57 protein-coding genes (1 of these 57 cut by a window edge) are annotated in these 57,671 nt (G+C 40.1%); 48 read left to right on the forward strand and 9 right to left on the reverse strand.

Going from position 1 to position 57,671, the window contains the following annotated elements; genetic code table 11:
* The first annotated feature begins 46 nt into the window (after nt 1-46).
* From E2K98_RS32045 to E2K98_RS14340, 16 genes are all read left to right on the forward strand, one after another.
* A complete protein-coding gene (locus E2K98_RS32045; protein ID WP_268884094.1) occupies nt 47-172 on the forward strand; it encodes a hypothetical protein in 126 nt (41 codons plus the stop codon).
* A 523-nt stretch (nt 173-695) separates the two neighbouring features.
* The gene (locus tag E2K98_RS14270) at nt 696-2,030 is read left to right on the forward strand and encodes an MFS transporter (RefSeq protein WP_133335163.1); all 1,335 of its coding nucleotides are present in this window, start codon (nt 696-698) and stop codon (nt 2,028-2,030) included.
* A gap of 44 nt (nt 2,031-2,074) precedes the next feature.
* Nucleotides 2,075-3,208: a 2-aminoethylphosphonate--pyruvate transaminase gene (gene phnW / locus E2K98_RS14275; RefSeq protein ID WP_133335165.1), complete on the forward strand. Its 1,134-nt coding sequence runs from the start codon at nt 2,075-2,077 to the stop codon at nt 3,206-3,208.
* 125 nt (nt 3,209-3,333) lie between these two features.
* Nucleotides 3,334-4,125, forward strand: coding sequence for a DeoR/GlpR family DNA-binding transcription regulator (locus E2K98_RS14280; protein WP_133335167.1), 792 nt, complete (start codon nt 3,334-3,336; stop codon nt 4,123-4,125).
* 58 nt (nt 4,126-4,183) lie between these two features.
* Nucleotides 4,184-4,702, forward strand: a complete 519-nt coding sequence (locus E2K98_RS14285; protein WP_133335169.1) for an MgtC/SapB family protein — start codon at nt 4,184-4,186, stop codon at nt 4,700-4,702.
* A 204-nt stretch (nt 4,703-4,906) separates the two neighbouring features.
* On the forward strand, nt 4,907-6,103 hold the full coding sequence (locus E2K98_RS14290) for a saccharopine dehydrogenase family protein (protein ID WP_133335171.1): 1,197 nt from the start codon (nt 4,907-4,909) through the stop codon (nt 6,101-6,103).
* A gap of 326 nt (nt 6,104-6,429) precedes the next feature.
* A complete protein-coding gene (gene phnX, locus E2K98_RS14295) occupies nt 6,430-7,221 on the forward strand; it encodes a phosphonoacetaldehyde hydrolase (RefSeq protein WP_133335577.1) in 792 nt (263 codons plus the stop codon).
* Nucleotides 7,222-7,293: 72 nt separating this feature from the next.
* Entirely contained in the window at nt 7,294-7,803 is a 510-nt protein-coding gene (locus E2K98_RS14300) for a BMC domain-containing protein (protein ID WP_133335173.1), read from the forward strand.
* Nucleotides 7,803-9,278: an acetaldehyde dehydrogenase (acetylating) gene (locus E2K98_RS14305; RefSeq protein ID WP_133335175.1), complete on the forward strand. Its 1,476-nt coding sequence runs from the start codon at nt 7,803-7,805 to the stop codon at nt 9,276-9,278. The genes E2K98_RS14300 and E2K98_RS14305 overlap by 1 nt, the downstream gene beginning before the upstream one ends.
* Nucleotides 9,279-9,291: 13 nt before the next feature.
* Nucleotides 9,292-9,573 (forward strand): BMC domain-containing protein, encoded by a 282-nt coding sequence (locus tag E2K98_RS14310; protein ID WP_026576311.1) that lies wholly within the window; start codon nt 9,292-9,294, stop codon nt 9,571-9,573.
* 3 nt (nt 9,574-9,576) lie between these two features.
* Complete coding sequence (gene pduL / locus E2K98_RS14315; RefSeq protein WP_133335177.1) at nt 9,577-10,359, forward strand: phosphate propanoyltransferase; 783 nt, start codon at nt 9,577-9,579, stop codon at nt 10,357-10,359.
* Complete coding sequence (locus E2K98_RS14320) at nt 10,356-11,183, forward strand: hypothetical protein (RefSeq protein WP_328591976.1); 828 nt, start codon at nt 10,356-10,358, stop codon at nt 11,181-11,183. The genes pduL (E2K98_RS14315) and E2K98_RS14320 overlap by 4 nt, the downstream gene beginning before the upstream one ends.
* 6 nt (nt 11,184-11,189) lie before the next feature.
* Entirely contained in the window at nt 11,190-11,465 is a 276-nt protein-coding gene (locus E2K98_RS14325) for a EutN/CcmL family microcompartment protein (protein WP_133335179.1), read from the forward strand.
* Nucleotides 11,466-11,975: 510 nt separating this feature from the next.
* Nucleotides 11,976-13,322 (forward strand): (R)-1-hydroxy-2-aminoethylphosphonate ammonia-lyase, encoded by a 1,347-nt coding sequence (gene pbfA, locus E2K98_RS14330; RefSeq protein ID WP_133335181.1) that lies wholly within the window; start codon nt 11,976-11,978, stop codon nt 13,320-13,322.
* A gap of 175 nt (nt 13,323-13,497) precedes the next feature.
* The gene (locus tag E2K98_RS14335) at nt 13,498-15,123 is read left to right on the forward strand and encodes an ATP-binding protein (RefSeq protein WP_133335183.1); all 1,626 of its coding nucleotides are present in this window, start codon (nt 13,498-13,500) and stop codon (nt 15,121-15,123) included.
* A 133-nt stretch (nt 15,124-15,256) separates the two neighbouring features.
* The gene (locus E2K98_RS14340) at nt 15,257-15,739 is read left to right on the forward strand and encodes a PaaI family thioesterase (protein WP_133335185.1); all 483 of its coding nucleotides are present in this window, start codon (nt 15,257-15,259) and stop codon (nt 15,737-15,739) included.
* 125 nt (nt 15,740-15,864) lie between these two features.
* Here E2K98_RS14340 and E2K98_RS14345 read toward each other — a convergent pair whose 3' ends face one another.
* Entirely contained in the window at nt 15,865-16,755 is an 891-nt protein-coding gene (locus E2K98_RS14345) for a TetR/AcrR family transcriptional regulator (protein WP_133335187.1), read from the reverse strand.
* Nucleotides 16,756-17,091: 336 nt separating this feature from the next.
* On the opposite strand from E2K98_RS14345, the gene E2K98_RS14350 reads away from it, so the two are divergent.
* The 3 genes from E2K98_RS14350 (at nt 17,092) to E2K98_RS14360 (ending at nt 20,014) form a co-directional block, all read left to right on the forward strand.
* The gene (locus tag E2K98_RS14350) at nt 17,092-18,618 is read left to right on the forward strand and encodes a DHA2 family efflux MFS transporter permease subunit (protein ID WP_133335189.1); all 1,527 of its coding nucleotides are present in this window, start codon (nt 17,092-17,094) and stop codon (nt 18,616-18,618) included.
* Between the two features lie 124 nt (nt 18,619-18,742).
* Nucleotides 18,743-19,198, forward strand: a complete 456-nt coding sequence (locus E2K98_RS14355; protein WP_133335191.1) for a branched-chain amino acid aminotransferase — start codon at nt 18,743-18,745, stop codon at nt 19,196-19,198.
* Nucleotides 19,199-19,246: 48 nt separating this feature from the next.
* Nucleotides 19,247-20,014, forward strand: a complete 768-nt coding sequence (locus E2K98_RS14360) for a cobalamin-binding protein (RefSeq protein WP_133335193.1) — start codon at nt 19,247-19,249, stop codon at nt 20,012-20,014.
* Nucleotides 20,015-20,055: 41 nt separating this feature from the next.
* Here the strand turns inward: E2K98_RS14360 and E2K98_RS14365 are convergent, their stop codons facing one another.
* Nucleotides 20,056-20,355 (reverse strand): hypothetical protein, encoded by a 300-nt coding sequence (locus E2K98_RS14365; protein WP_133335195.1) that lies wholly within the window; start codon nt 20,353-20,355, stop codon nt 20,056-20,058.
* Between the two features lie 267 nt (nt 20,356-20,622).
* Here E2K98_RS14365 and E2K98_RS14370 point away from each other — a divergent pair, with 267 nt between their 5' ends.
* From E2K98_RS14370 to E2K98_RS14505, 28 genes are all read left to right on the forward strand, one after another.
* Complete coding sequence (locus E2K98_RS14370) at nt 20,623-21,135, forward strand: YbaK/EbsC family protein (protein WP_133335197.1); 513 nt, start codon at nt 20,623-20,625, stop codon at nt 21,133-21,135.
* Nucleotides 21,136-21,279: 144 nt separating this feature from the next.
* Complete coding sequence (locus E2K98_RS14375) at nt 21,280-21,888, forward strand: chromate transporter (protein WP_133335199.1); 609 nt, start codon at nt 21,280-21,282, stop codon at nt 21,886-21,888.
* Between the two features lie 11 nt (nt 21,889-21,899).
* Nucleotides 21,900-22,439: a chromate transporter gene (locus E2K98_RS14380; protein ID WP_133335201.1), complete on the forward strand. Its 540-nt coding sequence runs from the start codon at nt 21,900-21,902 to the stop codon at nt 22,437-22,439.
* Nucleotides 22,440-22,460: 21 nt separating this feature from the next.
* Nucleotides 22,461-24,704 (forward strand): AAA domain-containing protein, encoded by a 2,244-nt coding sequence (locus E2K98_RS14385; RefSeq protein WP_133335203.1) that lies wholly within the window; start codon nt 22,461-22,463, stop codon nt 24,702-24,704.
* Between the two features lie 758 nt (nt 24,705-25,462).
* Nucleotides 25,463-26,812, forward strand: a complete 1,350-nt coding sequence (locus tag E2K98_RS14390) for an NAD(P)-dependent oxidoreductase (RefSeq protein ID WP_133335581.1) — start codon at nt 25,463-25,465, stop codon at nt 26,810-26,812.
* 39 nt (nt 26,813-26,851) lie between these two features.
* A complete protein-coding gene (gene preA, locus E2K98_RS14395) occupies nt 26,852-28,135 on the forward strand; it encodes an NAD-dependent dihydropyrimidine dehydrogenase subunit PreA (protein WP_133335205.1) in 1,284 nt (427 codons plus the stop codon).
* Nucleotides 28,136-28,148: 13 nt separating this feature from the next.
* Nucleotides 28,149-29,564 (forward strand): dihydropyrimidinase, encoded by a 1,416-nt coding sequence (gene hydA / locus E2K98_RS14400; protein ID WP_133335207.1) that lies wholly within the window; start codon nt 28,149-28,151, stop codon nt 29,562-29,564.
* Between the two features lie 113 nt (nt 29,565-29,677).
* Nucleotides 29,678-29,890, forward strand: coding sequence for a hypothetical protein (locus E2K98_RS14405; protein WP_133335209.1), 213 nt, complete (start codon nt 29,678-29,680; stop codon nt 29,888-29,890).
* A 61-nt stretch (nt 29,891-29,951) separates the two neighbouring features.
* A complete protein-coding gene (locus E2K98_RS14410; protein ID WP_133335211.1) occupies nt 29,952-31,565 on the forward strand; it encodes a PucR family transcriptional regulator in 1,614 nt (537 codons plus the stop codon).
* A gap of 166 nt (nt 31,566-31,731) precedes the next feature.
* On the forward strand, nt 31,732-33,192 hold the full coding sequence (locus E2K98_RS14415; RefSeq protein WP_133335213.1) for a CoA-acylating methylmalonate-semialdehyde dehydrogenase: 1,461 nt from the start codon (nt 31,732-31,734) through the stop codon (nt 33,190-33,192).
* 104 nt (nt 33,193-33,296) lie between these two features.
* Nucleotides 33,297-34,652 (forward strand): aspartate aminotransferase family protein, encoded by a 1,356-nt coding sequence (locus E2K98_RS14420; RefSeq protein WP_133335215.1) that lies wholly within the window; start codon nt 33,297-33,299, stop codon nt 34,650-34,652.
* A 280-nt stretch (nt 34,653-34,932) separates the two neighbouring features.
* A complete protein-coding gene (locus E2K98_RS14425; protein WP_133335217.1) occupies nt 34,933-35,883 on the forward strand; it encodes a sugar-binding transcriptional regulator in 951 nt (316 codons plus the stop codon).
* Between the two features lie 6 nt (nt 35,884-35,889).
* Nucleotides 35,890-36,567 carry a phosphate propanoyltransferase gene (gene pduL / locus E2K98_RS14430; protein ID WP_133335219.1) on the forward strand — a complete coding sequence of 226 codons (678 nt, stop codon included), beginning with the start codon at nt 35,890-35,892 and terminating at the stop codon, nt 36,565-36,567.
* A complete protein-coding gene (locus E2K98_RS14435) occupies nt 36,545-37,267 on the forward strand; it encodes a hypothetical protein (RefSeq protein ID WP_133335221.1) in 723 nt (240 codons plus the stop codon). Before pduL (E2K98_RS14430) ends, E2K98_RS14435 begins: the two co-directional genes overlap by 23 nt.
* A gap of 5 nt (nt 37,268-37,272) precedes the next feature.
* Complete coding sequence (locus E2K98_RS14440) at nt 37,273-37,572, forward strand: EutN/CcmL family microcompartment protein (protein ID WP_133335223.1); 300 nt, start codon at nt 37,273-37,275, stop codon at nt 37,570-37,572.
* A gap of 2 nt (nt 37,573-37,574) precedes the next feature.
* A complete protein-coding gene (locus tag E2K98_RS14445; protein ID WP_133335225.1) occupies nt 37,575-38,993 on the forward strand; it encodes an aldehyde dehydrogenase family protein in 1,419 nt (472 codons plus the stop codon).
* 98 nt (nt 38,994-39,091) lie between these two features.
* A complete protein-coding gene (locus E2K98_RS14450; RefSeq protein WP_026576337.1) occupies nt 39,092-39,370 on the forward strand; it encodes a BMC domain-containing protein in 279 nt (92 codons plus the stop codon).
* A gap of 11 nt (nt 39,371-39,381) precedes the next feature.
* The gene (gene tpiA, locus E2K98_RS14455; protein WP_133335227.1) at nt 39,382-40,209 is read left to right on the forward strand and encodes a triose-phosphate isomerase; all 828 of its coding nucleotides are present in this window, start codon (nt 39,382-39,384) and stop codon (nt 40,207-40,209) included.
* Entirely contained in the window at nt 40,206-40,661 is a 456-nt protein-coding gene (gene rpiB, locus E2K98_RS14460) for a ribose 5-phosphate isomerase B (protein WP_133335229.1), read from the forward strand. Before tpiA ends, rpiB begins: the two co-directional genes overlap by 4 nt.
* A gap of 15 nt (nt 40,662-40,676) precedes the next feature.
* Entirely contained in the window at nt 40,677-40,961 is a 285-nt protein-coding gene (locus tag E2K98_RS14465) for a EutN/CcmL family microcompartment protein (RefSeq protein WP_133335231.1), read from the forward strand.
* A gap of 3 nt (nt 40,962-40,964) precedes the next feature.
* Nucleotides 40,965-41,240, forward strand: a complete 276-nt coding sequence (locus E2K98_RS14470) for a BMC domain-containing protein (RefSeq protein ID WP_133335233.1) — start codon at nt 40,965-40,967, stop codon at nt 41,238-41,240.
* Nucleotides 41,240-41,503 (forward strand): EutN/CcmL family microcompartment protein, encoded by a 264-nt coding sequence (locus E2K98_RS14475; protein WP_133335235.1) that lies wholly within the window; start codon nt 41,240-41,242, stop codon nt 41,501-41,503. Before E2K98_RS14470 ends, E2K98_RS14475 begins: the two co-directional genes overlap by 1 nt.
* A 174-nt stretch (nt 41,504-41,677) precedes the next feature.
* Nucleotides 41,678-42,325 (forward strand): deoxyribose-phosphate aldolase, encoded by a 648-nt coding sequence (gene deoC, locus E2K98_RS14480; protein ID WP_133335583.1) that lies wholly within the window; start codon nt 41,678-41,680, stop codon nt 42,323-42,325.
* 96 nt (nt 42,326-42,421) lie between these two features.
* On the forward strand, nt 42,422-42,622 hold the full coding sequence (locus E2K98_RS14485; protein ID WP_133335237.1) for a helix-turn-helix domain-containing protein: 201 nt from the start codon (nt 42,422-42,424) through the stop codon (nt 42,620-42,622).
* Between the two features lie 150 nt (nt 42,623-42,772).
* Nucleotides 42,773-44,083: an FAD-dependent oxidoreductase gene (locus E2K98_RS14490; RefSeq protein ID WP_133335239.1), complete on the forward strand. Its 1,311-nt coding sequence runs from the start codon at nt 42,773-42,775 to the stop codon at nt 44,081-44,083.
* A gap of 516 nt (nt 44,084-44,599) precedes the next feature.
* Nucleotides 44,600-45,724: a glutamate 5-kinase gene (proB, locus tag E2K98_RS14495; protein ID WP_133335241.1), complete on the forward strand. Its 1,125-nt coding sequence runs from the start codon at nt 44,600-44,602 to the stop codon at nt 45,722-45,724.
* Nucleotides 45,721-46,962 carry a glutamate-5-semialdehyde dehydrogenase gene (locus tag E2K98_RS14500; RefSeq protein ID WP_133335243.1) on the forward strand — a complete coding sequence of 414 codons (1,242 nt, stop codon included), beginning with the start codon at nt 45,721-45,723 and terminating at the stop codon, nt 46,960-46,962. Before proB ends, E2K98_RS14500 begins: the two co-directional genes overlap by 4 nt.
* A 218-nt stretch (nt 46,963-47,180) precedes the next feature.
* Entirely contained in the window at nt 47,181-49,460 is a 2,280-nt protein-coding gene (locus tag E2K98_RS14505; RefSeq protein WP_133335245.1) for a helicase C-terminal domain-containing protein, read from the forward strand.
* A 36-nt stretch (nt 49,461-49,496) separates the two neighbouring features.
* On the opposite strand, the gene E2K98_RS14510 is transcribed toward E2K98_RS14505, so the two are convergent.
* The 3 genes from E2K98_RS14510 to E2K98_RS14520 all read right to left on the reverse strand — a co-directional run bounded on the left by E2K98_RS14510 (nt 49,497) and on the right by E2K98_RS14520 (nt 52,694).
* Entirely contained in the window at nt 49,497-50,723 is a 1,227-nt protein-coding gene (locus E2K98_RS14510) for an MFS transporter (RefSeq protein WP_133335247.1), read from the reverse strand.
* Nucleotides 50,724-50,740: 17 nt separating this feature from the next.
* The gene (locus E2K98_RS14515; protein ID WP_133335249.1) at nt 50,741-51,622 is read right to left on the reverse strand and encodes a LysR family transcriptional regulator; all 882 of its coding nucleotides are present in this window, start codon (nt 51,620-51,622) and stop codon (nt 50,741-50,743) included.
* Between the two features lie 226 nt (nt 51,623-51,848).
* Nucleotides 51,849-52,694, reverse strand: a complete 846-nt coding sequence (locus E2K98_RS14520; protein ID WP_133335251.1) for a class I SAM-dependent methyltransferase — start codon at nt 52,692-52,694, stop codon at nt 51,849-51,851.
* 201 nt (nt 52,695-52,895) lie between these two features.
* On the opposite strand from E2K98_RS14520, the gene E2K98_RS14525 reads away from it, so the two are divergent.
* On the forward strand, nt 52,896-53,165 hold the full coding sequence (locus E2K98_RS14525) for a DUF1292 domain-containing protein (RefSeq protein WP_133335253.1): 270 nt from the start codon (nt 52,896-52,898) through the stop codon (nt 53,163-53,165).
* 51 nt (nt 53,166-53,216) lie between these two features.
* Here the strand turns inward: E2K98_RS14525 and E2K98_RS14530 are convergent, their stop codons facing one another.
* The 4 genes from E2K98_RS14530 to E2K98_RS14545 form a co-directional block, all read right to left on the reverse strand.
* On the reverse strand, nt 53,217-54,296 hold the full coding sequence (locus E2K98_RS14530) for a Ger(x)C family spore germination protein (RefSeq protein WP_133335255.1): 1,080 nt from the start codon (nt 54,294-54,296) through the stop codon (nt 53,217-53,219).
* Entirely contained in the window at nt 54,289-55,368 is a 1,080-nt protein-coding gene (locus E2K98_RS14535) for a GerAB/ArcD/ProY family transporter (RefSeq protein ID WP_235824823.1), read from the reverse strand. The genes E2K98_RS14530 and E2K98_RS14535 overlap by 8 nt, the downstream gene beginning before the upstream one ends.
* 26 nt (nt 55,369-55,394) lie before the next feature.
* Entirely contained in the window at nt 55,395-56,870 is a 1,476-nt protein-coding gene (locus tag E2K98_RS14540) for a spore germination protein (protein WP_133335259.1), read from the reverse strand.
* Nucleotides 56,871-57,037: 167 nt separating this feature from the next.
* Nucleotides 57,038-57,671, reverse strand: the final stretch of a protein-coding gene (locus E2K98_RS14545) for an NCS2 family permease (RefSeq protein WP_133335261.1). 656 nt of this gene lie beyond the right edge of the window; the window shows 634 of its 1,290 coding nt (coding positions 657-1,290); its start codon lies beyond the right edge, outside the window; its stop codon occupies nt 57,038-57,040.

The raw sequence follows: 57,671 nt of genomic DNA on the forward strand, positions 1-57,671 counted from the left end.
TTCATAGTTGGGATGAAGACTAAAACTAAGGAGGCCCACAGAAGAAATGGTCTTCAAAGACGGGATGAAGACCAAAACTCAAGAGGTCCGCAGTGGAAATGGTCTTCAAAAGAGGGATGAAGACCAAAACTCAAGAGGCCCGCAGTGGAAATGGTCTTCAAGAGAGGGATGAAGACCAAAACTCATATTGTTCGCTGAAGAAATGGTCTTCAAAAGAGGGATGAAGACCAAAACTCATAATGTTCGCGGAAGAAATGGTCTTCAAAGGAGGGATGAAGACCAAAGCTCAAGAGGCCCGCAGTGGAAATGGTCTTCAAAAGAGGGATGAGGACCAAAGCTCATAATGTTCGCTGAAGAAATGGTCTTCAAAGACGGGATGAAGACCAAAACTCAAGAGGCCCGCAGTGGAAATGGTCTTCAAAGGAGGGATGAAGACCAAAACTCATAATGTTCACTGAAGAAATGGTCTTCAAAGGATACGCCAAGTCCAAAACGCTTGAAGGCATAAAGAAAACCAAAAAAATTGAAATACTAGGGCCTATTTCTTAAAAAGTACCAATAAAAACAAATAAAAACAAACTAAATATCGAAAAAACTATTCACAATTATCTGAAAACATGGTATTCTTATTTACAAGATACGTAACGAAAGCGTTTGCAGACGTAGCTTAGTCCCAGAAAAACAGGAGGTTGTATATGACGACAAAAGTTCATTCAAAGAAGGTGAGGGTAAAAGCATTAGTTGCTAGTTTGATAGGGAGTTCAATCGAATATTATGATTACCTTCTCTATGGTACAGTAGCTGCACTTGTGTTTAACAAACTTTTTTTTCCAAACTTCGATCCGACGGTAGGGCTTCTGATTGCATTAGCATCGTTTGGAATTCCTTACTTCTTCCGACCGCTTGGAGGAGTAATCTTCAGTCATATCGGTGATCGGCTTGGGAGGAAAAAATCATTAGTTTTAACCCTTGGAATCATGGGAATAAGCACTGCACTTATTGGAGTATTACCGGTCTATGAAAATATCGGTGCATGGGCTCCGATATTACTTGTTGCACTGAGGCTCATTCAAGGGATTGCCGTCGGCGGTGAATGGGGAGGCGCTGTCCTTTTAGCAGTGGAATATTCCGAGAAAAAGAAGCGCGGGTTTGCCGGCAGTGTACCAATGATGGGCGCAGCAGTCGGGATGATATTAGCCACGGCTACCATCTCTTTAATGAGATTACTGCCGGATGCACAGTTCCTGGCATGGGGCTGGAGAGTTCCGTTTGTCGCAAGCCTATTACTTGTTATTCTTGGCTTGTGGATTCGGAATGGTTTAGAAGAGACACCGGATTTCCAAAAGGCAAAAGATGAAGGAAACGTCTCCAAATTACCGATTGCGGATACCTTTAAAAATCACTGGAAAGAAGTGATCTTAACAACTGGTGCAAAGGCCATCGAGACCGCACCCTTTTATATCTTTGCAACCTTTGGAATTTCTTACGCCACCAATACACTGAAGATGCCTGAAGGCCCTGTTTTAAATGCTGTAACCATTGGCACACTGATTTCCTTGGTCATGATTCCCACCATGGGACATTTGTCTGACCGGTTTGGACGAAAAAAAATATTCGTTATCGGGACAATCAGTGTCATTTTATTTTCCATGCCTTACTTCTTTTTGCTTTCAAAAAAATCAATCCTCTTATTAACCATTGCCGTTATGATCGGATATGCCATCTGGTCGATCATCACCTCAGTTTTAGGTACCATGTTTTCAGAAATGTTTCGTGCAGAAGTTCGCTATACCGGTATTTCAATGGGCTATCAGCTTGGAGCTGCCATCTTTGGCGGTACCGCCCCATTGATTGCTACATCATTGGTCACCGCTTTCCATGGTTCCTGGATTCCGGCTTCCATTTATTTGATGCTTCTCGGAGTCATGTCCCTTATTTGTGTGAGTCTTATGAAAACCATGAGTGATAAAGAAAAAAATAAGCCAAGAAAACAATCGAAACCATTGCTCACAAAGGCGGCTAATAAATAAAGAAACCTTGACCCTAAATAATATTTTTAAAGGAGAATATACGAATGAATAAAAATGATTTCACAAACAACCCATACTTATTGCTGACCCCGGGTCCCTTAACTACGACGGATACAGTAAAACTTGCGATGATGAAGGACTGGTGTACATGGGATGACGACTACAATAATATTGTCCAAGACATCCGAAAAAGGCTTGTTGGGCTTGCAACCGAATCAATTGATCAGTATTCAGCAGTATTAATGCAGGGAAGCGGGACCTTTAGTGTAGAATCCGTTATTGGTACGGTTTTACCTCGGGACGGAAAATTATTGGTCATTGCAAACGGAGTCTATGGAAGCCGAATCGTTAAAATCGCTAAAACGCTTGGGATAAATACTGTTGTTTTAGAAAGCGGTGAGGTGGAGGCTCTTGATTTAAATCGTTTAACAAATGAGCTGGAAAATGATTCGAAGATTTCCCATGTGGCGATCGTTCATTGCGAAACCACAACAGGCATGCTGAATCCAATTGAAAAAGTAAGTGAAATTGTTAAACGATACAACCGCGTGTTTATTGTCGATGCGATGAGCAGCTTCGGCGGTGTTGAAATGGATATCGCCTCGCTTAATATTGATTACCTCATCAGCAGTGCCAATAAATGTATTGAAGGTGTCCCTGGATTCGGGTTTGCGATTGTCAAAAAGGATGAATTTGAGAAGTGTAAAAATAATGCCAGGTCTGTTTCTTTAGATTTATATGATCAATGGAAAACGATGGAGGAACAAAATGGGAAGTGGCGCTTTACTTCGCCGACGCATGTTGTTCGTGCCTTTGCTCAAGCCTTAAAAGAGTTAGAGGTTGAAGGCGGAATCAAAATTAGAGCAAGCAGGTATAAGAATAATCAAATGGTTCTCTCCGAAGGAATGAAAAAGCTTCAATTTGAGCCAATCCTTCCTGGAGAATTGCAATCTCCAATCATTACTTCCTTTTATTATCCGGAGTCTGAAAAGTTCAACTTTAAAGTGTTCTATCAAAGGTTAAAAGAAAAAGGATTCGTGATTTATCCTGGAAAGGTTTCAGCCTTAGATACCTTCCGGATTGGGAATATCGGAAACGTTCATCAGAAGGATATTGAGGGTTTATTACAAGCAATCGAACAAAGCAGCTTTTGGCTCGACGCTGTTTCTAAGAATTAATCACCCAAAATCGATCTGTTTTTCACTATAATTTTGTTTTAGCAAATAAATAATCAAAATCATTCAATCTTTTTCCAATGTTATAGTAAAATTATAGTGGATATTTATATCGTGGGGTGAATGAGTTGTCATTAGCTGGGGAAGAAAGAAAAAGGAAAATACTTGAACTCCTTGAAATCAGCGGCAAAGTTAAAGTTAATGAATTGGCAGAAATATTGGAAGTTTCAACTGAAACCATTCGTAAATATTTAGATGAGTTACAGCAGGAAGAAAAATTAAAAAAGGTTTATGGCGGGGCAATCAATATATCCTTTTTTAATGAGGAGCCTCCAACTGTAGAAAGAGAGGTGACCCACTCTGAAGCCAAACAACGAATCGGAGAGTACGCAGCAAGCTTAATTACTGATAATGACGTCATTGCGATTGATGACGGAAGCACACCGCTGCAGCTCGTTAAAAACTTGCGTAAAAAGCGGAATTTAACGATTTTTACTACCTCAATTTCGGCTCTATCGGTGTTAATCGACTTGCACCAGCAAAATATTTTCACAGGTAAGATTATCATGCTTGGCGGGGAGATAAACACCACTCATCATCGTGTAACGGGGAGCTTTACGATCGAAATGCTGGAAAATCTATATGTAGATAAATATTTTATCTCAGCCGACGGTTTAACAAAAGAAACCGGAATTACCAGCTTTGATTCTTCTAAAGGAATGGTAACGAGAAAGTTAATTGATCATTCCAGCAAATCAATTGTCCTGATTGACCATTCCAAAGTGGGCAAACGGACTCATTATAAGATGGCTGATTTGCAGGATATTGATATCATCATTTCTGATAAAGAACACCCACAGGAATGGGAATATCTATTAAAAGAAAATCATGTAAAATGGCTAGTTGCCGACAAGAAATAAATGATCAATAGACTCTCTAAACCATTGGCAAACGAGCTCCCTGAAAAGGAGGATTAGAATGGAGCATTTGGGAGTCTTTTACGAAGAGCATCTTTTTAAAAATATTGAGATTTATCTTCGTTTAGTGATTAGCGCCCTCCTTGGGATGTTTATTGGCTGGGACCGCAGTGCCAAAAATAAGCCAGCGGGTTTAAAAACTTTTACCTATGTTTCCGTTTCATGTACACTCATTACACTCGTTTCCATTTATAGTGTGGAGGTTTTTGGCAGCTCTAACCCCAATAATCGTATGGATCCGATGAGGCTGACAGCGCAAATTGTTTCCGGGCTTGGCTTTTTGGGGGCTGGCTTGATTTTAAAGGATGGATTGCAGGTTAAAGGTTTAACATCTGCGGCGATGATTTTTTTTGCAGGTGGTGTTGGGATTGGTATAGGGGCTGGTTTTTATGGCTTGGTTTTTGCTTCGGTCCTAATTACTTTTATCCTAGCAAAAATAAGCCAGGTAATTGAACATCGTCATCTAATGACTATGGAAAAAGAAGAGGAAAAACACGGCTACCATCGAAGTTCAGGATAAAAGAAACGGCAGATTCTAGAATACTAGAATCTGCCGTTTTTCAATTTAAAAAACTCAACTGAAACAACAAATCAAAACCAAGTAAAATCGAATGAAAAAAATTAAAAAATAACAATTAAAACCAAGACAATCCAAATATTTTATGATACAATCAAATCAACTCAATAATTGAGTGAATATTTTAAATCTTCAGGGGGCGAAAAAATGAAAGTCTTTTGTTTGGGTGGAGCAGGGAGAATTTGCCGGGAAGCCGTTTTGGATCTTGTCGAGCATTCTGATTTTGATGTCATTACCATTGGTGACTTTAATGAGGAACTAGGCCTTGATTTAGTAAAGGAACTGAATGACCCCCGAGTGAATTTTGTAAAGGTAAATGTATTTAACCATGAGGAAACAGTTAAACAATTGAAAGGCTACGATATTGTCATGGATGGAACTACGATCACATTAAACGGCCTTTCTACTGCCTCTATTGCAGAAGCCGGCTGCCATGGAATCAATTTAAACGGCTTTGGAGCAGAGGATGAATTTTCCGAAATCTTTAAGAAACATAATCGAACCGCAGTTCCCGGTTTTGGAATGACCCCGGGTGTTACACAAATGATGGCGATGCACGCTGCCAACCAATTAGATGAGGTAGAAACAGTGCGAGTAAGCCATGGCTCTTTCCGTCCAATTGCATTTTCAAAATCGATTACCGAAACCACCACCTACGAATACGACCCAGACCTTCCTGGACGAATCGTTTTTGAAAAAGGCGAATTCGTTCAAGTCCCTCCTTTCGCAAGACCAAGAAAAATTCAGCTTCCAGAGCCTTATGGCGAAACCATTCAATATATTATTCCGCATTCAGAAACTCGTACCCTAGCAAAAGCGCTTGCGAATAAAGGTGTAGAGCTGATTGAAGTGCGGGGAACCTGGCCAAAACAGAACATGCAATTAGTTCGTGCCCTCTATGATTACGGAATTATGCGCAACCCAAAGGTTGAAATCAACGGTCAAGAGGTTGGTGTCATGGATGTAATAGGTGAGTATCTCCTTCAATCAAAAGAAGGCCAAGAAACAGAGCTGTACGGATATTCGCTGCATATTGAAGCCGTTGGGAAAAAGGATGGAATACGGAAACGCCATATTTTATACCATACGCATCCTGCTAGTGACGGTTCTGTTAAAGGATGGGAAAAATTACGTGCGTATACCCGCAATGTCGGAATTCCAATGGCAATTGCGACCGAGTTAATTGCTAAAGGATTGGTTGAAAAAACAGGTGTACTTATTCCGGAAGAAGCATTTGAACCAACCGTCATTTTTGAAGAACTGAAAAAACGCGGCATCTATATTCACGAAGAAATTGAAATCGTTACCGAAAGCGTTGAAGAAGAAACAACGATCCAAGCATAACAATCTATAACTAGTCACAAGGCAGGTATTACATAAAAATAATTTTAAATGCCTGCCTTTAATAAAGAACTACCAACCAATAATTTATTTTTCCTTTTGCACATCTACGTGACGAAGACGATCGTATTGGTTGTTGATCCCGAATTAACGGGCAGTAAGACCCCCCATTCAAATCTTTGAGGGAACTAATAAGCTAAGTGGGGGATCAACTGCCGTAAAATCACGATTGGTTCAACTAACAATCAGTAGGGGATGAAAGGTACCCCCCACTGATTGAGTTTCACCTTATAAAGGAGGTTCGTCTTTTGAGTAATCCATCTCCCCAAATTGAAGCAGTTATTTTTGATTGGGCAGGAACCACAGTGGACTATGGCTGTTTTGCGCCATTGAATGTATTTTTAGAGATTTTTAGAAAAAGAGGAATCGAAGTAACGGATGAGGAGGCACGGGCACCAATGGGGCTTTTAAAATGGGATCATATTCGCGCCATGTGCGATATGGACCGGATTGCCCAATTGTGGAACGTAAAATTCGGCAAAGTACCAACGGATAAGGATGTCGATGATTTATATGCCGATTTTGAACCAATGCTGTTCGCAAGCCTCCGCAATTATTGCACACCAATCCCAGGGGCACTGGATTTAGTCGGAAGACTAAGACAGAAGGGAATAAAAATTGGGTCGACAACCGGTTATACATCGGAAATGATGGCGGTTGTTGCCCCTGAAGCAAAGAAAAAAGGCTATGCTCCAGATTACCTGTTTACACCTGATGATGCACCGGCAGGACGCCCGTATCCATGGATGTGTTACTTAAATGCTATGAATTTAGGGGTATTCCCAATGAAACATATTATCAAGGTTGGAGATACGGTTAGTGATATTAAAGAAGGCGTCAATGCTGGGGCTTGGAGCGTTGGTGTGATTAAAGGCGGAAGTGAACTAGGTTTAAAGGAAGAAGAAGTCAATTCAATGGATCCGGATTTATTGGCAGATAAGATGGAGGGTGTGGCGAAGCGTTTTAAAGACGCAGGTGCTCATTATGTGCTTGATAGTATTGGTGAATTAGATAAACTCATTCCGAAAATTAATCTGCGCCTGGCAAATGGTGATGATTAAGTGAAGTTTTTAAACTATAGGCCTTTGGTGGAATGATTCTATAAAAAGCCAAAAGGTGAAGAGGTGAATGGATTGCAAAAACATGCCTATGCACTGGGGATGATCGAAACAATAGGCTTTCCGGCACTGATTGCTGCGGCAGATGCTGCTTCAAAGGCAGCGGATGTAAGGGTTGTCACCTACCAGGGAGCAGATTCGGGTATAGTGACTATTTACATCATCGGCGATGTCGCAAGCGTAAAATCAGCTGTCGAGGTTGGGACAGAAGCTGCCAAAAGGGTTGGTCAACTACGTCATTCTCATGTCATTGCCAGACCAGATGACCATATCATTCAAATGCTTTTTCCGTCGCTATTAAAGAAAGCCGAGGAAAAATCGGAACCGTCAGAGCCTAAAGTAGTAAAAAATATAGACCAAGAAAAACCAAAGGAATGGACTAAAACTAGTCTTCAAGAGCTAAGAGAACTTGCTAATTCATACGAAGGTTTTCCTTTATCACTCCAAGAAATTTCTTCGGCTAAAAAAGAGGATTTAGTAAAACAGATTAGCAGGTTCCTAGCTGAGAAAGGTGGCGACAATTGATGTACTTGGATCAGGATCTGGAATCGATGCAAGAGGGGAGACGAAATCTCGAGCAAGCGAAACAAGCACAGAAAACGCTTGGCACTTTGACACAGGACCAAGTGGATCAAATTGTTCACAGAATGGCCCAAGCGGCCATCAGGGAAGCAGGCAGGCTTGCGGCATTAGCGGTGGAAGAAACAGGGTATGGAAAGGTTGAGGATAAGAGGGTCAAAAACCTTTTTGCAGCGAATGAAGTGTATGAATCGATAAAAGATAAGAAAACAGTGGGAATCATTGCCCGTAACGAGGAGAAGCAGGTTTGGGAAGTGGCTGAACCAGTGGGCACGATTGCAGCGGTTATTCCTTCGACAAACCCAACTTCAACTGTGATATTTAAAGCTTTGATTGCAATGAAATCAAGAAATGCCATCGTTTTTAGCCCGCATCCTTCTGCAGCAAAATGTACGAATGAAGCGGTAAAGGTGATGAAGGAAGCAGCAGTGGCAGCAGGTGCACCCGATGGAGCCATTTCCTGTATTTCAAACCCGACGCTATCTTCGGTCCAGGAAGTCATGAATCATACACTGACTGATTTGATTTTAGCGACGGGTGGTCCGGGTATGGTAAAGGCAGCCTATAGCTCAGGGAAACCTGCCTATGGAGTTGGACCCGGGAATGTACCAGTGTATATCCACTCAAGTGCAAATATTGGGAAAGCAGTCAGTCAAATTGTTCAGAGTAAAACCTTTGATTATGGAATCATCTGCGCCTCAGAACAGGCACTAGTGGTGGACGGGTCCGTTAAACGAAAGGTTAAAGCGGTTCTAGAAAAACAAGGAGCGTATTTCCTTGATGACTATGAAAAGAAAAAGCTAGAAGAGCTTATTTTGAAGAATGGAAGTTTGAATCCGGCGATTGTTGGAAAATCCCCGCAAGAATTAGCACAATTGGCGGGAATACTCATTTCAGAGGATACAAGATTGCTAGTGGCAGAGGAGGCCAAGGTTGGTAAAGCATACCCGTTTTCTCTTGAAAAGCTTTCTCCAATTCTTGCTTTTTATACGGTTGAAGGCTGTTCCGAGGCAGGTAAAGTGTGTAATGAATTATTAGAACTCGGTGGTTTAGGGCATACGATGGGGATTCATTGTGAAGATAAACAAATTGTTGAAAGCTTTAGTCTTTCACAAAACGTCTCGCGGGTTGTCGTAAATTCAGGGACGACATTTGGTGGAATCGGTGCGACAACCGGTATTTCACCATCGATGACACTTGGCTGTGGGACCTACGGAAACAATATTTCGTCTGACAATATTGGTCCGGAGCATTTATTGAATATAAAACGGATCGCCTTTGGTATTAGGGAGATGAAAAATGAAGCCCCAGCAGTGACTTCAGGTTCACAGCAAACAGTTACAAACAATGAGACGCTTATTTCTAAAGCTGAGGTTATGGAAATCGTAAAGAGTATTTTAAAAGAATTAAATTTTAAATGAGGAGGAATAAACAATGAGTGGAGAAGCATTAGGAATGATTGAAACAAAGGGTTTGGTTGGGGCTGTTGAGGCAGCTGATGCGATGGCAAAGGCAGCAAATGTAAGATTAATTGGAAAGGTTCATGCCGGAGGCGGGCTTGTGACCGTTATGGTTCGCGGAGATGTTGGAGCGGTAAAAGCTTCCGTAGATGCTGGAGCTGCTGCAGCAGAAAGTGTCGGCGAATTGGTTTCAGTCCATGTAATTCCACGCCCGCATTCGGATATTGAGTTGATTCTTCCGAAATTGGAAGGATAGACGATGACGATTATTACGGAATCCAAACTTAGAGCCATGCTGAAAAATGGGATTCCTAATCCTTTCACCCTTGGCGAGGGGGAAAAACTTACCCCTTCTGCCAGGGATTTTCTTCGCGAAAGACGGATTGTTGTAAAGCAACAGCACAGGATTAAAAAGGCAGCGTCTGTGGATGAAAAGGCTGAAAGCCCTTTAATTCCTGTAGGCGTATCTAACCGGCATGTCCATTTATCATTGTCAGATCTGGAGGCCTTATTTGGAAACGGTTATTTGTTAACACCGTTTCGGGAGTTATCACAACCGGGTCAATTTGCTGCCAAGGAGCAGGTTACCTTATTGGGTCCAAAGGGGATTATCCAAAATGTAAGAATTCTCGGACCTGCTAGGGGAGAAACACAGGTGGAAATTTCCATAACCGATGGATTTCAAGTAGGAGTCCATCCCCCTGTCCGTTTATCCGGTTCGATTGAAGGCACACCCGGACTGACTCTTGTCGGTCCAAAAGGGTGTGTGGTGATGGAAAAAGGGGTAATTGTTGCGAAACGCCATGTTCATCTTTCGCCTGATGATGCAAAAGAACTCAATGTGGAGCAGGGGGATCGACTATTGCTCGAAACCGTCGGAGACCGGCGGATTATTTTTTCGGATGTGGTTGTTCGTGTGAATCCTTCTTATCGTAGGGATTTCCATGTAGATCTCGACGAGGGGAATGCGGCGGGTTTAAAAACGGGTGACCTTGTTAAAATCATTGGAAAAAATGATCAGTTTAATTGGCAAGGGAGGTGAGGAGCATCGATATTCGAGTGATGATTGAGTCGGTTGTGAAGGAAGTTGTCCAATCGATGAAAGTCGAAAAGGAAAAAGAGCAGATCGGGAAAGTGTTATTCGTTTTTTGTGATAGTTCGGCACATGAGCCGTTTGCTGATCAGTTTATTAAATTAAAGAACCATAAAATCGGGTATGACTTGTTATTTTTAGATGGTGAAACTTCTTCCTGGCTGGGGATGCAGCGAATTGAGTCAAGCGGTTCTGATCGAATTATCGCGGCTGATGAATATTCTCCTGCTGCGATCGAACTGCCGCAGGAATACGATGGAATCGTTATTCCGGAAATTGATTTGGATAATGCAGCGAGAATCGTAACCGGCTTAAAAGGTACAATTAAAGCTGAATTGATTTTTTCGGCGATTATCTTGGAAAAGTTTCTTATTGTTGGGGATGATACCCCTGGAATTAAGAGAGCCGACCGCCGTTGTTTAAAAGCACTTTCTTTACCAGGACCTTACCGGAAACGGTTTGAATCCTATGTGGAAGGGTTGAAGGAGCTAGGTATAGAGTTTTTGCCGCAAATGGAGTTAGCAGATGCGGTAATTGATAAATTCGGTGATCGCCTGGCAAAGTCGCCAGCTGCTAAAACGGAAGAAATAAATCATGCAGATGATGGAGGTTTGACCTTCACGAAAAAACTTCTCACCCCCGAATGGATTAAGGCCCAGCAGGAATTCCCAAATCATATCCTTACCCTTCCAAAAGGCGTTATTATTTCCCCTTTGGCAAAGGATTTGTTAAAGGAGAAAAAATTGACCATCAAGTATATCGGTAAAGGATGATGTAGAGTGCGGCTAGCGAGGGTTGAAGGGAGTATCTGGGCGATTCAAAAGGAAAAGGGAATGGAAAACATCAAACTTCTCATTGTTCAGCCCATAAATGTGGAAAAACAACCTGAGGGAAATGTCATCATTGCGATGGACCGAATTGGTGCCGGAATTGGTGAATTTGTCATTATTACGCAGGGGACACCCGCACAAAAATTGATGGGCGAAAAGGGCGCCCCCATTGATGCAGCGATTGTGGGAATTGTCGATTCTTTAGAGGTACCTATTGATCAATAAAGTAGGCTTTTGAAGGACAAAACCAGTAGTGAAATCAAAGAAAGTGTCCTTCTATCGGGTCTGGAAGGACAAAACCAGTTGTGAAACCAAGGAAAGTGTCGTTCTATCGGTTCTGGAAGGACAAAACAAGTAGTGAAACCAAAGAAAATGTCCTTCAAAGGGGTATGGAAGGACAAAACCAGTATTGAAATCAAAGAAGGAGTCCTTCTACAAAGTCTGGAAGGACAAAACCAGTAGGAAATCAAAGAAAGTGTCCTTCTATCGGGTATGGAAGGACAAAACCAGTTGTGAACCCAAGGAAAGTGTCCATCAAAGGGTTCTGGAAGGACAAAACAAGTAGTGAAACCAAGGGAAGTGTCCTTCTATTGTAGCTGGAAGGACAAATCTAGTCGCCAAATCAAGAGAAGTTTTCTTAAAAGGAATCTGAAAGGACAAAACAAGCAGTGAATTCAAAGAAGTGTCCTTAAAAAAGCTTTGTTACAAAGGTGGTGTTATCAAGGAGTGGCAAATATGAGAAACCTTGATTCAGAGCTATTAAGAACAGAAGGAGATATTAATTTATCTCAAAATCGTAAAGAATGGCAGGAGCGCCATCTAAGTGAGCAAGCCTTTCAACTTTTAGAAGAGGATTCCGAATTTTATCTGCACCAGTCGCTTTCCACCCCTTGCTTAAATGTGATTGAAAAAAGCTACGGGATTTACCTTGAAGATATTGATGGAAGAAAATATATGGATTTTCATGGGAACAGCGTTCACCAGGTTGGGTATGGAAATCAGTACGTGATCAAGGCGGTCAAGGATCAGTTGGATGTTCTACCTTTTTCCCCGCGCCGATACACGAACAACACAGCCATTCAACTGGCAAGAAAACTGGTGGAACTTGCTCCGGGACATTTAAATAAAGTACTTTTAGCGCCAGGCGGGGCATCTGCTGTAAGTATGGCTTTGAAGCTCGTCCGTAAGGCAACCGGAAAGTTTAAGACCATTTCAATGTGGGATTCCTTTCATGGAGCTAGTTTGGATGCGATATCTGTCGGCGGCGAAGCTATTTTTCGCAATGGAATGGGTCCGCTTATGCCAGGAACTCTACAGGTGATGCCGTATAATTCCTATAGATGTTTTTTCGGGGATCGTAATGCCAGCAATGAGAAGGGGCTGGATTATCTTGAGTATGTTATGGAGCGCGAAGGGGATATAGGTGCAATTATCCTTGAACCGATCAGGTGCACAGATGTACAAATACCACCAAAGGAATATCATCAACGATTAAGACAAATATGTGATACCCATGGAGTATTGTTGATTTATGACGAAATACCAACGGCACTGGGCCGAACAGGGGAAATGTTTGCCTTTGAAAATTATGGGGTCCTTCCAGATATTGTCCTGCTTGGCAAAGGACTTGGTGGAGGGGTATTTCCAATGGCAGCGATGCTTGCCCGCGAGGATTTAGATGTTGCCGGGGATATTGCTTTGGGACACTTTACACATGAAAAAAGCTCCCTTGGCTGTGCGGCCGCACTCGCCACCCTCCAGTATATCGAGGACTTCCGTTTGCTAGAGCGAGCAAACTCCTTAGGGGAATATATGAAAACTCGTTTGTTGGCCATGCAAAACCGATTTGAACTGATTGGGGATGTCCGCGGAATCGGTTTGCTATATGGGGTGGAGCTGGTTCTTAACCGTAAGACAAAAGCGAAGGCCGTTTCCGAAGCCGAACGAATCATGTATAAATGCATGGAAAAGGGATTAAGCTTTAAGGTATCACAGGGGAATGTACTAACCCTTGCCCCGCCATTAACTATTACTGAAAAAGAATTGGAACTGGCAATGGATATACTTGAGAAATCTTTTTAATGGTGGTACCGCCCGAATTTTACCGAAAAAAGTTGCTGCATTCCCAATCTGGCGGGCAGCAACTTTTTTATTTGAAAAGGGTGGGGGCATGCATAAAAGTATTTTTTTAGTATGGAAATGGTATTGGCTCTAGTTTATGATTAAAGAAGAATATATTAAGTTTGGGTGAATACATTTGATTCTATTAGACTACATTGTAAATCTCTCTATTTTTTCACTCATGGTCAGTACACCTTTGGTCATTCGTTCATTTAGTAGTCATCGGTCCCTAAAACAGTTAAGAATTTGGGTGGGGGTCTATGCAGGGGTCGTTTCCATTCTATTAGTAGCATTATCTATCCATCAGCAAGGTTATTCCTATGATATTCGGTATGCCCCGGTTATTTTGGTATTTGCCTATCTTGGACCAATAGCTGGCACCATCACCGGCGGATTCGCCCTGTTTGCTAGATTGTTTTCGAGTGGGCACTGGACACCGGCCATTATTGGCTGGATCTTAATTATGATAAGCTTTATCATCATTCATATTTTGACAAAGCGTCACCTGCCTGTAAAAAAATGCCTCTATCTATATGTTTCCTATGTGGTCATTTATATCGTCACTGTGCCGATTATCTTTAATGTTTTAAGACATGAACCTCTTTTTCACTTCCAATACATGCTTTTTGTCTTATTGGGGGTCATTCTTGGAGCATTATTGATTGAGTCATATGAGCGGCTCCATCGGATTATTATCGAAAAAAAGCAAATGGAGAAATCTTTAGCAGAGAGTGAATCTAATTATCGTTTAATTGCAGAAAATACTTCTGATCTCATTATGGTAATGAAACGCGACCATTCTGTTCAATATTTTTCACCTTCCCATGAACTTGTTTTGGGATATAGTGGAGTCAAGTTGGAAAAATTTGAATTATGTAAGTTCATTCACCCTGATGATGTTGGAATGTTTAGAGATACGATTGAGTGGATGTTTGAAAATAAAGCGTCCGTTTCGTTGGAGTTCCGCTTTCATCATAAAGACGGTAATTGGATTGAGTTTGAATCTCGATGTATGCCGGTTGAATGTGAAAACAATTCTGTTGAACATATTGTGATTATCAGCAGGGATATATCTGAACGTAAAAAAGCCGAAGAAATTCTTCTTCAATCTGAAAAACTTTCCATTGTAGGGGAGTTAGCGGCCGGAGTGGCACACGAAATCCGAAATCCTTTAACAACAATTAAAGGCTTTATACAGTTATATAAAAAGGAAAAGGGTCCAATTGAATTTAATGAACTGCTTCTCAGTGAATTAGAGCGGATTGAAACGATAACAAGCGAACTGCTTTCATTGGGGAAACCGCAGGCCATCCAGCTTAAGAAAACGGATTTACGGGACTTGGTTGAAAGTATTCTTGAGCTTTTGGCACCGCAGGCGTTAATGAATAATATTCAATTTAAATTAACGTTCGAAAATCCAGATTTTCTGATTATTTGTGAGCGAAATCAATTAAAACAGGTATTTTTAAATCTCTTAAAAAATGCCTTTGAAGCGATGCCGGAAGGCGGGGAAATCCATGTCCACTTAAGAAATGGCATCGACGGAACGGTGATTATTTCCGTTCGCGACGAGGGCTGTGGGATTCCTGAAGAACTGCTGCCGCGCTTAGGTGAGCCTTTTTACACATTAAAGGAAAAAGGGACTGGACTTGGATTAATGATCTGTCACAAACTCATTAAGCAGCATCATGGCAGAATACATTATCAAAGTAAAATTGGAGAAGGTACACTGGTCGAAATCACTCTACCTGTAGCTAGCTAATGAAACAAAACAAGGAAGTATATCTCATAAATTGTAAGTACAACCAAAATAGTTTATATAAAAGCCAGGAATCCTCCTGGCTCTATTTTTGCCCAAAATATGGTATAATTTTCTGAAAAAAGGAGGAGAGAGTGTGGTAGAAAAGGTGATCAAAGCGATTCAAGATGAATATCCGGATGATTTTGCCTGGTGTTATGGGTGTGGCCGTTTAAATGAGGAGGGTCACCATTTTCGCACCGGCTGGCAGGGAGACCAGACGGTAACGATTTATACACCTGAAGCAGCCCATTTGGCACTGCCAGGATTTGTTTATGGAGGGATTACTGCCTCTTTGATTGATTGCCATGGAACAGGTTCAGCGGCACTAGCACTACATCGAAAAAATGGTCATGAGGCTGGAGACGGGGTAGAACCGCCTCGATTTGTAACCGCTTCCTTAAAGGTGGATTTCATACAACCAACTCCGCATGGTGTCCCGTTAAAAGCAGTCGGAACAATTACTGAAATTCATCCGAAAAAGTGGAAAGTGGATGTAGAGGTCTTTGCAAATGATGAACTTTGTGCCCGCGGTGAAGTTGTTGCAGTTGTTATGCCAAGAACGTTTATAACCAAATAGTTTCATTAAAAAAGCAGTGAACTTCAATTAAGCTGAAATTCACTGCTTTCTTATTGGCTGAAAAGTCCACCCCATATGGACATAAGAAGCGAAAAGTCCACGGGCAGTGCCTGTCACTTATACCGTCACCCAAAATGGGCAATAAGCTTCTCCAGTTGCTGAAGTTCTTTTTCAGCAAAGGGTGATTTTTCTGTTTTTAGAGTTGAGAGGGTACTCTCAATTAAATGTTTGCGTGGAGCTCTTATTTGCATGAGTTCATCTAGAATAAAGTCTAATAATTCAAGATATCTTTCTTGGTCCCCTTCAATTGGGCAGTTTTTCGTAATCATTTTCTTTAAAGAAGAACTTAATTGAAGCAGTTGGCCTTTTAATTCCTGTCCATTATTTTTACATTCCGGAATCCATTTTGCCAAAAGCTCCGGACTAATTAAGTAATCTCCAGCTTCCACGACCTCACCAACTATGCCTACCATCCGCTCAACACTATATCGGACAACCCGGCTGATATTGGTATTCGCACCATTAGCAAGGTGGTCGAAGTGGATATTTTGCTGTAGAATCCCCATAAACATGATGGCACAATCCATTAAATAAGCTTTTTTATCCTCACCAAATAAGTCAATAAATCGGTTATAGAGCCAGCGGAGCATGAAAAATTGTCCTCTTTTGAGAAATTCCTTCATTTCCGCATCATTCGAGAATAATACTTCCTCAAAAAGAGTGAAAAGTCGATTCTTTTTATTCGACCGCATTTGTATTTCCATTTGTTTAATAAAAATTTCAATATCAGCTGGGTCTTGTCCGATTAGTAACTCATTCCGCTCCCTGTCCATGTTTTTAAAGATGGATTTAAAAATGGCTATTAATAATTCGTTTTTCGAAGAAAAATAATTATAGAAGGTTCCTTTCGAAATTCCGCTAAAATCCAAAATATCCTGAATAGATGTTGCTTGGAATCCCTTCTCAATAAATAATTCATGTGCTTTTTCAATCACGTGCTGCTTTCGATCTTTCATCTATATCACCTTAAATTCGATTTATCCCGCTTTAACGGGCAGTAGGACCATTCTTCGATAATTTAAAAATTGAAGATGCTTAGGTGAAGGTAACTGCCCGTAAAAGGCCAATTGGTTCAACTAACAATCAGTAGGGGATGGAAAACTCCCCCACTGATTGTTAGTTGAACCTTGTACCCCTTGTATAATTCTATAGTACATGATTTCCTTTATTAAAACAAACCTTATAAAAAGTTCAATTTTCTTGTTGCAAAAATTGAACTGCTGGTATATGATATTGTCTATGTGAAATAGCAGTACAAAAAAATGAACTGTTAGTTTATAGGGGGTAATACAATGGAGAATTCTGTTAAACCGATAGATCGTCCACCATGGGGGATTCTGGCAATCCTGATGATTGGCGCTTTTATTTCCATGCTAAACGAAACATTATTAAATGTAGCTTTACCATCCATAATGAAAGACCTTGAGGTTACTGCATCAACTGTTCAATGGCTTTCAACTGGATATATGCTTGTAAATGGAGTCATGATTCCCGCTACAGCCTTTTTAATCCAAAAGTATACAGCAAGACGTTTATTTTTAAGAGCCATGAGTTTATTTTTAATTGGTACCATTCTTGCTGGTTTTGCAACTTCCTTTCCTGTTTTACTCGTGGCAAGGATGATTCAAGCCTCTGGATCTGCGATCATGATGCCTTTATTAATGAATGTCATGCTAACAAGCTTTCCTCCTGAAAAAAGAGGGGCTGCGATGGGGCTTTTCGGCTTAGTCTTTATTTTCGCTCCTGCAGTTGGCCCTACCTTATCAGGCTGGTTAATTGAACACTTTGACTGGAGAATGCTCTTCCATTTTGTTACACCGATTGCAGCAATTGTTCTTGTGATTGCAATCTTTTTACTAAAAGATAAAAAGAAAGATGTGGAAATCCGTCTTGATTTTCTATCCTTTTTATTATCAAGTATTGGTTTTGGCGGTTTATTGTATGGTCTTAGTTCCGCAGGGAATAAAGGCTGGGACAGTCAGCAAGTTTATATTACGATTATCGTAGGGGCAATAGCATTAGTCTTATTCATTTGGCGTCAATTAAAGCTTGAAGTACCGATGCTTAATTTCCGAATTTACAAGTATCCAATGTTCACATTATCATCGGCGATATCGATTGTCATTACGATGGCAATGTTTTCTGCGATGTTGCTTTTACCAATCTATGTTCAATCGATCCGCGGTATTTCGCCAATCAAGTCTGGATTACTCATGCTGCCTGGTTCAATTTTAATGGGGATTATGTCACCGATTACCGGTAAATTATTTGATAAATATGGCGGCCGTTTATTAGCTATTATTGGTTTATCGATTACGATTATCACAAGTTACTTCTTAAGCACTTTAACACTTCATACTACTTACACTGAGTTAATCCTAATTTACTCAGCAAGGATGTTTGGAATGTCGATGGTGATGATGCCGGTTATGACAAATGGATTAAACCAATTGCCTGCCCATCAATATCCGCATGGAACAGCAATGAACAGTACTCTGCAGCAAGTTTCAGGTGCAATTGGCTCGGCATTATTGGTTACCATCATGTCTAATCGTACAAAAACGCATGCAACTGACTTAGCAGCTTCAGCGATGAAGCATTTGACTGGTAAACCAACTCCTGAGGCAATGGCTGAAATGAAACAGCAAATTGCTATGAAAGCGATGCTTGAAGGAATTAATGATTCTTTCTTAGTGTCGGTTGGAATTGCTAGTATTGCGCTAATTCTTGCTTTCTTTATTAAAAGGGTTAAACCAGCAGGTAACCCGCATGGGGGAACAGCAGATAAAAAGGTTGTTACGAAATTAGCTGAAAATTAATGAGAAGGAAAACAGGGGATAGCGAGATTAAATCGTTGTTCCCTGTTTTGTTATTTTAAAAGTTGCTATCAAACGATGATTATTGGGATAATATAGTACAGTTAATAGAATTAGGAGGAATACGATGGCAAATCAACAACTTTTAGAAGATGCTTATATTGAACGCTGTGATAAGGAAACAGAAGAACTGATTGCTAAAGAAACATTTTCGTTTCTAACCCAGCCCCTTGATTACTTAAAAAAACATAAGAAGGAATTTTTATTCTTAGAGTCTAAACAATTTGATGCTATTCATGTCGATGCTGTTTCTTTAGAAGTAGATGATGTTTTTGGTACATATGATGTAATGTTAGGCCTTAGGTTTCAAAAGAAATTCGGTAATGTGTTAAAAGAGGAACTAAATCAAAATTTAAAAGGCAGTGAGGCTAAATTTGATTTATTGTTCAGCAATGAGGACGGGCTGTGGGATTTAAATTTTGCTTTGAATTATGTAGAGGGATTTAGAGAAGATTTATCCATTGGAGAAGCTTTTGAGCTTATTCATCAATTTTTAGTAAAATTGGTTGAAAAAATCAAGTAAGCGTCTGATTTTGATCTTAAATTTATAGAAACATTGAGAGGTGAGACCGTGCGAGTTATATCTATATGCCCCAGTAACACAGAATTGATGGAATTTCTAGGATTAACACATCTTCTGGTGGGAGTTGATGATTTTTCTGATTGGCCGGCTCAGGTTGCAAATCTTCCAAGATTAGGTCCGGATTTATCGATTAACATGGATTTGGTCGAAGAGTTGAAACCAGATATGGTTTTAGCTTCTTTAAGTGTGCCTGGGATGGAAAAAAACGTGGAAGCACTTGTTGAAAGAGGAATCCCCCATCTTGTGTTAAATCCGCAGTCCCTATCTGACATTGAAGAAGATTTGATCAAAACGGCAGAGGTTCTGCAAAATCGAGAACGCGGAATCGAGGCAGCTAAGGAATTTCGGTCCAGAATAGAAAAGGTAAAAGAAAGGGGGAAGACGATTCAAGATCGGCCAGCGCTTTATTGGGAATGGTGGCCGAAACCGATTTTTACCCCGGGAAAAATCAATTGGCTGACCGAGATTTCAGAAATAGCGGGAGGAAGAAACATTTTTGCAGATGTTGAACTTGCTAGCATTCAGACTGATTGGGAGGATGTTTTATCTCGAAAGCCTGATTTTATTTGTCTAGCTTGGGTCGGCGTTCAAAAAGCGAAGGTTCAAAAAAATGTGGTTACGAAGCGTCCAAGCTTTGAAAAGCTAGATTATAAGAATGAAAGCCAAATTCTGATTTTGGAAGAAGAATTGTACTGCCGACCATCACCTCGATTAGTGGAGGGCCTTGAAAAACTTTATAAAATCATTCATCCATAATAAAATGTCTTTGCGAAAATAAAATCGCAAAGACTTTTTTCTTAACTTAGGTCTTCATCCTGTATAGCAAAAGGAGACCCCGAAGAGGTATGTTGGTTTACCCAGCCAAGAGACATCTCGGAAACAGCCGCCCAATTTGGGATTTCATTACTATGCTGTTCAACCCAGCTCATGCAGAACTGTGGATCGATATTGTATTCTAGGCATTGGGATAAAAACGATTGAATGGTTGTTTCGGTACAGTTTTGCCATGAACCGCATGTATTAAGCCAAACATTTTCCATTTTCGTTTGTAAAGAAAGCTCATTTATAAAATTACTGAATTGATTTTCGTAAGTCATGTTAGACCTCCTTGTCATAAATTTCGTATTTTCTCACAAAGATACTTCATAAGTATGTCCAAGGAAAATTGAAAAAATTACTGTCCACTCTTATTTATATTCAAAAGGAAAATGGATGGCGATTCAAAATTGAAAGTAAAAAGTAATGACATTGATTAATAACGAAAAAGCACATGGGTTTAAATCACCTATGTGCCTCTTTTTATGTTTATTTTTTAAATTGTGATATTATTCTACATAAAAGTGATAGGGAAAGGATGAAATAAATTGTCATTAGAAAGTGTGAAGACTCATTTTAAACAATGGAATCGCGAGCAAGATATTATGGAATTCGAAACCTCTAGCGCAACAGTAGAATTGGCCGCAGAAGCCATTGGTGTAATTCCCGCTCGAATTGCGAAGTCATTATCCTTTAGGGGTGAAGAGGGAAAAGCTATTTTAATCGTCGCCGCAGGAGACGCAAAAATTGATAATAAAAAATTTCGCCAAACATTTGGCTTCAAAGCACGGATGTTAAATCCCGACGAAGTGCTTGAACAAACGGGACATGCGATTGGCGGGGTATGCCCTTTTGGATTAGCAAAGGATTTGGATGTGTTCCTGGATGTTTCTATGAAACGGTTTGATACCTTGTTTCCGGCTTGCGGCAGTACCAACTCTGCAATCGAATTGACCCTCGAAGAATTATCCCAATATTCCTTTGCGAAGGACTGGGTAGACGTTTGTAAAGGATGGCAGGGAGCAGAACTCGAAGAAAAAGTTATTCAACATCATAAATAAGCAGTAAAAATAAGCAGTCGTTTTTCAAACGACTGCTTATTTTTATGCGGATTTTGTAAATCTTCTGATAACAAAGGGAATCTATTATTTTTGTACTATAATAGAAAGGTAATCTCAATGCTTATTCGAGAAAGTTGGCTTGTGATGAAATCAAAGTTAAAATTATTAATTGTATTATTTTGGATCTTTTTTAAAATCGCCCCTGTAACGTTTGGCGGTGGTTATGCGATGATCCCATTAATTGAACGGCAATTTGTTCATAAAAAACAATGGCTGAACATGAAAGATGTTTCCGATATATTTGCCTTATCCGGGACAGCGCCGGGGGCGATTGCTGTGAATTGTGCCACTTTTATTGCTTATCGGTTTGGAGGTGTTTTGGGCGCCATTGCAGCTTTGGCAGGTGTTCTATTTCCAACCGTTATAATTGTATGTTTTCTCAGCATATTTTTTATTCTATTTAAGGATAATTCATATTTTGAGTCAGCTTTCCTTGGGATTCGTGCTGCTGTGGTTGCTTTAATCCTTTATGCGGCTATCGAAATATCAAAAACAGCTTTATTGGATAAATCAACCTTTATCCTCTGTGCAGGCATGGTTGTGATGATGCTTGTTTTTCATTTACACCCCATTATCGCGATTTTTTTAGGAGCATTATTCGGAATTATGATCGTCAAAGTGAAAAAATGGTTAGGAATCGCGGTTCGATTAGAAAAAATACAGGAACCTCAAAAGGGTAAAAGAGCAGGGTAGGAGGGAAAGGTGTGTTACTGCAATTATTTTTATTATTTTTCTTGATCGGTGCCGTTTCTTTTGGGGGCGGATATGCGATGATCCCCCTTATCGAACGGGAAGTGACACAGCGTAACTGGCTGACTACCTCTGAATTTACCGATTTTGTTGGTTTATCCGGTGTGGCTCCCGGTTCTATTGCCTCAAATAGTGCGACTACCGTAGGGTATCATATAGGAGGGATTTACGGTGCGCTGATTTCTTCTCTGGCGATTACCCTACCTTCGCTAATTTTCATTCTCGTGATGGCTAAAAATTATGAAAAAGTGAAAGATCATCAACTTATTACTTCAGCCTTTTATGGACTGCGTCCGATTGTTACTAGTTTGATTATCTATGCAGCCATCAATTTTGCGCTGTCAAATGGGGTTGTTGCCTTTGATTTTTCAACAAAGATGGTGGGGATGTTCATCATTTTTGCGGTATCCTTTTGTTCTCTCCTATCTTTAAAACTCCATCCGACGATCGTGATTATCATGTCAGGTATCCTCGGAGTGTTCGTATTTAGATAATATTTTATAAGGAAGGATTTAATGAATTCAATCATTACATTAATAAAAGAATGGCAGCACGCACTGCAGAATGAAATCAATTATTTAAAAAAATTTGGCAGTAATAAGCATATTGTTTCAAATGGTCGTTTTTTAACAAATGACCATTCGTTTACCTATTATTTTGATACCGCAGCCCCTTTAAAAATTCCGGTCGGGTCTACGATAAGACTCGAGTGGGGCGGTCTAAAACAAAACGGGCGGATTTTATCATCAGAGGGCAGAGGAATCATCATCGCCTTAGAGCAATCATGGGGAGATTTGATTCCGGAGGCTTTTTTATTTCATGATCCGTGGGAATTATTGGAACATCTTATTCAACGCTTAGATGAGATAAAAAAAAGCAAGCAAAAACGACTTAGAGTAAGGAGGTTAATGGACCCTTCCATGCCTGCCAAGCATCCTCTCGATAAAATTAAAAGCAATATCCACGAATTGGTATTACGGTCAAAATACAATCCTGTCACATTTGTCTGGGGACCGCCTGGAACAGGGAAAACCTACACGCTTGCTAGGGTGGCAGCAAATAAATATTTTCAGAAAAAAAGAGTCCTGATCCTTTCTCATAGCAATCAAGCTGTAAATGTATTAATTAGTGAAATTTCTCATTTTATCAACAAAAAGCAGCGTTTTCAGGAGGGAGAGGTCCTTCGTTACGGATTTCATTCCGGTGAAGGTCTGCCTAGTGGAGAAGCACTGACCACCAGCCAGTTAATTGAAAAGCAGGATCCGGGACTTGCCGAAAATAAAAACATCTTATTGGAAGAACGAAGGATGTTGAAACAAGATTTAGCTCGATCCTTTAGCAAAAGGGATTCCAATCAGCTTTTAGAGCTTGAAACCAAGATTGCCAAGGTTTTAGAGAAGATTCGCCAAAAAGAATTGCAGTTTGTCAAGGATGCACTGATTGTCGGCACAACACTTGCGAAAGCCGCTAGTGATGCTTCAATTTATGAAAAGGATTTTGATGTGGTCATTTTGGACGAGGCAAGTATGGCATATGTTCCACAAGCTGCTTTTGCTGCAACCCTCGGTAAACGAGTCATAATTTGCGGGGATTTTAAACAATTGCCGCCGATTGCTTCAAGCCGTGATGCGTTAGTGGCAAAATGGCTGAGGGAGGATGTGTTTCACCGCGCCGGTGTTGTGGATTGGGTGAATAAAGGGGAACTCCACCCTCATTTATTTTTATTAAAGGAACAAAGAAGAATGCATCCGGAAATTTCTGCGTTCACAAATTGCTATATTTATCAGTCGCTGGTTGGGGACCATATGAGCGTTCAGGACAGCCGTAACCAAATCGTTGAAAAAGCACCGTTCCCGAAAAAAGCATCTATCCTGTTAGACACAAGTTATACGGGAGCCTATTGTATGACGGAGCGGACCTCCAATTCGCGCATGAATGTTTGGCAGCTTTTGCTCTCCTTCCAATTGATTCACGAATCCTATTTAGCTGGGACAAAATCAATTGGTTATGTGACTCCTTATCGTGCTCAGGCAAATTTAATGGAACTTTTACTGAATGATTTGTTTCAAAATGAACGGATGGCTGCTGATATAATCGCTGCTACCGTCCATCGGTTTCAAGGAAGCGAGCGGGATGTAATGGTGTTTGACACTGTTGACGGCTGGCCTCTGGAGCGGGCTGGAATGCTGTTAACTGGCAAGGATAGTGAACGCCTCATCAATGTTGCGATTACAAGGACAAAAGGGAAATTCATCCATGTCAGTAATCAGACCTTTATCTGCCAACATGTTTATCAGGGAAAAACCTTAAGGCAGCTTGTCGACTATCAGAGGAAACAAAATCAAACGGTGACGCAAAAAGAAATTGGGAATTGGATTCAACATCAGCTTCCCCGATTGCAGTGGGTACATGCATTAAAACTGGAGAAGATTTTCCGGGATCTTGATAGAACAAAAAGCTCGATTGTATTATCGCTACCGGATCATACCGTTCTTCCTGAACATTGGCAGAAAAAATTAATGAACCGCAATAAACATGTGCAATTGACGATTCTTTCTTCCAGGCAATGGACAAACCTTCAGCCAAATGAATGGATTTCGAACCGTCCAACCTTCCCGTTTGTGATTTTGGACGAACGTATTTTATGGCTAGGAGTACCATTTGAAGGAGCAATTGAGGCTCGACCGCCTTTTGTTGCTGCAAGAGTTGATTCCGACAAATTAGTAAATTATTTACTAGATCAATTTCAAATACATTAGTAGAAATAAAAAAGTTTTTTAAGAAAGTGCTCTTAAGTGAAAGCTGTGTTAAAGGACAATGTTGATTTTTGAACAACGTTGATTGGAGCGGAAGGCGTGAAGACTCCTCGAAAATGCTAACGCATTTTCTTCGTGCGTGGGCGGATTCGAGGATGCAATTCAATGTCCTGTGGGAGTACGGGGCAGGGGAAGACCCCGCAGAAGCGTAGCGACGAGGAGGCTCCCCGGACCGCCCACGAACCGCACGCGCCTGGAGCGGAAATCAACAACTAGGTTTAACCCAAGCCTAAATGAAAAGAGCGCTTTTTATATATTTTAGATAGTGTCGAAAGATTTATTGCCCAAAAGTAGACATTTATAAAAGTATTCGTGGTATTTTTACAAATTTTTTAATTTCATTATGATAAATTGATAAAGTATCCATAAAAGGTACAAGATTGATACCCTCACAAATTCTGTTTTTCAATTCTAACCCTACACATTTAACATCATTTACTATTTTTTCATTCAATTGAGTCAGAAAATTCATTTTACATATTGGCTAATAAAAGGCTTACATTATTTTACAGATTGTGTAATGAAATGCCTTTCTAGTGTCTGTAAAATAGAATGAGATGCAGAATTTTCTGTAATATTTTTTAAAAAAGGAGGCTAAACTTTTCAAATCTAGTAAACCAATCATTATTTTGTAAAGCGCTTACATTTTTACTAGAATCCTATTCATATATAAGGAGGGTTTCTCATTGGCAAGTGAAAACATGCAGCGTATTTCCTTAACTAATCTTGAAAAGAACTTTCAAGAGGTTGAACCAGCCCTAACGAACCGTGAGGCGATTGAAGAGGCAAATCGATGTCTCTATTGTTATGATGCCCCTTGTATTAAGGCCTGTCCAACCGGAATTGATATCCCAACCTTTATAAAAAAAATTGCCTCTGGAAATTTGCTTGGATCAGCGAAAACGATTATGTCTTCCAACCCTGTCGGCGCCAGCTGTGCAAGAGTATGTCCTACAGAGGAGCTTTGTGAGGGTGCTTGTGTCTTAAATCATTCTACAAAGCCGATTATGATTGGAAACCTGCAAAGATATGCAACGGATTGGGCGATTCAAAATGAACAAACTCTCTTTCAGCCTGGTGAGTCTAACGGAAAGTCAGTTGCCATTATCGGCGGCGGTCCTGCGGGATTATCAGCTGCGAGGGAACTTGCCCGGTTTGGGTATGATGTAACGATTTTCGAAGCTGCAGAAAAAGCGGGCGGATTGAATACCTTTGGGATTGTCTCCTTCCGTTTACCACAATCGATTTCCTTCTGGGAAGTCCATCAAGTTGAAAAATTAAATGTGAAAATCAAGACGAATACGATGGTGGGCAGAGATGTATCACCTGAATATTTAAAGGAAAACTTTGATCTGATTGTTTTAGCAGCAGGGATGGCACATGTTCCGAACCTTGGTATTGAAGGAGAGGAACTAGATGGTGTGCATGATGCAATCGAATTTGTAAAGGCAACAAAGGGCGGACGGCTTGTAAATGACTTGATCGGAAAGCGTGTAGTTGTGATTGGGGCGGGGAATACGGCAATTGACGGTGCAACCTGTTCTGTTCGTTTAGGTGCCGAAAACGTCAAAATTCTTTACCGGAGAACGGAAGAGGAAATGAGCGCTTATGACTTTGAATATGAATTTGCAAAACAAGATGGTGTTGAGTTCCGCTGGTTAACGGCACCAAAGAGGATCCTTGGTGAAAATGGCAAGGTAACTGGTATTGAGTGCATAAAAATGAAGCTTGGTGAACCAGAAAAAGACGGTCGACGCAGCCCTGTTCCAATCGAGGGCTCAGAATTTGTCCTTCCGGTTGATGCGGTGGTAAAAGCAATTGGACAAACAAGGCATTTATCCTTAATCGAGGCACTCGGACTGGAACATAAAGGCGGGGTCGTTCAAGTGAATCAGGAAACTTTCCAAACATCCGAACCGAATATTTTTGCCTGTGGTGATATTGTGTTCGGTAAAGGAAAAGGGGATGCGATGGTCGTTACTGCGGCTAAGCAGGGCAAACAGGTTGCTCACGCCATTCACAAACAATTAAATGTAGTAGGAACCGTTTAATAGATTGATATTATTTTGAAATAGAAGGGAGTAAAAAGGATGGCAGATTTACGAATTAATCTTGCGGGGATCAAGTCTCCAAATCCGTTCTGGCTTGCTTCGGCACCTCCTACGAATTCAGGCTACCAGGTACAGCGCGCATTTGAAGCCGGATGGGGAGGAGCTGTTTGGAAAACCTTAGGTGACCCGATTTTGAACGTTTCCTCACGGTTTGCTGCTGTCAGCTTTAACGGGCAAAGAGTAGCAGGCTTTAATAATATTGAATTGATTACCGACCGCCCATTGGAGGTCAATTTAAAAGAAATCTATGAAACGAAAAAACGCTTCCCGAACCATGCGATTATTGCATCCTTAATGGTGGAGCCAAAACAGGAAAAATGGCATGAAATCGTCAAGCGTGTTGAGGATGTCGGGGTGGACGGTCTCGAGCTCAACTTCGGCTGTCCGCATGGTATGGCGGAGCGGGGGATGGGAGCTGCTTCCGGGCAGGTACCGGCCCTAGTTGAACGTCAAACCTTTTGGGTCAAAGAGGTAGCGAAAACACCTGTCATTGTAAAATTAACGCCGAATATTACCGATATTACGGCGACGGCTGAAGCGGCTGTGCAAGGTGGTGCAGATGCCATCAGTATGATCAATACGATCAACAGTTTAGCTGGCGTTGATCTTGACACGTGGAATACGATTCCACATGTTGCTGGCAAGGGTGCCCACGGCGGCTATTGCGGTCCGGCTGTTAAACCAATTGCCCTCAACATGGTGGCAGAATGTGCCCGCCATCCACGGATCAATGTGCCAATCTCCGGAATTGGCGGAATTTCAAATTGGCAGGATGCTGTTGAATTTTTACTAATGGGTGCAACTGGCGTTCAGGTATGTACAGCTGCCATGCATCACGGCTTCCGAATTGTTGAGGACATGATTGAAGGGTTAAGCAATTATCTTGACCAAAAAGGAATTTCTGCGGTTTCTGAAATTGTTGGGAAATCTGTTCCTAAATATTCCGATTGGGGAAATTTAGACCTTAATTATAATATTGTGGCAAAAATTAATACCGATGTCTGTATCAATTGTAATAAATGCCATATTGCATGTGAGGATACGTCTCACCAATGTATCGATATGCTGACAGATGCAAACGGAAAGGGCTATCTCAAAGTGCGTGAAGAGGACTGTGTCGGCTGTAATTTATGTTCGATTGTCTGCCCAGTCGACGGGGCCATTGATATGATTGAGATCCCAAGCGAGCTGCCTCCGATGACATGGAATGAACGCCAAGCAGCACTCAATGCGGCAACGGAATGTAAAGTAGATATAAAATAGGAGGGGTATTCCCATGAAGAAAATAATAAAAAATGGAACAGTTGTTACTGCTTCCGATATCTATCAAGCGGAAATTTTAATTGAAGATGGAAAGGTAGCTCAAATTGGGACGAACCTCGAAGCACTTGGTGCGGAGGTCATTGATGCAAAGGGCTGCTATGTCTTCCCAGGCGGTGTGGATCCGCATACCCATTTTGATATGCCTTTTGGCGGTACCGTTACAAAGGACGATTTTGAAACAGGGACGATTGGTGCAGCTTTTGGCGGCACAACAACCGTCATTGATTTCTGCTTAACAGACAAAGGGATACCATTAAAAAATGCCATTCAAACCTGGCACGAAAAGTCAGGAGAAAAAGCAGTCATCGATTATGGATTCCACCTAATGATTGGTGAAATTAATGACGATGTGCTTGCCCAGCTTCCGCAAGTCATAAATGAAGAAGGGATTACATCCTTTAAGGTTTTCATGGCTTATAAAAATGTCCTGCAGGCAGATGATGAAACCTTATACCGGACGCTTGCTTTCGCAAAAGAACATGGAGCGCTCGTTATGGTCCACGCTGAGAACGGGGATGTCATTGATTATTTAACCAAAAAGGCATTGGCAGATGGAAATACCGATCCGATTTACCATGCGTTAACGAGACCACAGGAATTAGAAGGAGAAGCAACTGGCCGGGCAGCAAAGCTTACCGGACTGGCAAATTCGCAATTATATGTGGTCCATGTCACCTGTGCGGATGCAGTAGAGCAGATTGCTGAAGCCCGCAAAAAAGGTTTTAACGTATGGGGAGAGACTTGCCCGCAATATTTGGTTCTCGACCAAAGCTATTTGGAAAAACCTAATTTTGAGGGAGCAAAATATGTATGGTCACCGCCTCTTAGAGAAAAGTGGAATCAGGATGTGTTGTGGAACGCTTTAAAGAATGGCGAGCTGCAGACACTTGGCTCTGATCAATGTTCTTTTGACTTCAAGGGGCAAAAGGAATTAGGCCGAGGTGATTTCTCAAAAATTCCAAACGGCGGGCCAATTGTTGAAGATCGTCTTTCCATCCTGTTCTCTGAAGGAGTAAAGAAAGGCAGAATCAGTCTGAATCAATTTGTTGAACTTACTTCAACAAGGGCTGCTAAACTATTTGGTTTATTCCCGAAAAAAGGAACCATCGCAGTAGGGGCAGATGCTGATATCGTCATCTTTGATCCAAATGTTGAACGTGTGATTTCAGCTGAATCCCATCATTTGGCTGTTGATTATAATGCTTTTGAGGGCATGAAGGTAATAGGTGAACCAGTTTCAGTTATGGTACGTGGTGAATTTGTTGTCCGGGATAAGCAGTTAGTTGCAAAACCAGGAACTGGTCAATTTTTAAAGAGAGCAAAATACAATACTCCAGTCATTCAAAGTGAATCATTACCAATTAACTAAAATAACTCTACGAATCTGTAATTTGTTATATATAGAGATTTTTAGATTCGACCATTTAGGAAGGAAACAGAGGCCTTTTTGTAGAAAGGATAGTATTAAATCGGAGGGATACCATGTCAGAGCATCAGCAGTTTCTAGCTGAACGGGATAAAATAGATTTTCTTATTCAAAATGGTTTTCGTATTCAGCGGGTCAATGAACATTTAAATGGTGCATCTGTAGATTTTGTTCATCCTGAAGAAAAAAAGACAGAAACACTTCTGATTGGAACTGCAAATGCCAGAAAGTATTTTTCTAGTTTGCTTATTCAACAGAGTCAAAGCTGATAGATTGAAAGAGGATTGGTGCCCGCACCAATCCTTTAATACATAAAAAGGGGCCAGATACATGAAAGAAAATTTCCAGCTTAAGGTCTCCGATATTTTACAGCGCAAGCACTTTGAAAATGCGATGGTGGTTGCAGGTGCTGAGGGGCTGCATCACATTGTCAAATGGGTTCATGTCGTTGAAGTAAAAAATATCAGAAATTTATTAAGCGGTCAGGAGCTTATATTATCTACAGGTGTTGCCTGGCAAGAGGACCATCTATTTTTTACAATGGTTGAACAATTAATTGAAAATCAGGCGGCGGGCTTATGCATTGAGCTTGGAACCTATTTAACTGAAATTCCATCTGAAGTGATTGAAATTGCCAACCAGCATCATTTTCCTATCATCGCTTTTCAACAAGAAGTTCCCTTCGTTGAAATTACACAGGATATTCATTCCTTGATGATCAATCAACAATATCGAATGATTTCTGATTTAGAGAACTATTCACAAAGTCTGAATAAACGGCTATTATCTATTGAAACGTATGAGGATATCCTCCAATTTATTTTTTCGTCCTTAGATGTTCAAATTATTTTCCGTCTAAGAAATCAGGAATACGAGTTTGTTCCTGAAATCAATGGCAATGATCAAAAAGCTTTAATTAAAGAACTGGAAGGTGCAAAAGCCGGGATCAATCGTCAATTTGCCTATGCACCAATTTATTTGTTTGGCCAGGAATATGCAGAGTTATATCTGTTCTCACCTGAGCTTCCAATCAGTGAGTTTGATTTACTGATTTTAGATCGCACCGCAACAGCCTTGGCACAGCATTTGTTAAGGGATTTGTATGTGGAGGAGAAAAAACGGGTTGAAGAATTTGAATGGCTTCAAGGGTGGTTGGACGGCGAACATTCAGAGGAAGGGATAAACGAGTATTTACTTGAGCAAGGGTTCAAGCCGAAAACAAGTGATGCCGTTGTTTTAATTGCAAAGGTTTCTGCGTTAAAGGAAAAATCCAGTCAAGATGTAACCTACTTAAAACTATTATTCCGCTCTGTTTTTGAACAAAATGGCTTTGCTGTATTTTCCGTCGAGAAACGCAATTCCTTGGTGTTTATTTTGTTAAACAATCGAACGAAAAAGAATTTAAAGGAACGAATCAAAAAGGCTATTGAGTCCATCCATGAATCTGAGTTCATGAAAAAACAAAACACAGCCAAAATGTTTATTGGAACCGGCAAGTTTGTCGAATCTCTTTGTAAACTCCATAAAAGCTATTTTACCGCAAAGGAAACAGTTAGAATTCATCAGGAAATGACAAAAAAAGAACTTTATACCTTTTATGAAGATTTACATCTCTATCGACTCATTTCGCAAATAAATAAACATATAGATTTACAGGAGTTAGTCTTGGAATACTTACAGCCCGTTATACAATATGACCAAAAATACAATGGTAAGCTGCTTGAAACCTTAAAGGCGTATTTGGAATGTAATGGGTCAAAACAAGAAACTTCAAATAGGCTTTTTATCGTGAGACAGACCCTTTATCATCGTTTGCAAAAGCTCGAAAACCTATTGGGTCCGGACTTTATGGAGCATGAAAAACGGGTAGCTATTGAATTTATGATTCTTGTTAATGATTATTTAGCTCCATCTGGGCAAAAAAAAGAATTTAAGGCAAGGTAGTCTTGAATATTCGAATAATATTTTAGAAGAGTGTTCATAGTGTAGAAAAAATAATGCTCGCCATTTTACACTTTGTCTAATGAAAGCCTGTTGATTATGAGCGATAATTAACACATAGGGATTTTTAATATTCATAAAATTATGATTAAAAATAGGAGGTCAAAATATGAGCGTAATTAAAAATGATACTTTAGTTCTAAAAAACTATATTAACGGTGAGTGGGTAAGCTCGAACAGCGAGCAAACATTAGATGTGCTGAATCCGGCAACGAATGAGGTAATTGCAAAGGTTCCTGTTTCAACAAAGGAAGATCTCGAAAAAGCTGTCGCAGCGGCAAAGACAGCCTTTAAAGAATGGAAAAACGTACCGGTTCCAAAAAGAGCACGAATTCTATTTAAATTCCATACTCTCTTATCTGACAATCATGAAGAGCTTGCTAGATTAATTGTTCGGGAAAATGGTAAGGCTTACAAGGAAGCCCACGGAGAGGTTCAGCGCGGGATTGAATGTGTTGAATTTGCTGCAGGTGCTCCAACCTTAATGATGGGTGAAACGCTATCGGGGATTGCGGAAAATATTGATTCTGAAATGTTCCGTTATCCACTTGGAGTTGTGGGAGGAATTACGCCATTTAACTTTCCAATGATGGTGGCCCTTTGGATGTTCCCAATGGCCGTTGCTTGTGGAAATGCCTTTGTTTTAAAACCTTCTGAGCGCACACCGCTTTTGGCTAACCGTTTAGCTGAACTATTTACAGAAGCCGGGGCTCCAAAAGGAATTTTAAATGTTGTACATGGTGCACACGATGTTGTAAATGGATTACTTGATCATAAAGATGTTGCTGCTATCTCCTTTGTAGGATCTCAGCCAGTTGCCAAATATGTATATGAGCGTGCAGCTGCAGAAGGCAAAAGAGTTCAGGCATTGTCCGGTGCGAAAAACCATCATATCGTAATGCCGGATGCTGATTTAGACAAGGCTGTTCAAAATATTATCAGTTCTACATTTGGAAGTGCCGGCCAGCGTTGTATGGCATGTAGTGCCGTGGTCGTTGTTGGGGATAATGCTCCATTTATCGAGGCATTAAAAAAGGAAGCAGATGAATTAATCATTGGAAACGGTATGGAAGACGAGGTGTTATTGACTCCTGTTATTCGGAAAGAACAACGGGAACGAGCACTTGGATATATCGAAAAAGCGCTTCAAGAGGGTGCTGATTTAATCCGGGACGGCCGCAGAGAAATGAATGATCTTCCGGAAGGAAATTTCTTAGGACCTACTATCTTTGACCATGTGACACCGGATATGACGATTGCGAAAGAAGAAATTTTCGGTCCTGTTTTAAGTCTTCTGCGTGCAAAAGACTTAGATGAAGGTTTGGAATATATCCGTAAATCAAGATTTGGGAACGGAGCAACCATTTATACAAATGATGCAAAAGCAGTCCGTCAATTCCGTGAAGAGGCAGAAGCCGGCATGCTCGGAATTAACGTAGGTGTCCCTGCAACAATGGCCTTCTTTCCATTCTCCGGCTGGAAGGATTCCTTCTACGGTGATCTCCATGTTAACGGAAAAGATGGCTTAAACTTCTATACTCGTAAAAAAATGATAACTTCACGTTTTTAATAAGCATTCTTGCTAATTTGGGGCTTTTCACCAAAGCCCCCTCAGCGCATCAGAAATAGTGAAGAATATACTATTAAAAGAGCATGAAATGGAGTGTGGAGAAAATGGTTCAAACAAGTGGATCACAGGAAACATTACTTGAACAGGATGATCGTTATCTTTGGCATGCGATGAAGCCGTATAATCCGAAAGCAACGATTGTGGCCCAGAAGGCTGAGGGTTCATGGATTACCGATACTGACGGAAATCGTTATTTAGATGCTATGGCTGGTCTATGGTGCGTCAATGTTGGTTATGGAAGACAGGAGCTCGCAGAAGCTGCCTATGAGCAATTAAAAGAAATGGCCTATTTCCCGCTTTCCCAAAGCCATGTTCCAGCTATTAAACTGGCAGAAAAACTAAATGAAATGCTTGGGGAAGAATATGTCATCTTTTTCTCCAATAGTGGTTCCGAAGCAAATGAAACTGCGTTCAAAATTGTACGCCAGTACCATCAGCAAAAAGGCGATCACAATCGCTATAAAATTGTTTCCCGCTACCGAGCATACCATGGGAACTCAGGTGCCGCTTTAGCAGCAACTGGCCAGGCACAAAGAAAATACAAATACGAGCCTCTTTCTGCTGGTTTTGTTCATATCGCTCCTCCGGATTCGTATCGTGATGATACAAATGTATCCGATCCGCATCAATTGCAATCTGTTAAGGATATTGACCGTGTTATGACGTGGGAACTTAGCGAAACAATTGCCGCGATGATTATGGAACCAATTATCACAGGTGGAGGAATTCTTGTTCCACCGGAAGGATATATGAAGGCAGCAAAAGAAATCTGCGAGAAGCATGGTGCCCTTTTAATTGTGGATGAAGTCATCTGCGGATTTGGCCGCACCGGGAAACCATTCGGATTTATGAACTACGGGGTGAAGCCTGATATCATAACAATGGCAAAAGGTATTACCAGTGCTTATCTTCCATTATCCGCAACAGCTGTTCGAAAGGAAATTTATGAAGCGTTTAAGGGTACGGAAGAATATGATTATTTCCGCCACGTCAACACCTTTGGCGGGAACCCGGCAGCTTGTGCCTTGGCACTGAAAAATCTTGAAATTATGGAAAATGAAAAATTATTTGACCGATCCCGTGACCTTGGGGCAAGGGTATTGAATGACTTAAAGAACTTGCTGCAAAACCATCCATATGTTGGGGATGTTCGCGGTAATGGCCTTTTAATCGGACTTGAATTAGTAAAGGATAAGGCGACAAAGGAACCACTAGATGTTGCTCTAGTCAACCAGGTCATTGCAAGCTGTAAGGAAAAAGGCTTATTAATTGGTAAAAACGGGGCAACAGTTGCCGGATATAATAATGTTTTAACCCTTTCACCTCCATTAAATATAGAAGTGGAAGATTTAGAATTTATTGTAAAAACGTTAACGGAAGCATTAAATAAATTGGTATAAAATAAAGAATCACTCGCAATCCTAGGATTGCGGGTATTTTTTATGTAAATGGCAATGGTTCATTTTATAGACAGTTTCTTGGGAATCGAAAGAATTTTGTCTAATATAATTTAAAAAAATGTCGGAATTTTTCGAGAGAGACAATTGACAGTAAAAAATGGTAAGTTATAATAAAATTAACAAAAGTTCAAAAAAATTTTTACATAATTTCAACTTTTTAAAATTTTAAGGGTTAATGAAAACGGTTTCTTTTAAAAACATAATCTTAGGAGAATTTACGATGGCGGATGAAAAACTTTTGCGGTTGGTGGAGGCAGCTAAAATGTACTACCAACTTGATTACGGTCAGCAGGAAATCGCCAAAAGACTAGGTATTTCCCGTCCAACCGTATCCAGGCTCCTTGTCCAGGCAAAACAAGAGGGTATTGTTCAAATTAAAATTTTTAATCCAACCGAAGATGTTGAGCAAATTGCAAGGCAAGTGAAGGAAAAGTTTCAGCTTAAACACTGCGTTGTTACACCTGTAGCAAGCTTTGAAGATCCACTAATAAAAGAAAAATTGGGTGGGGCCGCGGCCGATTATCTGTATAAGATTGTGGAAAGCGGCGATACAATCGGGATTACATGGGGAACCACAATATATCAACTCGTGAAAAAAATGCAGCCGAAGAATGTAAAGGACGTTACCATTGTCCAGTTGAACGGTGGGGTAAGTTATTCAGAGTCCAACACATATGCTGCAGAGATTGTTAATGGATTGGCAAACGCTTTTAATACAACTCCTCATTTTTTACCAGTACCGGCTATTGTGGATTCGAATGTTGTCAAAGAGGCGATTGTGGCTGACCGACATGTGAAAAAAACACTAGAGCTTGGGAAAAAAGCCAATATTGCCATTTATACAGTAGGGGAACCGGATGTGCAATCGACTCTAATGCAAGCAGGCTATTTTTTCGATAAAGATATTGAAATTTTAAGGAAAAACAAGACAGTTGGGGATATTTGTTCGCGGTTTATAAATCAGGAAGGGCTAATATGCAATGAAACCTTAAATGATCGTACCATAGGGATTCAACTGTCAGATTTAGCTGAGAAAGAATATGGGATTTTGCTGGCAGGAGGAGCATCGAAAATTGATGGTATTTACGGTGCGCTAACCGGCCGGTATGCAAATATTCTGATTACCGATCAGTATACAGCGAGGTCATTACTGGAGATGGAGAGTGATTGACCAGGAATGAATAAAGAAAAAATTCAAGCGATTGTCGAGGAAGTTGTAAAAGCATCGCTACAAGAATTAAAATTTGTGCCGATCGCAGCTTCAAATCGGCACATCCACTTGTCAGGAGAACATGTAGACCGATTGTTCGGCAGGGGTTACAAATTAACAAAACTTAAGGAGTTATCACAGCCGAACCAGTTTGCTGCTAAGGAGACCGTTACACTGATTGGCCCTAATGGAAAAATCCAAAATGTCCGCGTCCTTGGCCCTTCCAGAGGAAAGACCCAAGTGGAGATATCCTTATTTGATGGCTTTACACTTGGGGTAAATCCCCCAATCCGTCAATCAGGTGATCTTAAAGGTTCAGCAGGGATTACGATTCAAGGACCGAGGGGGCAAATCCAAATTCAAGAAGGGCTTATTTGTGCCGCACGGCATGTTCATATGCATCCAAGTGATGCTGAAAACTTTGGCGTTTCCGATGGCGATTATGTTCAAGTGAAAACACGGGGAGAGCGGGGAATTATTTTTTCCAATGTTCTTATTCGAGTTTCTCCCAAGTACAGGCTTGAGATGCACCTTGATCTAGATGAGGCCAACGCTGCCAATCTTAAAAATGGACAATTGGGAGAAATTGTTTCCATTGAAAGGAAAGGTGGTGGCCAATTAAATGGATTTGAACGAAACGGTTAAACAAATTGTTCAGAAAGTAGTCGAAGATTACGTAAAGCAGCTATCACAACATCAGGGCAGGAAGCCGATTACCATTCTATTAGGTTATCAAACTATAAATCAAACAGAAATTTTGGAAGCGGTTTCTACATTGCAACAGTCCTATGATGTTAAAGTACTTTTAACAAAGGAGTGGGAGCTGTCTGAACTGAACGAAACCAAGTACATTCTTATGGAAGATTCCACTCAACAGGCATTGATGGAGATCATTAACCAAACATCAATTTTGGTTATTCCGGCTGCGTCCTATCAGCTTTTAACAAAGCTTGCATTATCCATTGATGATGAAGCTGCCGTCTGGTTCACGATTCAAACCCAATTACTTGGGAAGCAGATTGTGATTGCCAGTGATCAGGTTGAACCCAATGTTTATCAACAAATACTTGCACCACCATCCGTCCTGGAGCGTTTACAAGGCTATATTCGTCAAATCCAGACAGATCAAGTGAAATGGGTACCATTACGGAAATTAGTCCAGACCGTTGAACAGCAAATGATAGATAACGAGGATAAGCAGCCTCTTATTTTAGGTAAACATATTGAAAAAGCATATCAAGAAGGGTTAAAGGAAATTGCCACACCTTTTAAAAGCAGGATAACGCCTGTTGCCAAGGACCTTGCAAAAGAATTCAACATTAAAATTAGTCCTCTAAGGGGGTGAAGCTTGTGATCATTGGAAAAGTGGTTGGATCGATTGTATCCACCACAAAAGCAGAGAAATTAGTCGGGAAAAAGCTTCTGATTGTTACACCGCTGGATATGAAAACGATGAAAGAGGACGGTAAAGCGCTTGTTGCGATTGATACAGTCGGTTCTGGAGAAGGTGAGGTTGTGTTAGTTGTCAGCGGCAGCTCCGCTAGGCAGACAGAAATCACCAATGGAGTCCCTGTTGATGCGGCAATTGTTGGGATTGTCGATCAAATTGAAATCGAAGGGGCGTTAACTTTCCTTAAAGGAGGTTCATAGGTTTGCAGATTACCGAATCCGATATTAAAAAAATGGTAGAGCAGGTACTGCAGCAGTTAGGTACGCAAACAGTTCCACCAGAATCCGTAGATGAAGTCAGTCTCAGACATGGTGTGTTCACAACCGTTGATGAAGCGGCAGCTGCTGCAAAAACGGCATGGGAAAAGCTGAGGAAGCTCCCTATTGCTACAAGAAGAAGGATGATTGAAAAAATGCGCGAGGTCAGCCGTGAACATGCGGAAGACTTAGCAAAACTTGCAGTTGAAGAAACAGGCTTAGGAAGAGTAGAAGATAAAATTGCTAAAATCCTACTGGCCACGAATAAAACACCCGGGGTTGAGGATTTAGTCAGTACATCTTATTCCGGAGATAATGGCCTGACCGTTGTGGAATATGCACCAATTGGTGTCTTTGGCTCGATTACACCGTCAACAAATCCAGCTGCAACAGTCATCAACAATTCAATTTCATTGCTCGCAGCGGGCAATACAGTGGCTTACAATCCACACCCAAGTGCAAAACGTGTTTCGATTAAAACCATACAGTTGCTAAATCAGGCGATTGTGGCTGCTGGTGGACCGGAAAATACCTTGACGTCTGTAGCAAGCCCTAATCTTGAAACGTCAACACAAGTAATGAACCATCCACTTGTGAATGCACTAGTGGTGACAGGCGGCGGTCCTGTCGTCAAAGCGGCGATGGCCGTCGGGAAAAAGGTCATTGCTGCCGGTCCCGGAAATCCTCCTGTTGTTGTTGATGAAACTGCAGTTATATCAAAGGCTGCTGCCGACATTGTGAAGGGTGCAAGCTTTGATAACAATATTTTATGTACGGCAGAAAAAGAGGTATTTGTTGTAGATAAGGCCGCCAATACCCTCAAAGCGGAAATGGTGAAGAATGGTGCAGTTGAAATTAAGGGTTATCAGCTTGAAAAAGTTTTGGAAAAAGTCTTGGTTAAGAAAAATGATAAGTTCTATCCAAACAGAGATTTTATTGGAAAGGATGCCACTGTCATCTTACAAGCTGCAGGTATCCAAGCAAATCCAAATGTAAGATTAATTATTGCTGAAACCACAAAGGACCACCCGCTTGTAATGACTGAGATGCTGATGCCGATTCTGCCGATTGTTCGGGTTCCTGATGTTGATAAAGCGATTGAGCTTGCTGTTATAGCGGAAAAGGGAAATCGCCACACGGCGATTATGCATTCACAAAACATTACAAATCTAACAAAAATGGCGCAGGAAATCCAGGCGACAATTTTCGTGAAAAACGGTCCATCTGTAGCAGGGTTAGGTTTTGAAAGTGAAGGCTTTACAACCTTAACTATTGCCGGACCAACAGGTGAGGGATTAACCTCTGCTCGAACTTTTACCCGTCAGCGCCGCTGCGTTTTAGTAGATGGATTAAGAATTATATAAAGTGGTGAAGTAGATTGCCAGAATTACAAGAAGTAGGTCAGAAGGAAACAAATAAAAAGAAAAATACACTATCAAAGGTCCAAATAGGAGGAATAAACATGAGTCAAGAAGCATTGGGAATGATTGAAACAAAAGGATTAATCGGTGCAATTGAAGCAGCAGATGCGATGGTGAAGGCCGCAAACGTTACGTTAGTTGGCAGAGAGTTTGTCGGTGCTGGTCTTGTGACGGTTATGGTTCGCGGGGATGTGGGTGCTGTAAAGGCGGCAACTGAGGCTGGTGCTGAAGCTGCGCAGCGTGTTGGAACATTACTTTCTGTACACGTGATTCCACGTCCAAACAGCGAGGTTGACGGAATTTTACCGAAAGCAGAATAAGGTGAATTCAAATGGAACCGTCCATTGAAAACTATATTAAAAATCTTGTCAGAGATGTGATTTTACATCTGCAGTTTCGAAACGAACGGCAAACCTATGTGGTTGCCAATTGGAAAATGAACAAAACGATCGCAGAAGCAACTGAATTTTTTCAAAAATTGAAAGGCAGGCAGGATGTAAAGGTTGTCGTTTGTCCACCGGCACCGATGTTATATCCCGTACAGCTCATGATCAAGCAGATTAAGAAGCCGATTGGTTTAGGTGGACAAAATGTCCATTGGGAAGAAAAAGGTGCTTATACGGGTGAGATTTCTACAGGAATGTTGAAGGATGTTGGCTGCGAATATGCTATCATCGGTCATTCTGAAAGAAGACAGTACTTTTTAGAAGATGATGCAACAATTAACCGAAAAGTGAAAAAAGCCATAAAGGCTGGTATCATACCCATTCTTTGTGTGGGTGAAACATTGGAGGAAAAAAATCTTCTCCAAACGGAACAGGTGTTGTCCAGACAGCTTTTCGGAGCATTAAAGGGTATTGATATGAGTCAGTTAATTATTGCATACGAGCCAGTTTGGGCGATTGGTACAGGACAATCGGCAACAGCGGACCTGGCTGAGCAAACACACGCCTACATCCGTTCCGTGTTAAAGCAGTTGGTCGGGCATCGTGCCGAAACTATTTCGATTCTGTATGGAGGGTCTGTAAATGGTGAAAATGCAGCTGACTTCAGGAGCATGCCCAATATTGATGGCGTACTTGTTGGCGGTGCCAGCTTGAATGCATCATCTTTTGATGAAATCATTGATGTATTTGCCAAAGGAGAACCTAACATATGAAAAAAGTTGCAATTGGCTGTGATCATGGTGGATACGAACTTAAGGAATCCTTAAAAAAATATTTAACCGAATTAGGCTATGAATATCTCGATTTTGGCTGCCATGCAAAGGAATCAGTTGATTATCCGGATATTGCCTTTTTAGTCGGAGAAACCGTTGCCACAAACACTGATTATGTCGGTATCATGATTGATGGTGTCGGGATTGGCAGCGGTATGGTGTTAAACAAAATTCCAGGTATCCGCGCAGGAGTTTGCTGGGACCTATCCTCTGTGATAAACAGCCGCGAGCATAATAATGCAAATGTCCTTTCGATTGGGGGGCAGTTTATCGGTGAGGGCTTGGCTAAGCAATTAGTGAAGGCATGGCTGGAAACAGATTTTGTCGGCGGCCGCCACGATCGCCGTGTAACGAAAATTATGGAGATTGAGAGTCGTTTCTTACATCGCTAGAAAGCGGGTTTTAATATGTTTGTAGCCAAAGTGATCGGGAATATGATCTGCACACATAAAAATGATAATTTAAGAGGTTTAAAGCTGATGGTAGTTCAACCAGTTGACGACCAATTAGAGGATAAAGGAAAACCACTTGTGGCTATTGATACGATTGGACAGTCCGGTGTGGGGGACCTTGTTTACCTAGCTAAAAGTAAAGAGTCATCCATTCCGCTTGGCAAAGATTTAGTCCCTTCTGATGCAGGAATTATGGGAAATATTGAGTATTACAATGTGGAAAAGAGAACGGAGGAATAATAGATGAGCAATGCTTTAGGAATGATTGAAACAAAAGGTTTAATAGGTGCAATTGAAGCTGCAGACGCGATGATGAAAGCGGCAAATGTTTCTTTATTAGGAAAAGTTCAAGTTGGCGGCGGTTTGGTAACGGTTATGGTTCGCGGTGATGTTGGTGCGGTTAAAGCAGCAACCGAAGCGGGTGCAGAAGCAGCACAGCGCGTAGGCGAATTTTTATCCGTGCACGTGATCCCACGACCACATTCTGATATTGAAAAAATCCTTCCAGCAGCTAAATAATGAAGCTGGCAAAAGTCGTTGGAAATGTCGTATCAACGATTAAAACGTCTAGTCATCAAAACAAGAAGCTCATGGTTGTCATTCCTGTGGATGCGACTGGAAAAGAGTGCGGTGATGCAATGATTGCCATTGATCATTTTCATGCCGGGGTTGGCGATTATGTTCTTGTTATTGAAGAAGGCGGTTCGGCACGGGAGATTTTAGGTGATCCAGAGGGAGCATTTGATGCCGTGATTGCCGGAATCGTTGACCGAATACATTAATGTGGGGTGAACACGATGCAAATTGAAGCATTGGTTGAACAAATTACCAATCAAATTTTACAACAACTAACCAATAAACAAGAATTAAATGAGGCGAAACCGACTCTTTCTGGAAATGTGAGTTATAAGGAAGGCCCTTCTTCAAATATTATCACAGGTCCAGCTGTTGCCCGTATGATCGACCACACTTTATTAAAGCCTGAAAGCACTAAGGAGCAGATTATTAAGCTCTGTGAAGAAGCAAAAGAGCATCATTTTGCTACGGTATGTGTCAATCCCTATTGGGTTTCAACTGCTGCTGCTGAATTGAAAGGATCTGGTGTGGGAGTCACAACAGTTGTCGGTTTCCCACTCGGCGCGACAAGTACGTTTGTTAAAATTGCCGAAACCCGTGATGCAATAGCAAATGGAGCAACGGAAATCGACATGGTCATCAATATTGGTGCACTTAAATCAGGTGATTTTGATGCGGTGAAAAAGGATATTGAAGGTGTTGTTCAAGCCGCTAAAGGCCATGCTCCTGTAAAAGTAATTATTGAAACTGGCCTTCTTGAAACAGAAGAGAAGAAAAAAGCTTGTCTTCTTGCAAAAATGGCGGGGGCAGACTTTGTTAAAACTTCTACAGGCTTCGGGCCTGGTTGTGCAACAGCTGAAGATATTAAGCTGATGCGCGAAACAGTGGGCCCGGAAATGGGTGTGAAGGCTTCCGCATGTGTAAGGGATTTAGATACGGCGAGAAAGCTGATCCAGGCTGGCGCAACAAGAATTGGTGCTAGCTCTAGTATTGCAATTATTACGGGTGGTAAAGGTACTGGGTATTAATATTGAATGAGTTTCTCCTAAACTGGGTTTAGGAGGAGCTCTAATCCTATTTTTGTAGAATTGTAATCGCTTACATATCTTAAGGAGATGAAGTGAATGAACCCTATTGGCCAGCAGCTACGGAAAATAAGAGTAAATCGTGAGATGGAAAGGGAAAAGCTTGCTTTACTGGCAGGAATTAGCGTTGAAACAATTGCTGCGATTGAAGAAGGGGAAATGGATGTTCAAGTTTCAGCTTTATATAAGCTATCGGACGCGTTAAATTGTACATTTGCGATCGGGGATGTGTCGATTTAATCGGTTGATGTGGGCTCTTGGTTTAGACCAAGGGCTTTTTTTATATTGGCAAATAAATAGGTTAAAGTGGAAAATAAATTTATATTTTACAACTTTTTCAGACCACTAGTTTAAAATAAACAAGTATAATATCCTCATCGGAGGTTCTATATGAATAAAAACAATTTTACAAAAACAGCCATTATTATCGGTGGAGGAATGGCGGGTAAACTCATTGCCGCAGCCATTTCCCCTTATTTTAGCAAGGTACATATATTTGAAAAGGATAATAAACCACTCCAGGAAAAAGAGATTCGTCCTGGTGTCTCTCAAGCGAATCACATCCATGCATTGCTCCATGCAGGTGACCAAGCACTAGAGACATTGTTTCCAGGATTCAAAGAGGATATGGTGGCACTGGGCTCGGTTAAAATTGATTCCATCAATGACCTAGCATGGTTTCACCATGGTGTTTGGAAGCAGCGCTATAGCACTGAATTAACGACACTTCTTCAGACAAGACCATTGTTAGAGACATATGTAGAAAAAAGAGTAAAACAACTTAAAAATATTACCTATACATACGGTGTTAAAGTAGAAAACTATTTGATACAAAACCAACGGGTTTGCGGAGTTTGTATAAAACAAGAACCGTTCACTGCCGACCTTGTCATTGATACAAGTGGTGCAAGTTCGTTATCAAAATTATGCATAGAAAAACAGGGTAAGAACGTACCAGAGGAAAAGGTAGAAATCGGTCTCTGCTATGCCACGAGATTATATGAATTGCCGCAACGCGATCGAGATTTCAAAATAAAACTCATTTATCCCAATCCTCCTGAACAAATGTTGGGGGGGACACTTTCTATGATTGAGAATCAAAAATATATTGTTACCCTAATAGGATATTTGAATTCTATTGATCCCGCAGAAATAAGAACTGAAGAAGGCTTTTCGCAATATGCAAAAAAATTACCTTTACCAGATTTTGCACAAGAATTAGAAGGCGGGAAATCCTTAACTGAAACAAAAATCTATCAAATTCCTCACATTGTCTGGAGACGCTTTGACCAAATACAACTACCGGAAGGACTGCTAGTTGCCGGTGACTCATTTTGCCGGGTTGACCCGGTATTTGGCCAGGGGATGAGTGTCGCTGCATTGGAAGCACTTGCAATCAGGGAGTTTTTCGCTTCAACTCCACCACATATGAACCTAAATAAATTGCAGAAGAAATTAGCAAAAATTGTTGCCCCAGTCTGGTCCATGGTTCTTTGCGAAGATTTCCGATACGAAGCAGTCAAAGGAAAAAGACCTTTTGGATTGAAGTTTCAGCAGTGGTATGTAAAACAAATCTTTCTACTTTCCGCAAAAAACAGAAAAATTTACGATGAATTTATTAAGGTAATGAACTTAGTTAGTCCACCAACCATCCTTTTTAAGCCCTACATCCTCAAGGAAGTTTTTAAAAGAAAAGGATAAATTGAAATTTCCGAAAAATATCTTGACAAAATACGGTTTCATTTGGATAATATCTAGTAAATCTTGAAATCGGAAAAGTATGGGACTAGTAAATCTTTGGAACGTGTTAGAGAGTGAAACCCGCTGGCTGAAAGGTTTCTCACGGAAAGAGGATCGAACCTGCCCTAGTAGGCTGCTTATGCAAACATAAGCCGTTTCCCTCGTTACGGGGTTAAAGTTGGGTGCATGGCACCAATAAAGGTGGTACCGCGGAAACGATTCTTCCGTCCTTTTCTAAGGGCAGAAGAATCGTTTTTTTATTTTAGGCTGTGTTAAAGGACAATGTTGATTTTGAACAGCGTTGATTGGAGCGGAAGGCACGAAGACTCCAGTGGGAGTACGGGACAGGGGAGACCCCGCAGGAGCGTAGCGACGAGGAGGCTCCCCGAACCGCCCACGGAAAGCGAAGTGCCTGTAGCGGAGATCAACAACTAAGTTTAACAGAGCCTTATTTTAAAAAGGAAAGGTCGAACAGATATGAAAAAACAACTCGTTGTTGTGAAAATTGGGAGCAGTTCGCTTACAGATGCGTCCGGAGCCATTTCTAAAGAAAAAATGTCCGATCATGTCCAAGCACTGGCCTTTTTAAAAAAACAAGGCCATGACGTGATTCTGATTTCATCCGGTGCAGTTGCAGCAGGATTTTCATCGCTCGGATATCCCGTCCGCCCGAAAAATACAGCTGGAAAACAGGCTTCTGCCGCTGTCGGTCAAGGGTTATTAATGCAGCATTATCATTTACTGTTTCAAGAGTTTCAGATAACACCCGCACAAATTCTTATTACCCGTGAAGATTTTTACAGCCAAGAACGTTTCCATAATCTTTTTTCAACCATACATGAATTACTGCAAAGAGGAGCAGTTCCAATTATCAATGAGAACGATTCAGTTTCCATTGAGGAATTAACCTTTGGAGACAATGACATGTTGTCAGCACTGGTCAGTGGATTTTTACATGCAAATGCTTTAATGATCTTAACCGATGTGGATGGGCTTTACGATGGCAATCCGAAACAATCTAAGGATGCAAAAAAATACCATTTCATTGCCGAAGTCTCCGCTGAACTGCTTGGGGTAGCAGGAGACTCTGGATCATCGGTTGGAACCGGCGGAATGAAATCTAAGCTGCTCGCTGCGAAAAAAGCTTTATCGCTCGGGGTCAGTGTCTTTGTCGGCACTGGCAAAGGCAAAGAGAAACTTGTAGATATTTTAGCAGGTAAAGGCGATGGAACCTATATTGGAGGCCGGTTCCATACACAAATGCAAATGCGAAAACAATGGATTGCCTATCATTCTCAAGTCAAAGGTACTATTGAAATCGATGAAGGAGCGGAAAAAGCAATTCTATTGCATGGGAAAAGCCTTCTGCCGGTAGGAGTAACAAAGGTCGTCGGGGAATTTAACCCCTTTGACGTTGTCATTGTTCGAAACCCTAAAGGTCAAATCGTTGGCAAAGGACAAATCTATTATTCTTCAGAAGTTTTACAAAAAGTAAAAGGCTTATCAGGAGATTATTCCAAAAGTTTTTCCATTAATAAGCGGGCAGAAGTCATCCATCGCGATAATTGGGTGGCGATTATAAAGGAGGAAATAGAACGATGAATGAACTAATCGAAAAAGCAATCAAACTTAAAAACGCTGCGAAAACCTTAGGAGGATTGTCGACTGAAGATAAAAACGATGCCTTGGCAAGAATGGCTGACTTTTTAACAAACGAAAAAGAGTTCATTTTGGCAGAAAACTCGAAGGATATAGAGAAAGGTCGTAAAAATGGATTAACTGAATCCTTATTAGATCGTTTGCTTTTAACTGAAGAACGAATCGATGGAATTGTTGGAGGAATTCATCAGTTGCTAGACTTAGAGGATCCGATTGGGGAAACGATTGAATCATGGGATCGTCCGAACGGCTTACAGATTCAAACCGTTCGGGTACCCCTAGGTGTCGTGGGAATGGTATATGAAGCAAGACCGAATGTTACGGTAGATGCTGGAAGTCTTTGTTTAAAGGCTGGAAATGCTGTTTTATTAAGGGGAAGCTCTTCGGCACTTTATTCTAATAAGGCTTTGGTTAATGTCATGCAAAAGGCCCTTGACGGTTCAAAAATTCCGGCAGATGCGGTTCAATTATTAGAGGATACTAGCCGGGAAACGGCTGCGCAAATGTTTAAGTTAAATCAATACTTGGATGTTCTTATACCACGAGGTGGAGCTGGGTTAATTCAATCGGTCATTCAAAATGCTACTGTGCCAGTGCTTGAAACGGGAGTAGGCAATTGTCATGTGTTTGTGGATGAAACTGCCCAGAAAAACATGGCGATTGAGATTGCAGTAAATGCGAAACTGCACCGCCCTTCTGTTTGTAATGCGGCGGAGTCGTTGGTAATTCACGAAAAATGGCCTTATATTTCTGAACTTTTGAACGTACTACATGAAAAGGGTGTTGAGTTAAGAGGCGAGGGGCGGTTATCTGGGGAATATCCGTTTGTTATGGGTGCTTCCGAAGAGGACTGGGGCACAGAATTTTTAGCACCTGTATTATCTGTAAAATTGGTCAAAGATGTGCAGGAAGCTATTGACCATATTGATCAATATGGAACGAAGCACTCGGAAGCGATCATCAGTGAAAACACTGAAAATGTTGGATTATTTTTCAAGCAAGTGGATGCAGCTGTTTTGTACCATAATGCTTCGACTCGTTTTACAGACGGGGAACAGTTTGGCTATGGCGCGGAAATTGGGATTAGCACACAAAAACTGCATGCACGCGGACCGATGGGATTGAAGGCGATTACGACAACCAAAGCATTGGTGCTTGGAACGGGACAGATTCGGGTGTGAATTTTTCGATTCGCAAATAAACTTGAGTGATTCGCAAATAAATAGCCCAGTTTCGCAAATAAAGTAGTTTGATTCGCAAATAATCCGCTCCAATTCGATAATAGAGTGTAATTTCACCCAAAATCCAATTCCCAGCATACCTGCAACTAGTTGAAACTAACAAAATTTGCTATAATCAATACAAACATACATTCCCTAATCAGTAAGCTGGTGATTTTTTGTCGTATGAAGTTCAAATTTCAGTGCGTTCCTTAGTCGAATACGTTTTTAGCAGCGGCAGTATCGATAACCGTTTCCGTTCCCAATCCACGCTTCTGGATGGAACACGAGCTCATCAAAAAATCCAGAAAACCTATCAAGAGGGAGATCAAAAGGAAGTATACCTGAGTGTGGAAATTCCTTTTGATCACCATATTTTTAAAATTGATGGCAGATGTGATGGACTATTGATCCGCGATGATGAAGTCATTATTGATGAAATCAAGTCTTCCAAACAGCCTTTACAACAAATCGAGGGAGACGGCTATCCTGTCCACTGGGCGCAGGCGAAAATGTATGCCTATATCTATGCAAAAGATCATGACTTAGGGGAAATATCCGTCCAATTAACCTACGTTCATGTTGAAACAGAAGAGAAAAGATATTTTCAAAAGAAGTATACCCTCTCTGATCTCGAAACATTTGTTCGGGAAGTTATAAAAGGCTATGCTCCTTATGCAAAATTCGAGCATGACCATGTAAACAAACGGAATCAAACCAGCAAAGAGATGCCCTTCCCATATGAGACCTATCGGGAAGGGCAGCGAAAATTGGCCGGGGCAGTTTATAAAACGATATCAGAGGGAAAAACGATATTCGTGAATGCCCCCACAGGGATTGGCAAAACCATATCCACTCTTTTCCCAGCCGTAAAGGCAATGGGCGAAGGTCATCTATCAAAAGTCTTTTATCTTACTGCTAAAACAACAACCAAAACAACCGCAGAAGAAGCTCTAGAGCGCATGCGAACGTGCGGAGCTTGTCTCAATTCAGTCACCATTACCGCAAAAGACAAAGTGTGTTTTAAGGATGAAACCAATTGTCAGAAGGAGTATTGCGAATTCGCTAATGGTTATTATGACCGGATCAATGATGCTGTCCTCGATATCCTTACAAATGAACAAGGTCTGAACCGAGAAGTCATTGAATCCTATGCTCGAAAGCATACTGTTTGTCCCTTCGAATTTTCAATTGACCTTTCCTATGCCGTCGATGTGGTGATATGCGATTATAATTACATTTTTGATCCAAGAGTCTCACTTAAACGGCTATATGAAGATCAAAAAAAATCAACAGCACTTTTAATTGATGAGGCACATAATCTAGTGGACCGAGGCCGAGAAATGTTCTCTGCCGCAATCAATAAAGAGGCTTTTCTACTGCTCAAAAAAGAATTCAAAGGATTCGATCAATCCATCTATGAAGCAGCTTCAAAAATAAATTCCGCATTTATTTCGATAAAAAAAGAACATACAGATCAAAACGAGTTTGTTTTGAAGGAACTGGATCCACATCTTTTTGAACAGCTTTCTATTTTTGAAAAAGCTGCTGAGCAGGCTCTTTTACGTTCTGTAGCCAGCCAAACTCTTTTGGAAGCTTATTTTAAGGTTCTGAATTTCTTAAAAATCGTAGACCTCATCGATGAACATTATGTGATTTATGGCGAAAAAAATAGAAATGATCTGACTGTAAAATTATTTTGTATTGATCCATCTAAGCTTCTAAACCAAATGGGAAAAGGATTCCGCTCCAAAATATTCTTTTCTGCAACACTTTCACCGATGGCCTATTACCAAGATATTCTCAGCGGCGCGGAGGGGGATTATAGTCTATTACTTCCATCTCCATTTTCAGCGGAACAGGTCGATGTCTTCATTAAACCGTTGTCGACAAGGTATCGTGACCGTGATCGAACGAATGAGGCGATTGTTTCGATGCTACAATCCTTAATCAAAAAACGCCCAGGGAACTATCTGATTTTTTTTCCATCCTATCAATATATGCTTGCTGTATATGAACGGTTTAAAGATATCAATGAGGAGACAAAAACTCTGCTACAAGAAACAGGGATGTCAGAAGTGGAAAGAGAAGCATTTTTAAAGTCATTCCAACCCCACCAACTGGAAACTTTGATTGGCTTTGCTGTTCTTGGAGGAGTTTTTTCTGAAGGTGTCGATTTAATAGGGGACCGTTTAAATGGTGTAGTGGTTGTTGGTGTAGGGCTGCCGCAGCTTTGTTTCGAGCGAAACCTGATGAAGGAGCACTTTTCTAAGAATGAGAAAAACGGTTATGAATATGCTTATGTATTTCCCGGTATGAATAAGGTCCTGCAGGCTGGCGGGAGGTTGATTCGCTCTGAAGAAGACCATGGAACAATTGTTCTTGTCGATGACCGATTTTTACATCGTCAGTATCAAATGCTTTTACCTAAGGAATGGAGACAATTTACGGTTATTTAATTTAAAAAAGCGGGCAAACCAAATTGGTTTTGCCCGTTAAATGCTTTTTATCAATTGTTTATGAGTAGAAACCGGTGATTTCTTTTTTGAAATATTTCCTAAACGAACCGATACCAGAATGGAAATAATTGCAAGACTGCCAATCATCAAGACAACCCCCATCCAGCCGAAATCACTGTAGAAGATCCCGCTTACGGTTCCACCAATACTTGATCCTGCATAGTAGAAAAATAAATATAAGGAAGCAGCCTGTGCTTTATCGTGAGTTGCCGTCTTGCCAAGCCAGCCGCTTGCTATCGAATGAGCAGCAAAAAAGCCGTAAGTAAAAATAGCGATACCTAAAATTTTCACCCATAAATTGGAGTTTAATGTGATGAAAACCCCAACTAATAAAATCAACAAGGATAACTGTAAAATTTTCCTTTTTCCATGCTGGTCCGCAAGCATTCCCATCCATGTTGAACTAAAGGTTCCGACAATATACACGATAAAAATAAATCCAACCAAGGTTTGACTTAAAGAATACGGCGGTTTGATTAACTGAAATCCGATATAGTTGTATAATGAAACAAAACTTCCCATCAATAAAAAGCCAATTAGAAATAAGTAAAGCAGTCCAGGTTCCTTAAATTGGCTAAACAAGGAGCGAACAAGTGGTTTCATCGCAAACCTTTGTGGCTGAAAATGGGTTGATTGCGGTAAGGTAAATATAAATACAACACTTGCTAATAAACTAATGATTCCAATCCCAATTAACGCCACATGCCAGTTAAAATAATCAGTTAAAATCCCGCTGATGATCCGGCCGGACATGCCGCCAATTGAGTTCCCGCTGATGTATAACCCCATCGCCATGCCTAAGCTTTTCGGTTCGATTTCCTCTCCTAAATAAGCCATCGCCACAGCAGGCAAACCAGCAAGTGAAATTCCTTGAAGGATTCTGCCCAAGAGTAATAGATGAAAATTTGGCGTAAAGGCCGTTAAAAGCGCAAGAATCGATGATAAAACTAAAGAAATTGTCATAACCGATTTGCGCCCAAAAACTTCCGATAATGAACCGGCAATTAAAAGACTAATCGACAACGCAATGGTTGTAGATGAAAGACTTAAACTAGACATGGCCGGTGAAACATGGAATTCCTTTGAGATATCCGGCAGCAGAGGCTGTGTACCCCAAAGGATAGCAAACGTACTAAAACCACCGGCAAATAAAGCTAAATTAACCATTTTAAATGTTCGTGTCCCACGCTGAATATAGCTCATTTTTAATGGATACTCCTTTATTTGGTTTTAAATAAACGTTGTACAAACGGAATAAAACGTTCGACAACAGGGGATTTGTAACAATCTTTTAAATATGCAATTCCTATTTCCCTCTTGCATATAGGGTTATTTACGCGGATAAGTCTGATTTTGCTTTTATCCAATACCTGTAAATCAGGCACTAGAGAAACACCTAATTTTGCACCAACCAATCCGGAAACCGTGCCCACATCCTCTCCTTCAAACACTACATTGGGTGTAAACCCTGCTTTGTGGCATAAATGATGAATAATGGCTTGTAATTCATAGCCATCTTTAAAGGAGATGATCGGTTCGTTTTCAATTATTTTTAAATCTACTTCCTTATGGTCAGCCAACCAGTGATCATTTGAAACAATCAGGAACAAATCCTCGGTTAAAAGCGGCTCGTAAATGAGTTCTTTATCATCGTGTAACTGCATAATGAGCGCGAGGTCCACTTTTCTCGATTTTACTTGATTAATAATTTGCTGATTGGATGCTTGATGTAATTGAAATTTAACATGAGCAAATTCACTTTGATAAGAACTTAATATTTTCGGTATCACACTCGTGCCAAGTGAAGGTAAGAAGGACAATGCAATCGATCCGTAGTCAGGGTGGATTTCATCCCAAATTTCTTGTTTGCCTATTTCAATTTGCTTAATGGATTGCTCCACGCGATTTAAGAACATGTCTCCATAACGATTTAAATATATATTCCTTCCTTTCCGATCAAAAAGCTGAACACCTAATTCTTCTTCAAGATTAGCAATGGATCGACTAAGTGCCGGTTGGGATATGGATAGTAGTTTTGCCGCCTTTGTAAAATGCTGGACCTTTGCTACGGTTTGAAAATAATTGATTTGATCCCATTCCATTTGAAATCCACATCCGTTTTTTTTATTTACTCCTTTATCATACTCCTATTTTTAGATAACTTCTAATTGTTAATATGCATAATACTTATGCATATAAGTTATGATGAATCATGTTTTATGTTTTGGATTATTTGGGTAATGGTTTGATGAGAGGAACAACGAGGGGATGTGCTGGAAAACAAAAATGGCCTGGAAACCAAGCCAATGTGGAGCTAGTATGAGTGATTTATTCTGCTATGAAGGCATAGACAGACAAAGGCTTAATTATTTTTGACTTAATGGTTTCTTCCAACATCTTTACTTCAGATTGAATAAGATTCCTAATTTTTATCGGCATATGATGGAGCTCATGAAGTTCATCATTTAGATCAGTTAATACTTTATTTACCTCCCATGTCCCATCTTGCAAATCCGGCGAATGGATCGTGGTCTCTTTTAAAATTTTCCAACCCGCGCTTTTGACAATCTCCCTAAAATCTTTAGAAGTAAAGAGTGTTCGAACATTCGAATCACTTTCCATTTTATAAGCTTCATATTGCACCTGGATGAGAATAGAAAGGAGGTGAGGGTACTGTTCCATCTCGGTGATTTGTGTATCCCATTCTGCAAACAAAAGACGTTTTCCCCATTTTTTCACTTTTTTTAGGACTGCAGTTAATTCATCGTGAGATTTTAAGTACCAAGAACAATGTGACAATACAATGTAATCAAAGGAATTCTCAGGAAAATCTACATGAGGAGATAGTAAATCGGTATCAAAATCGATTTTAATTTGTTTTCCTAGTTTTGATTTTTTCAAAAACTCAGCGGAATCTCCTAGGGAAATAGGGCTTCCATAACTGGGCGAGCCGATATCAATTCCATGCACCATTCCCTTTTCTCCGACAAAATGGGCTAATACAGCTGTTGTGTCTCCTTGCCCACAGCCTACCTCAAGTATCTTTTTCCCTTCTTCAATCTTCCAGTACTTAGCTAATTGAATACGATGTTTCGTCTGGATTCTTTGAATATCTGACATTTCATTATTTGATGCCATGCATCCGACAATTTTCTCTATTACTTCAATATTCATAAAACACCTCCATGTTCAACTATTCGACAGAGGTATTTTTCTTTCCTTTAAAAAATTTCCCGAGTATTTTCCTGGGAAAGCGCAAGAAATGACAATTCAGGTGAAATAAAATACAAAATAGGACAATTTCAGCATGGAATTTGTCCTGTTTTGGGATACTGTTTTTAAGACCAAATTGGAAAAAGAGAGGAGAATAACAAAATGGAAAAGGTTGAAGTAGGCGAAGTTTTTACGATTGGTGATACAGATGATGAGGAGCAAGAAGTTGAGGTATTGGGCGTTTTAACCATTGAAGGAACGGACTATGTAGCCGTCGGTTTTGTTGAAGACGTGAGGCAGGAAACCGAGGAAGATATCGATATTTTCTTCTTAAAAGTGGATGAGGACGGAGATTTATCAGCCATTGAAAGTGATGAAGAATTTACAAAGGTTTCTTATGCGTTTGAGAAATCTATGGATAAAGAGGATTAAAAAACAAAAAGAGGGGATAAAACCTCTCTTTTTGTTTTTTAAAGTTATGACTTAATCAACAGTACCGGTTTGTTTTATGTTAACCATGACATTTACCTGAACATTTGTGGAAGGATAGAGTGAATTCCATTTTTTTTCGTGAAATCCTCGATTGTGTTCTTTATATTTTGCACCAAAACCTATAGGATCAACACCATAATGTTGAAATTGGCGGATGATTTTTATTGCATTATTTTCTAATTGTCTCTCAATTTCTTTTTGAATTTCCTTTTTATTAATTTTGACCCATTCTTTCCTCGGTGAAGAGAACTCTTGAAGTCTGGTTTTCAATTTCAGATTAATTGTGAATTCTGGTTTACCTTTTCTTGTTATTACTTTGTATTTAGCTTTAGAAGCAAGATTATCAAGAAGCACCCTATCACCGTTTTTTAATATGAATTGGTGCATCCCATGTCTATATTTGTCAACCAAACATTTAAAAATGAATAAATCTTTCCAAAATAAAGGGAAAATATATCGATCATCTTTAAGAATAGCCATTCCAATTATTTTAATATTATCATCATCTTTTTTGATTAAAGGTAAATAGGGATCCTGTCCTTTTTGATAATATTGAAATAAAAAAGTTTGTAAATCAGTTTGAGGTATATTTCCAAATTGCATATTCTGATTTAGCATTTCTTGAATATAGATTGAAATATTTTCATTTTTGAAATTCTTCATTTGCAGCATTTCATGTGGATCGCCATCGACTATTCCAAGCTGCACTAGACTTCCTATAGAAGGATCCCGATTAAAAGTGTCAACGAGATCATTAATTCCTTTTTTTGCTAACGACTTACCGAAAAGTTGTATTCGCATCTGTCCACTTACGATTGGAAAACGTGTTTCGTTACTTATTTTGGTTCTAATTTCTTTACTAGATAACCCAAAGTTGGTTTTAGCTTCCGTGTAGGATTTATCTTTTTTAAAGGTGGAAAATACAAACGTTCCCTTTATTTCATTTTTTTTGGACAGATCATACCCAACACCTTGTGCCATATTGATTTCATTAACAATATAAGTAGGGAGAAAGGAACACCCTGCTAATAAAAAAATCAAAATTACCCATATTACTAATCGATTAACCATTTTGCTTACCCCTTTTTAAGAAAGAAAAGATAATGAGGAGTATTGGGATATACCCATAAAATAACCAAAGATTCATTTGGATTACATATTTATCCAGTAATTCGATAAATAAGTCGTTTGAAAAATGACTAATAATGATAATTAAAAGGCTTATGTAAAGTAAGGTATACTTTTGCTTTATATTAAATATCCTTTTCAACCCTCTGCTTGCACACCATAATAAAAGTGAAAGTAATGCTGTGACAATGAGTAAATATAGTGAGATATATAGGTACTCAAATCTTTCTAAATAAGATAACTTTATTATTTTTGTTAATGATAACTCTGGCCAAATGGTTGTTTTAATCTGATCTTCACTATAAAAGGTAAAGGAAACAATTGAAGAAAGTGTATAAAGCAAAGTAGTAAAAAGTACACCTAAATGAGCAAATTTTTTTGAATTTATTGGTTCTCGGATAAATGGATAATACATTAATAACGTCTCAGTCCCTGCTAATGTATACATTGAACTTTTGATTGAATCGGCCAAATCCCTGAAGGAGTGGTCCAGCACAGGCAGCAAATTTGAAAAATGAGCAATTTTTAATGGGAAAATATATAAAACGATTAATATAATTTGTGGAAAAATAAATGACATAAAAGAGACACCTACAACGACCCGAAAACCTCCAGATACACAATAATACACTAAAATTAAGATTAAAGTAGAAAGTATCCAAGAAGGCATAGTAGGAAACATCCATACTTGAATAATCCTTATAAATGCAAGAATAACGGATAAACTTGCGAGCCAATAATAGAACATAATAATAAAACTAAAAAAATTCCCCGAGAGTTTTCCAAATATACAATGATGTACATCAACAATATCTCCATTTGCCTTTTCCAATAATTTAAACGTCATCCATATAAATAGTTGTACTATGCACCCTGAAACTAATACACCAATCCAAGCATCATAGCCTGCCTTCTCGGCAATGGTCCTTTGGAAACTTAAAATGCCTACACCCACCTGTGAATTATAGACAATAAAAAAGACTAAATAAGGAGATACTTGATGCCTAATACTCACCTGCAATTGGAATACTCCTTTACGATTTATTCATAAAAATCATTCACCGGTTCTGGGTTCTTTTTAGTACCTGTCGATTTTATCTTTTTTTGCGGTCTCAAGTTTATAGGATATCTTTTTTGCATGGAAAAAGGCAGTCTAACCCATAAATCTTGAAACGCAGTAATCCGTATTGGATATTGGCTTAAATAGGGACGTCCTAGTGATGTTAACCTTAATAAATGCAATATTGTAAACTGGAAACCAAAAAACACCCCAAATAAACCGAACCATTGGGCAAGAAAAATAACTGGAAACTTAATAAATCGCACAGTGTTGCTAAATGTATAGACAGGAGATGTATAGGATGATAATGTCCCCAGTCCAACTAATATAAGCAATACATTACTAGTTAGTCCCGCTTCAACCACTGCTTGCCCGATAACGATACCACCGACAACACCAAGGGATTGGCCTATTTTCATTGGTAACCGAATACCTGCCTCTTTTACCATTTCAATCATTATTTCTAAAATAAATGCCTCTAAAAAAGGTGGGAAGGGGACGGAGGCTCTTGATCCAACAAGTGTTTCAAGTAAGCGTGCAGGGATTAATTCATAATGGTAGGTCATGATCGCAACATACATTGGACTTGCGAGCATGGATATGAAAATAGCAACCAGACGTAATAAGCGGAAGAAGTTTCCAATAATCCAAGGGTAACTGTAATCTTCCATGGCAATAAACGATTCCATAAACGTAACTGGAATAATAACCAGATTTGGTGAACCGTCCACTGCAATAATAATCTTTCCTTCTGATAGGCCTGCAGCAACTCTATCTGCTCTTTCAGTGGAAATCGATTGCGGAAACAAGGAATTTGAATTATCTTCAATCATCGAAGAGATATAGGAGCTGTCTTGAATATGATCATACTGAACATCATTTATTCTTTGAATTACCGTGTTTACATTTTCTTGGTCAGCAATTCCATCTATATATAGAACCGCTACTTTTGTTTTGGACAGTTCTCCAACCGTTATTTCCTTGACAAGCAAATTGGGTATCGGTAGTTTTTTTCGAATCAGATTAATATTGGAGTCTAATTCTTCGATAAAAGCCACTTGGGGACCAATAGCAGAAGCTTCCATAATTGGCAAACTAAAATCTCGGAATTTACTGTTGGCAATGTTGATTAATAAACATGCTTTATCATTTTTATTCTTATGAATAGCTATATAACCATTCATAAGGTTTTGAATGATTTCGTCAGAATCTTCTGTATAAATAATCTCTTGGACTGGAATCTTATTTTTTAATTCCTCTAATTCAAATCGATCCTCCAAAAAGGGTAATACATCTTTATGGAGGGTATCTGAAGAAATAAGTGTTCGATAGTATGAGAGCCAAAAAGGATTCGAAGCTTTTAACGAGGTGTGCCCGTGAACAAAGTCATTGGATTTGGATAAACATTCAATCCAGTTTTTATACTCTTTTGGTGTGCCAAACGAATGATTGTTCATAGAAAAATTCCCTCAAAAAATTTTTTATCTTATTATGTGTAAATTGAGGACATTCATGCAAATATGTATAAAATTTTCCTGAGGGGCATAAAAAAGAGAATGAACCAGTAGAACTTAAAATCAAAATAAGATTAAGGGGACTTCCAAAAGAAAGTCCCCGTTCTTAATTATCCAATTGAATGCAAAAGAAAATTTGTTAAAAATAAGAAAGAAATAATAAATATCGGTATTGATAATTGTTTGTGTTTATTTGTAAACAGCTTGACTAACGGATAAGCAATAAATCCAAAAGCAATTCCATCAACGATACTATAGGTTAACGGAATCATCAGGATGATTAAAAAAGCAGGAAATGCTTCTGTAAAATCCGTAAAGTCAATGTTGACAATATTTGTTAACATTAATCCGCCCAGAATAATCAATATTGGTGCGATCGCTGAATTTGGTACCAATTTGATCAAAGGCAGGAAGAAAAGGGACATTAAAATAAGGAAACCTGTTACAACAGAGGTTAAACCCGTTCTTCCACCAGCAGTAATTCCAGCAGCCGATTCAACCGTTGAAACCGGAGGGCTGGTACCTAAAAGTCCGCACAAAATTGCAGAAATGGAAACTGCACGCAATGCTTTACCATTTTTCTCAGGTGCCTTAAGCATCCCATCCACTTGGGAATGCAGGATTCCTATGTTCTCAAATACTAACACTAATGTAAGTGAGAAGGTTGCAGTCCAAAATGGGATCGTGGCAATTTTTCCAAAGTCAAAGCTCAAAAATACATTTCGATAATCGACTAATGAAATG

Source organism: Bacillus salipaludis (assembly GCF_004358205.1).

Coding starts and splice junctions, on each gene's coding strand:
- E2K98_RS32045 (WP_268884094.1), top strand. CDS start 47: ATGGTCTTCAAAGACGGGATGAAGACCAAAACTCAAGAGGTCCGCAGT.
- rpiB (WP_133335229.1), top strand. CDS start 40,206: ATGAAAAAAGTTGCAATTGGCTGTGATCATGGTGGATACGAACTTAAG.
- E2K98_RS14515 (WP_133335249.1), bottom strand. CDS start 51,622: ATGGAATGGGATCAAATCAATTATTTTCAAACCGTAGCAAAGGTCCAG.
- E2K98_RS14305 (WP_133335175.1), top strand. CDS start 7,803: ATGTACTTGGATCAGGATCTGGAATCGATGCAAGAGGGGAGACGAAAT.
- proB (WP_133335241.1), top strand. CDS start 44,600: ATGAAAAAACAACTCGTTGTTGTGAAAATTGGGAGCAGTTCGCTTACA.
- E2K98_RS14475 (WP_133335235.1), top strand. CDS start 41,240: ATGAAGCTGGCAAAAGTCGTTGGAAATGTCGTATCAACGATTAAAACG.
- E2K98_RS14365 (WP_133335195.1), bottom strand. CDS start 20,355: ATGACTTACGAAAATCAATTCAGTAATTTTATAAATGAGCTTTCTTTA.
- E2K98_RS14525 (WP_133335253.1), top strand. CDS start 52,896: ATGGAAAAGGTTGAAGTAGGCGAAGTTTTTACGATTGGTGATACAGAT.
- pbfA (WP_133335181.1), top strand. CDS start 11,976: ATGAGAAACCTTGATTCAGAGCTATTAAGAACAGAAGGAGATATTAAT.
- E2K98_RS14530 (WP_133335255.1), bottom strand. CDS start 54,296: ATGGTTAATCGATTAGTAATATGGGTAATTTTGATTTTTTTATTAGCA.
- E2K98_RS14350 (WP_133335189.1), top strand. CDS start 17,092: ATGGAGAATTCTGTTAAACCGATAGATCGTCCACCATGGGGGATTCTG.
- E2K98_RS14470 (WP_133335233.1), top strand. CDS start 40,965: ATGAGCAATGCTTTAGGAATGATTGAAACAAAAGGTTTAATAGGTGCA.
- E2K98_RS14385 (WP_133335203.1), top strand. CDS start 22,461: ATGAATTCAATCATTACATTAATAAAAGAATGGCAGCACGCACTGCAG.
- E2K98_RS14285 (WP_133335169.1), top strand. CDS start 4,184: ATGGAGCATTTGGGAGTCTTTTACGAAGAGCATCTTTTTAAAAATATT.
- E2K98_RS14410 (WP_133335211.1), top strand. CDS start 29,952: ATGAAAGAAAATTTCCAGCTTAAGGTCTCCGATATTTTACAGCGCAAG.
- E2K98_RS14270 (WP_133335163.1), top strand. CDS start 696: ATGACGACAAAAGTTCATTCAAAGAAGGTGAGGGTAAAAGCATTAGTT.
- E2K98_RS14425 (WP_133335217.1), top strand. CDS start 34,933: ATGGCGGATGAAAAACTTTTGCGGTTGGTGGAGGCAGCTAAAATGTAC.
- preA (WP_133335205.1), top strand. CDS start 26,852: ATGGCAGATTTACGAATTAATCTTGCGGGGATCAAGTCTCCAAATCCG.
- E2K98_RS14420 (WP_133335215.1), top strand. CDS start 33,297: ATGGTTCAAACAAGTGGATCACAGGAAACATTACTTGAACAGGATGAT.
- E2K98_RS14390 (WP_133335581.1), top strand. CDS start 25,463: ATGCAGCGTATTTCCTTAACTAATCTTGAAAAGAACTTTCAAGAGGTT.
- E2K98_RS14290 (WP_133335171.1), top strand. CDS start 4,907: ATGAAAGTCTTTTGTTTGGGTGGAGCAGGGAGAATTTGCCGGGAAGCC.
- pduL (WP_133335219.1), top strand. CDS start 35,890: ATGAATAAAGAAAAAATTCAAGCGATTGTCGAGGAAGTTGTAAAAGCA.
- E2K98_RS14485 (WP_133335237.1), top strand. CDS start 42,422: ATGAACCCTATTGGCCAGCAGCTACGGAAAATAAGAGTAAATCGTGAG.
- deoC (WP_133335583.1), top strand. CDS start 41,678: ATGATCGACCACACTTTATTAAAGCCTGAAAGCACTAAGGAGCAGATT.
- phnW (WP_133335165.1), top strand. CDS start 2,075: ATGAATAAAAATGATTTCACAAACAACCCATACTTATTGCTGACCCCG.
- E2K98_RS14435 (WP_133335221.1), top strand. CDS start 36,545: ATGGATTTGAACGAAACGGTTAAACAAATTGTTCAGAAAGTAGTCGAA.
- E2K98_RS14345 (WP_133335187.1), bottom strand. CDS start 16,755: ATGAAAGATCGAAAGCAGCACGTGATTGAAAAAGCACATGAATTATTT.
- E2K98_RS14510 (WP_133335247.1), bottom strand. CDS start 50,723: ATGAGCTATATTCAGCGTGGGACACGAACATTTAAAATGGTTAATTTA.
- hydA (WP_133335207.1), top strand. CDS start 28,149: ATGAAGAAAATAATAAAAAATGGAACAGTTGTTACTGCTTCCGATATC.
- E2K98_RS14415 (WP_133335213.1), top strand. CDS start 31,732: ATGAGCGTAATTAAAAATGATACTTTAGTTCTAAAAAACTATATTAAC.
- E2K98_RS14500 (WP_133335243.1), top strand. CDS start 45,721: ATGAATGAACTAATCGAAAAAGCAATCAAACTTAAAAACGCTGCGAAA.
- E2K98_RS14375 (WP_133335199.1), top strand. CDS start 21,280: ATGAAATCAAAGTTAAAATTATTAATTGTATTATTTTGGATCTTTTTT.
- E2K98_RS14355 (WP_133335191.1), top strand. CDS start 18,743: ATGGCAAATCAACAACTTTTAGAAGATGCTTATATTGAACGCTGTGAT.
- tpiA (WP_133335227.1), top strand. CDS start 39,382: ATGGAACCGTCCATTGAAAACTATATTAAAAATCTTGTCAGAGATGTG.
- E2K98_RS14450 (WP_026576337.1), top strand. CDS start 39,092: ATGAGTCAAGAAGCATTGGGAATGATTGAAACAAAAGGATTAATCGGT.
- E2K98_RS14540 (WP_133335259.1), bottom strand. CDS start 56,870: ATGAACAATCATTCGTTTGGCACACCAAAAGAGTATAAAAACTGGATT.
- pduL (WP_133335177.1), top strand. CDS start 9,577: ATGACGATTATTACGGAATCCAAACTTAGAGCCATGCTGAAAAATGGG.
- E2K98_RS14310 (WP_026576311.1), top strand. CDS start 9,292: ATGAGTGGAGAAGCATTAGGAATGATTGAAACAAAGGGTTTGGTTGGG.
- E2K98_RS14405 (WP_133335209.1), top strand. CDS start 29,678: ATGTCAGAGCATCAGCAGTTTCTAGCTGAACGGGATAAAATAGATTTT.
- E2K98_RS14520 (WP_133335251.1), bottom strand. CDS start 52,694: ATGAATATTGAAGTAATAGAGAAAATTGTCGGATGCATGGCATCAAAT.
- E2K98_RS14465 (WP_133335231.1), top strand. CDS start 40,677: ATGTTTGTAGCCAAAGTGATCGGGAATATGATCTGCACACATAAAAAT.
- E2K98_RS14490 (WP_133335239.1), top strand. CDS start 42,773: ATGAATAAAAACAATTTTACAAAAACAGCCATTATTATCGGTGGAGGA.